Source organism: Rhodococcus sp. AZ1, assembly GCF_054979605.1.
In genome coordinates, this window is the sequence record NZ_JBUEQF010000012.1 from 1 (window position 1) to 57,671 (window position 57,671).

The following is a 57,671-nucleotide window of genomic DNA, read 5'->3' on the forward strand; positions in this document are numbered from 1 at the left end:
TCCCTTCCATGAGCCCCTTGATCAGGCCGCCGGGGGCTCATCCCCGCGTTCGCGGGGAGGACCGGCACAGCCGTACGAGGACAAGGTGGCCAAGGGGCTCATCCCCGCGTTCGCGGGGAGGACTTCTGCGCCTTGGCGATTGCGCCTTCGGTCGTGGGCTCATCCCCGCGTTCGCGGGGAGGACTGGGGGTTGCGTAAGCGGCCGCCAGGTTTGCGGGGCTCATCCCCGCGTTCGCGGGGAGGACGCAATCGTCCTCGGGTCCGTTCTCACGGCTGTGGGCTCATCCCCGCGTTCGCGGGGCGGACCGAGCCGAGGGTCGAGTAGTAGGAGGCGACGAGGGCTCATCCCCGCGTTCGCGGGGAGGACCGCTCGGCGTCTCCGGCGGCCATGAGGTAGCCGGGCTCATCCCCGCGTTCGCGGGGAGGACGCCGAAGTTCAGTTCCCGAAGGTGTGGGTGCTGGGCTCATCCCCGCGTTCGCGGGGAGGACTTCAACGCAACTCCGCCCAGCACCGGGCCCCTGGGCTCATCCCCGCGTTCGCGGGGAGGACTCGGCGGCAAAGCCGGTGATCTGCACGGCAGTGGGCTCATCCCCGCGTTCGCGGGGAGGACAGTGCAGTGATGCCAACCCTTGGACCAACGGCGGGCTCATCCCCGCGTTCGCGGGGAGGACTCAAGTGGAAGCCCGCCACCGATGTCCAGTTCGGGCTCATCCCCGCGTTCGCGGGGAGGACTTGGCCGCTGTCGACGTTGGGTCCACCGGCGGGGGCTCATCCCCGCGTTCGCGGGGAGGACGAGTTGAGTAGGGCCATGATGAACAGGTCTCGGGGCTCATCCCCGCGTTCGCGGGGAGGACGTCCCGGACGAAGCTCCGCGCTCGCGCTCGAAGGGCTCATCCCCGCGTTCGCGGGGAGGACCTGACATGCAGGTGCGGCCCGGAAGACTGTCCGGGCTCATCCCCGCGTTCGCGGGGAGGACCTCCACGTCGACGAGACGGTGGTGCCACGCGGGGGCTCATCCCCGCGTTCGCGGGGAGGACTTCAACGCAACTCCGCCCAGCACCGGGCCCCTGGGTTCATCCCCGCGTTCGCGGGGAGGACACGGCAGAGCAGGTGTCCGACCTCGCGGCGCTGGGCTCATCCCCGCGTTCGCGGGGAGGACCCGGCCTGGATGGCGGCGCGGGCGGCGTCCATGGGCTCATCCCCGCGTTCGCGGGGAGGACATGCGGCTCGGGATGCGGCGTCGGCGCTTTCAGGGCTCATCCCCGCGTTCGCGGGGAGGACCTGTGCGCTCGCAGTCGGGGCGAGTCGGAGTCGGGCTCATCCCCGCGTTCGCGGGGAGGACATCTGGCAGCAGACCGCCGACATCGAGCGTGAGGGCTCATCCCCGCGTTCGCGGGGAGGACCTCGGATCGCTGGACGCCTACGAGCTCGTCCCGGGCTCATCCCCGCGTTCGCGGGGAGGACCCGACCAACGAGACGACCGTACTGAACGTGGCGGGCTCATCCCCGCGTTCGCGGGGAGGACTCCGCGGTCGACGACGATCTTGGGCGGCCGCTGGGCTCATCCCCGCGTTCGCGGGGAGGACACGGGCGACCTGCGGGCGCGCTCGGACGACAAGGGCTCATCCCCGCGTTCGCGGGGAGGACCATGTGCCCGAGAGCTTCCGAACTGGTTCCGAGGGCTCATCCCCGCGTTCGCGGGGAGGACAACCCGAGGCGCACGAGCCGGGCCGCAACGCCGGGCTCATCCCCGCGTTCGCGGGGAGGACGCGGGCATGTCGAGCGAGCCGATACCGGTCTCGGGCTCATCCCCGCGTTCGCGGGGAGGACTAGAACTGGATGTAGCCGTTCGAGTTCGACGAGGGCTCATCCCCGCGTTCGCGGGGAGGACGCTGCGGATTCGAGCGAGCGCGTCGGACTCGGGGGCTCATCCCCGCGTTCGCGGGGAGGACGTCGACACCGACCCGCAGTCTGTCGGCGGGCAGTGGCTCATCCCCGCGTTCGCGGGGAGGACCTGACCGTCGTCCTCCGCTCCGATGAAACATGGGGCTCATCCCCGCGTTCGCGGGGAGGACGGCATCAAGGGTGCCTCGGTGTCCGCCCCCGAGGGCTCATCCCCGCGTTCGCGGGGAGGACCCGGCGCGCGAATCAGCCACGGCGCGCAAGTAGGGCTCATCCCCGCGTTCGCGGGGAGGACTTTTGCGACGCCGCGTCCGACAGTTGATGTTCGGGCTCATCCCCGCGTTCGCGGGGAGGACGACGGCCAGGTCACGACCGTGGGCGACGCCCAGGGCTCATCCCCGCGTTCGCGGGGAGGACATCGTTCAGACCGATCACTCGGTGACGTTGCAGGGCTCATCCCCGCGTTCGCGGGGAGGACGCGGTCGTCGAGGTCTGCGAGGTTGCGGTCGGGGGCTCATCCCCGCGTTCGCGGGGAGGACTCGTTCTTGATGTTCTTGAACGTGAGCAGGAAGGGCTCATCCCCGCGTTCGCGGGGAGGACGCGTAGTCGGTGACCGTGAAAGCCACTTCGGGGGGCTCATCCCCGCGTTCGCGGGGAGGACGACGGCATCGAGGAGGCCGACACCCTCGGCCTGGGCTCATCCCCGCGTTCGCGGGGAGGACCGGCGGGTCGCCCCGTCCACGTCGCCGATAGCGGGCTCATCCCCGCGTTCGCGGGGAGGACTCGTCACGGTGCGCTGAATGCCTTCGATTCCGGGGCTCATCCCCGCGTTCGCGGGGAGGACTCCAGCGCAGCCTCGGCCACGCTTGGGCGCGTGGGCTCATCCCCGCGTTCGCGGGGAGGACGCCGTGAACGCCGTCGAGAGCAAGTAGCGCTTGGGCTCATCCCCGCGTTCGCGGGGAGGACTGTGCCGGTCGAGGTGGAAGTGGTCGGGGGTCATGGCTCATCCCCGCGTTCGCGGGGAGGACCGAGGCGTTCGACGGCTTCTTCAACTACCAGCGGGCTCATCCCCGCGTTCGCGGGGAGGACGCGAGGGCGACCGAGACGGGCGCATTCCGTCAGGGCTCATCCCCGCGTTCGCGGGGAGGACTCGGGAGCTGACATGGAAAGCCGCACAGTGTCGGGCTCATCCCCGCGTTCGCGGGGAGGACCATGACGGCACGGATGATGTACTCGTCACCCGGGGCTCATCCCCGCGTTCGCGGGGAGGACGAATAGCCGACGACGTGCACGGGGCCCACAGTGGGCTCATCCCCGCGTTCGCGGGGAGGACACGCCTCCCAGAGTGTGCGCACTACCCCGCCAGGGCTCATCCCCGCGTTCGCGGGGAGGACACCGGTGGCCGGGTCCATGGTGGCCAGGATCAGGGCTCATCCCCGCGTTCGCGGGGAGGACTCCTCGAAGAAGACGACGCCGGGCATGAGCGGGGGCTCATCCCCGCGTTCGCGGGGAGGACTGGCGACCCCTCGGCTCGTACATGTCCGCCGAGGGCTCATCCCCGCGTTCGCGGGGAGGACAGCACGTCCGCCACGGTCTCACCCGATGCGACGGGCTCATCCCCGCGTTCGCGGGGAGGACCTGCAACGACTTTCGATCCGACCTTGAGCCCCGGGCTCATCCCCGCGTTCGCGGGGAGGACCTGATCGACAATGCGGCATCTCTTGCCGACCCGGGCTCATCCCCGCGTTCGCGGGGAGGACCCGGTGGCGGTGACGGTTGCAGCGGATGGCACGGGCTCATCCCCGCGTTCGCGGGGAGGACCGCTCGGCGTCTCCGGCGGCCATGAGGTAGCCGGGCTCATCCCCGCGTTCGCGGGGAGGACCTCACCGGCAAGCAAGACGTCAGGATCGGTCCGGGCTCATCCCCGCGTTCGCGGGGAGGACTTGAGCGCATCTGCGGTGGCGGCGTAGGCCGCGGGCTCATCCCCGCGTTCGCGGGGAGGACGTCACCGGCAAGCAAGACGTCAGGATCGGTCCGGGCTCATCCCCGCGTTCGCGGGGAGGACCAGATGTAGCTCAGCCCGTTGTCGGCCTTGGCGGGCTCATCCCCGCGTTCGCGGGGAGGACTGGAGCTGCGCCTTGGTGATGGTCGCGGACAGGGGCTCATCCCCGCGTTCGCGGGGAGGACGTCACGGCTCGACAGAGCATCTTCGCGGGCCCGGGCTCATCCCCGCGTTCGCGGGGAGGACCTGATCGCCGAGGAGCGATGGAGGGTGGAGCAGGGCTCATCCCCGCGTTCGCGGGGAGGACTCGAGCGGCGAGAAGGACCGCTCGAGCTCGAAGGGCTCATCCCCGCGTTCGCGGGGAGGACGATGTCCAGCGATCGAGGGTCAGCCGTCGACAGGGCTCATCCCCGCGTTCGCGGGGAGGACTTCGACATCCCCGGCGTCTCGACCGTGAAGGCGGGCTCATCCCCGCGTTCGCGGGGAGGACTCGGGTGTTTCCCGGTCGCGGGTGCGGTCGTCGGGCTCATCCCCGCGTTCGCGGGGAGGACTCGACGCCGGGGCGCGGCAACGGTTTCGGCCTGGGCTCATCCCCGCGTTCGCGGGGAGGACTCGCACCCCAACCCGGCACCGCAGTGCCAGCCGGGCTCATCCCCGCGTTCGCGGGGAGGACGTGCTATTGCTCACGATCCAGAAACGATGGTCGGGCTCATCCCCGCGTTCGCGGGGAGGACCTGACCGACGTCGACCGGACGATCATCCAGACGGGCTCATCCCCGCGTTCGCGGGGAGGACACTTGCTGAGCAGCGAGGACTAGCCCTTGAGTCGGAAACTACCGTCGGTTGCTCGATCTGCACTACCCCCGACGCCGGTGCGCCGCGCGGTATCGGCTGGCCTTGCTGCGCCCCGGCCGAGGCGTAGCGGCTGCGTCCAGCGCTTCACCGGTATGTGGCCGGCGCACGAGGTGCACACCGTCGACATCGACGGGCTCCCAGTCGAACCTATGCACGCGGAACAGCATCCTCTGCTCGTTACGCGCGGGGTGGGTCATTATCGCCCGCCCGTCCTTGACCTGATCGCATACCCGTTCCCAAAGAAGGTCCCTGACGCGGGCAGACAGGACACCGACAAAGACGCCGGGGCTGATCTCGAGCAGCCACCGCGTCAAGTGCCCACGTAGGCCTGGCGGGCAGGCCGTGACGACGAGGGTCACCACGGGACGATGTCTTCGGGGTCGAACGCGTAATCATGGCCGCTGTTCACTGGTCCGGTGCGGTCATCCCACAGGTATACGACGTCGGCATCGAATACCGGATCGTCGTCTGCGTCCGGTATCAGCAGCTTCTTGATGTCCTCGGCAACACGGGGAAGCAACTTGAGACGGAAGATTTCGTCGCGCATACGTCTGCGGACGGTTCCTGGGATATCAACAGCCTCAGCGGCTACTACGTCGAACGCGACAGGAATCGCTGTGTCGGCCTTGTACAAGTCGGCAATGTCGTACACGAAGGAACGGTCGTGCCCCGTATGGACGAATCCGAGGCCCGGCGAGCATCCCAGGGCAACGATTATCGAGTGAGCCACTCCGTAGAGGCATGTGGTGGCGGCGGACAATGCCTGGTTGATGTCGTCGCCTGCGCTGTAGTCGTTCGGGTCATAGTTTCGGCGCTTCCATTCGACTCCTGTTCGTTCCGACTGTTCCCGATATGCGCGTCGCACACGAGCGCCCTCCTTCCCTCGAAGTTGCTGCATCGTCAGCTCCGAGGTTTCTTCTCCGGGAAACCGCATCGAGTACATAGCGCGCGCGACCGCCAACCTTCCATCGCGCTGCGACACTGCACGGGCCTGTGCATCGAGCAATCGGCTGGATCGGCCGAGCGGACGACCGTGTGCGTAGTACCGGACCGCCTGCTCGCCGACCCACACGGTGCAGGTCCCGGATTCGGCCATCAACACCATGGCCTGATGGGTCACCCTTGTACCCGGGCCGAGAAGGAGCGCGCCGATGGTCGCCGTGGGGATGTGGACGACCCCGCGCTCGTCGGTGGATGTGATGGCGTTGCCATCGCGGTGAACGGTGCAGCGTTCGAGGTAGATGAACGACAGACGATCGGATGCGCGTACGAGTTCGGATGGACGGGCTGGGGGCGGCCCACCGTTGGTGTTCACGCCGAGGGCGCGAGGGTGAGCAGCCCGCAGCCGTATGCCTTCGCTCGTCCGATCCCGTTACACAGGGCCGACCGGAGGGCTTCCACGTCTGTCACTTCCATGACGCCCTCGTAGGTGGCGACACCGATGGTTACCTTGTGGCGGTCCTTGCCGAAATTCAAGGTCCTTCTCTCGACGATGCGGAGTTGAGTCTCTCCATCCTGGCCATTCAGCAGGGCAAACCCGTGAGACTGAGCGCGTTCGAGGAGCCACCGCTGCTGGTGCTCCGCGGTCACGTGCGCCCGTGGCTTGGTCTGGGCGGACGGGTCGGATCGTCCACCAAACACCGGATTCGCTCGTAGCCGAAAGGCGTAACGGTGACCAGAGGCGAGATGCTCGAGAACGGGGTTGTAATCGCGGGTCTGCCACATCTCTCCCGTCTGCCACCCCGCCTGCTCGATGATGTGCGTCGGGTCGGGCTCGATTGGACTGACCACGTAGAGGATGTTCTCGTCGGCCCTTGGTGAATCAACGCGCCAGAGGGCGCGACCGGATTCAGGCGATGTGAACGACCCTGGGGGGAAGCACGATTCGACAGCGGCGTGCATCGCCTGCGGGTAAGCGAGAAGCTTGCCAGCACCTCGACGACGGCGGTTGAGCGGGATTCGGGTGAGAAACACTAGAAGCCTCCCAGTAAGGCCATGGGATCGTGGTTGTCGCCGCCAAGCGGGTTGTCCATTGGAATGCGAACCTCTTGCACAGTGCGCCAACCGTATTGGCGCAGCCGAGGGTCGAAGCTGATCGGCACGTCTCGAACCGTCGTCCCGGTTTCGGCGTCAACAACGCCCCGAAGGTGCACCCGCTTCGCCTGCGATCGTCGGGCTCGCTCGGAGGCCTGCCAGGGCGTCTCCGTCAGCGCTGTCGAGAGCGATGCGTTGGTGACTCCGAGGAAGACTGGTCGGCTCGGTGAGCACGAACGGCGTCCCAGGAACAGCGGGAACGCAGGCCGCTGCAAGGCCTTCGCCAACCCTTCGATGAGGCCCGAGTCCCCCTCGACGACTGCAGTGAAGACAGCATCGGCCAGGTAATAGCGCGTGGACAACGGCATCACGTCCTTTCCGTCGAGGGACCGCGCTACCTGGAAGTCGCGCATCAATGCGCCCTCCTGGTCGACGCGCACTCCGAACGACAATCCGAGCAGGTGCTCGATGCTGTCGGTCCGACGCACGCCCTGCGCCGCCGCGAGCAGCCCCAACACACCGCTCTTGGTCGGTTCACGACGGGTATCGCGCTGCGTGAAGCGACTCGACGCCCCCCACGCCTGCATCGGGCCCGCGAGGCATAGGACCAGCGACGTCATCAGGCGTCCGGATCGGCCGCGACCACTGCGCGCACGCGCTCTACCAGGTCATCGAGGGGAACCTTGTCCATTCCCTCGGCGAGTGTGCCTCCGACGGCGGTCACGATTTTCTCGAGCGGCTCGCCGTAAGCCGCTGCGATCTCGGCTTCGCGTTCGAAGAGCCGAGCTGTGCCCAGAGCAACAGCACCGGAATCGACCGTCGGTACAACTGCGTCCTCGAACGCCCCGACCAGGCTCACCGGTTGGTCGGAGCGGACGCAAACGAGCACGAGATCAGGGAGGGTGTTGTTGGCGAACGTGTTCGCCTTACCGGTTGGCATAGATCGCGCGAAAGACTTGACGAAGGTGGCGGCGGCCGCCGCAGCGGTGGCTGAATCACCAAGGTTGCGCTTCAACGAAGACACGTCGATGGTTGCGTACCGGTACAGGGTCGACGAGTTGAACTCGACGGTGCCGATCATCCCGGCGCCTGTCTCTTGCTGCGACTCCTGGAAATCATCGACAGCGGTGAAGTAGTCGAACTCCTGCTCGACTGCTTGGACGCTAATCGCGTGAGCAACCTGAACGGCGGCATCGACGTTGAGTTCGGCATCGTCAGCGATCATTCGCCCAAACAGGGCAACGTCGATGCTGTGGTCCGACTTGATGATTCGCTTGACTTCCTTGGCATCAGGCTTCTGGCCTGACTCAGCCGCCAGTGCGAGCTCGGCCAGGGCGTCGAGCTGTCCGGAGCTCAGGAAGACGAGGTAGCCGGACTCATCGGGCTGTTTCGGTGCATCCTTCCTCGCCTTCGGTGTCGCCATCTTGATACCTCCGGCTACGAACACCGCCGAAGCGAGTGTCGCCGCAGACGCGTCGTCGAAACTCGGCGCCCGTTCGATGATCCGACCTGCGAGTAGCTCGGCCAGCTTCCTTGTTCGGTAACCGATTTCGGAACGATCCAGCGTGCTGTTGAAGTGCTTTCGGGTCGCACGCTTCCACGATTGACTTGACACACGGGCACGTCGGGTTCCTCCGTAGACGGCAGTCTTCGGGCTGCCGGTGTCGTCACGGTTGATGTTGCTCGGAGGAACGGACTGAAGGATGTGGATATCGACGAACATTGCTGTGGTCATTCCTCTTCGTGAGTGTCGTTCGAGTCTGCGAGATCAGTTGAGGTTGTTGCTGCGATTCGGCGGAAATCCCGGCCCCATCGGATCCGGACACTGTCCGTTCTCTTCCGGGCGAAGAGGACCGCGAGATCGTCGGCGAGGCGCCCGTAATCGAGAGAGATGTTTTCCGACTTGAGTAGCGTCACCAGCGAGCGCAGATGGTGGACGATTGCGTTGTCGGTGTCGGCGAGCGCTATTGCGTGGAACCGGCGGCGGACAGCGTCCTCTCTATCCGTCGCGCGCACAAGAGTGCGTGCTGCCGAGCCGATGGACCCACCTTTCGAGTGCATCGGCCGGGTCCGACCCTGCTGATGCAGTGCGTACAAGGTGACCGCGACGTGGGCGGCCCGCTCGGCTGCAACCGGTCCGTCGGAGCCTCGCATTGCCAGCGGAACGATGTCGATGGTGTGGCCCCACACCTCGGGCACACTCCCTGGTTCCTTCGCCACTGCCCGCCTCAGTCGAGCCAACGATGCCCCGGCCGATCCGTCGCGATAGTCGGCGAGAACGCCGCGCTGTAGACCCAGTACAGCCGACTCCACAGCGGATCCCAGATCCGTCAGCGGCCATCGTCGATGGTCGGTGGCCTCAGATGTCACGCCCGTACCTCCGTTCTCGGTGCGTGCGCACCGGGTAGTTCTCGACGCAATTCCTTATGGAAGGACATCTCGGCTGTAGGTGCGTCCAACCAGTAGGAGCGCCCCTTGGAGTTGGTGATCTCGCGACCCACGAATGCGGGCCGTCCGGCGCGGGCAATCGTCGCTGCTCCGGCGTAACGGGCAAGGGACAAAAGATCCGATTCCCACTGCTGCAACAGCTCAGCGGGATCACCGACACCCAGCCCTAGAACCCACGATCGGTACAGGGTGTCCACTGTGGAGAGAAAGCTGGCGGTTGCCTCCGCCCGCTCGCCCGTACCGTCACCACCAGCGGCGATAGCGAGATCGCCGGCCAAGGTTCCGCATGAGCGCGCAACCCCGTCGGCTCGTCTTGCGGCGGTGATCGCCGCCTCTCTGCACTCCGGGTCCACCAGGGCGGCGGGTCTGAGGGTGATCCGGTCGTCGATTGCTGCCCCGATCACGCTGGACTGCGTGTCGTAGCGAAGGCCGAAGGCGTGCGGGGAAATCACGGCGTCAGGTGCGACGAAACCGCGATCGACGACGACGTCGATCCAGTGCGTAACGTCGGGGGCGAATCCTCGAAGTCGAGATGATTCTTCGAGACTGTCGACAAGCAGGCTCTCGATTCCCTCCCACACTGCACGACCGGCGTCGAAGGTCCGCGGATAGTAGGCGGGTTGTCCGATCTCCTTGGACTTGTTCGCGCTGTAACGCCACGCCGTCAGGTACTCACGGTGAAGCTGCAGCGTGGCATCGATCGGATCGCCATTGCCTACGAGGACACCGGTCACGCGGTCTCCGCTGTGTGTCAGCTTGATGCGGCGGCTCTGCCAAGTCAGGAGGTCGGTGGGACCTGACGGTGTTGGGTCCTCGCGCACGGTGACGCCGCAGTGGGGCCGCTCCCACGCCGGATAGTCGTGTGCGAACAGTGTGGGCCCGCGGCTGGTCATGAGCACCGTGTTCAGAAGGAGTGTCTCGTGCAGTGATGCTCCTTCGACGAGCACGCCGCCGAGCTGGCCGCACCACGCGATACCCATCGGGTATCCCCGCCCACCCTTAGTGCGGGGATCGCGTGAATCGCCTGTCTTGATTCCTGACGTGTCGTAGGCCTGTGCGTGAACAACCCATCGCGCGGCCTCTCCCAAGGGGAGTTCCGCGGCACCCGACCCTGCACGGGTGGTGAAGTACTGGTGTTTGGCGGGCATGTCGCTGACGAGTAGCCCGACCGGCCGGCTCGCGCCGGACGGCGTTTGGAAGTCTGCCACCTGATAGAACGGCTCCGCTGGGTCGAGCAGATCGAATCGGGGCTTCACAAGATCTAGATAGCTTTCGATCTCGTCGCCGGGAAGCGCTCGCACAGACCACAACTTTCCCCATCGAGCTACCGGGTCCGCACCCCAGTTGACGGCACGTCGAATGATCGCCAGGAGCAGTCTCGTGATCGCGAACTGCTGGGTTGGCAGGTCACCTCCGATGGTGACCATGCGCCCGCCTCCGACCAGCACTTCGCGGATCGACGCCTCGGTTGTACGCCCACGGTCGTCGAGCACCACGATCCACGGCTCGTCCACGAGGTTGAACGATTCCGTCATCGTGCCTCCTCCTTCACAGCCTCCAGGCCGTACACGGCGTCGTAAGTGAGCCGGTATCCGCCAACTGACGCCTGATGTGTTTCGTCCAGCTCGATGACCAACTCGCCTGCCAACCAGCGCGATTGCGCCCATCCCACGTACATACGGCCTTCCAACTCTCGGATCGTCGCGTCGACGATCGCACCTGTTCTGCACAGTTCTCGAGGCAACTGGACCGAGGAGTCCAAGACACGACGAGTAAGTGCGAACGACGGTTCGTACTCGGTGGGGATGCGCGCGCCCCCGCACTGCTCCAAGAGATACACCTCGCCACCGACACGTCTGGTGAGCAGAATCTCGACGCCATCATCGGAATCGCGAACCTTCGCCTGGCCGCGTGCGCCATCGGCGTCGCCGATATTCTTGTCCAGCCAGTCGATCAAGTCCGGGCTGCTGTTCGGGGAACCGAGACGCCACAAATCCGCCCGCGCCCGCTGCTCGGCTTGATGCTCGTCGTACTGCGCGTCCGCGATGGCAACGGCGTCTTCCCAGCCGCTCGGCACAGCGATGTCGGTGGCGTACGCCTGCTCCACCAGCAGGGGAATGTGCTCTGGAATATTGATATCTCGCCGATCATGCAGCACCGCCGCGGCGCGAAGAAGGGGAGCTGCACCGTAGACGGCCACCAGGCCGCGCAGTGGTTCGATCGGGCTTGCGGACCAGTCGTCTACCCCCGTCAGAACAACTCGTGGCCGGGATAGTCTGTCGGGCCGCACACGGTGATGCCGGTGCAGGCGACCCATCCGCTGCAATATCGAGTCGACGGGTGCGAGGTCCGTGACAAGAAGGTCGAAGTCCACGTCGAGCGACTGCTCGATCACCTGCGTTGCGACGACTATCCGCCTCTGCGGTCGAGCGCCGGTTCGACCGAGTTCCTTCACCAGGTGCGCTTCGAGGTCAGCTCGATGGCGGGCCACGAAGCGTGAATGCAGCAGGAGGACGTCGTCTCCGAACTCGGCACGAAGTAGCCGAGCGCATTCTTGGGCGCGGCGCACTGTGTTGCGCACGATTGCCACGCACCCGCCGTTGGACAGCTCGGCGCGTAGGTATTCGACCAACGCTTGTTCGTCTCCGGGGAGTCTCTCGATCTCCACGCTGTACGAGGGTGCCGGCTGTGGACTGGTCACGTGCCGGGCCCCGGCCGTGGAGGTCACGAGCGGGTAGGCGCTGTTCCGTCCTACATCCGGACCGTTCGACGACCACCCTGCCCCGCGTTCGTACGCCTCGATCAGCTCGGCGCGCTGACAACCCGGCAGGGTGGCAGACATGACGATCACCGGCACGTCGTACGCACCCAACCACTCCAGAACTCGCACCAGGTAGTGGCGCATGTAGCTATCGGCAGCATGGACCTCGTCCACGATGACGACCTTGTTGGCCAGCGCCAGGTGCCTGAGAACAACGTGCTTCGACTTCAGTGCGGCAAACAGCAATTGATCGATGGTTCCGACCACGAAAGGGGCCAGCATGGCCTGCTTTCGTCCAGAGAACCACTGGTGGACGACGATCTCCGCGTCGGGCATATCGCTCGGGGCCTCGCCCAATCCGATACACGGAGATATCGTCAATCGGGTCAACCCCGCGTACTGCTCGTTGAGGTGCGCCTTTCCGTGCGCCAAGTGGAGAGGGAGGTCGGCGTTGTCCAGCTGATCACCGAGCCATGCCTGGACTCGTCCGAACATGGCGTTGGACGTGGCCATAGTCGGCAGAGCCACGAAGACGCCACCTTGACCAAACTCGCGGGCGAGGTACTCGGCGGCAAGAAGCGCAGCCTCGGTCTTTCCTGATCCCATGGTGGCCTCGATGACGACCAGCCCCGGGCGCTCCAAGGATCGGACAACCTCGAACACGCTGCGCTGCATCGCGTTCAGCGTCACCCCGCTGGGCAGTCCGAACCGCGAGCGGAGGACTTCCGTTGGATCAGCGGGTGGTGCAGCACGCCACGGCGGCGGGAAACCCAGGGCTGACCAGCCAGCAGAGGCTCTGTCCGTACGCGAACTCGAGCCATGGAGCGGGAAAAGGTCCGAGTTGCTGGCGATCCAATCCGACATGATCACGAACCCGGTCCACAAGGCTTGCTGCTCGGGGCTCAACGCCTTCGATTTCCAAGATCCGTCGATAAGGTCCGCAGCGCCGACCAGAGAGGAAATGTACTCGATCAACTCGAATCGTGCTGCGGCCCAATCAGGCCCACCGTAATGTCGGACAGGCTTTGCTGCACGCAGGCCGACCTGTGCCAGAGAGGGAGGAGTGCCATGGTGCCCTCCGGCTACGCACGCGTAGGACCGGGCAGTGGACTGTGAATAACCCTTGTTCGCTAAATAGTTGGCGATTGCAACGAAGCTCACCACCGAATGTGGCGCCTCGCCGGGTCGTGCGCCGACAGGCGGAAACGGGAGATTCGCGTCCCGCATTCGGCCACACAGAGCCTCGACCTGCATGGCGAACGCCGGACTTAGCTTGCCGACATCATGAGTTCCAGCAAGGAATTGGCCGAGCCGGCGTGCGTCGAAGTCAGACGAGTTGGCCCGCAGGATGCGTCGCGTGGATTCTGGCAACCACTCATCCCATAGTCGCCCCGCGACAAGTGCGGCGTCCTCGCTGTGCTGGACCAGCGACAACCAGTCCTCCGACGCTCGATCGAATTTCGCCCACGCCGAAGCCAACGGCGCACTGATCACGAGTACCTCCAATGGGGATAACGAACAGCATTCAAACAGGTTGGTACCGATTCGTCAGCGGCTCAGCCGAATCGCCCGAGAAATGTGTTGTTGTGCGACGTCCAAAGCCCGCCCTAAGCCCCATCGACCGAACCCCCTGTTCTGCCTGGCAGAATCTCACCCCCCGGCCACACCGGGCCGCCGCATCGTGAGGGCATGTTGTCCACGTCACGTTCGTCGCTGGGTGTCGTCGTTCTCTGCTGGTCGCTGGTGATCTTCGACGGCTATGACCTCATCGTCTACGGCGCCACCATCCCGTCGCTGTTGCGAGAGCCGGGGTGGCAGCTGACCGCCGACGACGCCGGACATCTGGGCAGTGTGGCTTTCGCCGGAATGCTGATCGGTGCGCTGTGCGGCGGAGCGCTCGCCGACAGATTCGGCCGTCGCCGCGCGATCATCGGCTCCACGGTTTGGTTCAGCGTGTTCACCGGTGTGTGCGGGTGGGCGGCCGGGCCGGAACAGTTCGGGGCGCTGAGGTTTCTGGCCGGTCTCGGCCTGGGCGCACTCATCCCGTCGGCCAACGCACTGACGGCGGAGTTCGTGGCGGGTCGGTGGCGATCGGTGGCGGCGACCGCCATGATGTCGGGCGTCCCGCTGGGCGGCGCGCTGGCATCCGTCGTCGCGCTGAAGGTGATCCCCGAGCACGGCTGGCAGCCGCTCTACCACGTCGGATTCCTCGGGTTGGCGCTCGCGCTGGTCGCCGTGGCGGCGCTGCCGGAGTCGCCCGCCTGGTTGCGCAGTCGCAACCGCACCGCGCAGGCGGAGCGAGTCGAAGCCGCCTACGGCCTACGCCCCGCCGAGACACGCGGTACCGCCGAGACCGGCGGCACCGCGGAACCTGCGTCGGTGACCACCGTGCTGCGCCGCCCGTACGCCGTGGCCACAGCACTGTTCGTGATCGCCACCACCGCAACCATGTTCACCTGGTACGGCCTGGGAACCTGGCTGCCCAAACTGACCCGCGCCGACGTGCGGTTCGATCTCGGCAGCGACCCGGTGACCTACCTCCTCGCTCTCAACCTGGGGGCAGTGGCCGTCTCCGCCGTGACCGCCTGGAGCGCAACCCGATTCGGCGCCCTGCGCGTTGCGGTGGTGGCAGCGGGTGCCGGAGCGGTGAGCCTGACGCTGCTCACCACGTTCCCGTCGTCGGTGGCGGTGGTGTACGCGCTGCTGATCGTCGCCGGTGCTGGTAGCCACGGCACCCTGTGCCTGGTCATCGCCGCCATCGCCGGGCACTACCCCGACGCGGTGCGCGCCACCGCCCTCGGCGCCTCGCTCGGTGGGGGCCGTATCGGCGCGGTGATCGCACCCACCGCCGCCGGGGCGATCCTCACCCGCAATCCGACGAGCGCCACGGGCAGCATAGGGCTCTTCGCCGCCGCATCGGGGCTGGCTGCGATCCTGCTGCTGGTGGTTCACCTGCACGCGAGCAGGTCGGCGGACGCGTCCGCTCCCGCCACACCCGTGCTGGCCCGCTGACGGCAGCGCGACACTTGTCATACCGACGTCTCGGGGAGATCGGCCAGCCGAGCCTCGATGCTCGAGGCGCCGCGCCGCAGCTGATCGACCAGCCACGGTAGCCGTCGTCGGTCGTATCGCACGCTGGGCATCGCCACGGCCAAGCCGGCCACCGGACCCGCCACACCCTGCCCCTCCCGCCCCGAACCCGCCACGCCCTGCACGGCCACACCGACCGCCACGACCCCGCGCTCGGAGCGCCCGGAGTTCACCGCGAATCCCGCTCGCCGCACCTTGGCCAGTTCCGCCTGCACCCGCACCGGATCGGGCCGCTCGGCGAGCTCCTCCGGATCGGAGGTGGGCGCGGTGAACAACTCGAGCACCTCCGACGGGTCGAGGGCCGCGAGCAGCACCAGACCACCCGAGGTCAGGTGCGCCGGGAACGCCATCCCCTCGCGGGAGGTCACCCGCAGCGCCGCCTCGCACTCGACGCTCGCGGCGAATCGCACCGACGCACCCACCCGGACGGTCAGGTTCACCGTCTCGCCCAGCATGTCGACCAGCCCGCGCATCGTCGGCAGCGCCGCCGCCCGCAACCGTGACGTCTCGACACGGGAATGCTGCGTCAGGGCCAGCACCGGGCCGGGTCGGTAGCGGCGTCGATCGTCCTGCTCGGCGAAGTCGCGGAACACGAGCGTGCTGAGCAGGCGATGGGCAGTCGAGCGCGCGACGCCGAGGCGGTCGGCCACCTCGCTGACCGTCAGGGCGCCTTCCATCTGCAGCATCACGGCGATGCGCAGCGCGTGGTCGACGCTGGTGACCACGTAGGCGGGCGGGGTCTTGATCTCGCGGGACACCGTCGACCCACCGTCCCTTCGATCGAGCGCACGCGCTGCCCCGCGGTTCCGTCCAGCAGAATCCTACTCACCGGGAGGGCGCCGCGACCGAGCCTGGAAACCATGACCACACTCGACCGGCCGGAGCTCGAGGAGCTGCACCGCGGCTTCGACGCCGAACACCTGGTACCCCTGTGGACCGAGGTCGGCGACCTCATGCCCAGCCAACCCAACCCGCGCGCCCAGCCGCACCTGTGGCGGTGGGACACGCTGCTGGAGTTGGCCGACCGGGCCGGGCACCTGGTCCCCGTCGGGCGCGGCGGTGAGCGGCGCGCACTCGCCCTGGCCAACCCCGGCCTGGACGGTCGGCCCTTCGCCACCCCGACGCTGTGGGCCGCGATCCAGTACCTGATGCCGCACGAGGACGCCCCCGAACACCGCCACAGCCAGCACGCATTTCGGTTCGTCGTCGAAGGTGAGGGGGTGGCCACCGTCGTCGAAGGTGACCCAGTGGCCATGCGACGCGGAGATTTCCTGCCGCAGGCCGGTCTGAACCGGCACGCCCATCACAACGCCGCGGATCGGCCGATGGCCTGGATCGACGGCCTCGACATCCCCCTGCAGTACGGCCTGGACACCCAATTCTTCGAGGTGGGACGCGACAGCGTGGACGACGACGAGCGCGTGCTGCCGCACCGGTCGCGCTCGGAACGCCTGTGGGGCCACCCCGGCCTGACACCCGTCGCGTGTCCGTCGCGTCGGCCCGGCAGCCCGCTCCTGGCGTATCGCTGGGAGCACACCGATCGGGCGCTTGCCGACCAGCTCGACCTCGAACGCGACGGACACCCCGGCACCGTCGAGCCCGGCCACGCGCTGGTGCGCTTCACCGACCCGGCCACCGGCGGCGATGCGCTGCCCACCATTCGGGCGCAGTTCCACCGCATCGCACGTGGGGCGTCGACCGCCCCGCGCCGGGACACCGGATCGAGCGTCTACCAGGTCTTCGACGGGTCGGGCGTGGTGCAGGTGGGCGAGAGGACGTGGAGCGTGACCCGCGGCGATCTGTTCGTCGTCCCCAGTTGGCAGACGCTGTCGGTGACCTCGCAGGCCGGCTCCACCGACTCCGACTCCGGCGCGCTGGATCTGTTCCACTTCACCGACGCACCCGTGCTCGAACGACTGGGACTGCACCGCAGCGAGGTGGACGCCCGATGAGACTGGCCACGCTGAGAATCGACGGCGGCACCCGCGCGGTACGGGTGGAGGGCGAGCATGCCGTCGACCTCGGGGTCGGTGACGTGAATGCCCTTCTCGCGCAGGAGGGTTGGCGTGAGCGGGCCGCGGCCGCCACAGGTCCCGAGTACCCGGTCGCCGAGTTCGCGCCCGTGGTGCCGCGCCCGGGCAAGATCGTGTGCGTCGGCCTGAACTACCGTAACCACATCCTCGAAATGGGACGCGAACTGCCCGAGCACCCCACACTGTTCGCCAAGTACACCGAATCGCTCATCGGATCCGGCGACGTGATCCACCACCCCGCCGAGACCGACGCCCTGGACTGGGAGGCCGAATTGGCAGTGGTGATCGGCACCCCGGTGCGCCGCGCCGACGAGCAACAGGCCGCCGACGCCATCGCCGGGTTCACCGTGGTCAACGACGTCACCGCGCGCGACTGGCAGTTCCGCACACGAGAGTGGTTGCAGGGCAAGACCTGGGAGCACACCACACCCGTCGGGCCGGTCTTGGTGACGCCGGACGAACTGCCCGGCGGTGTGCGCCCCGCCCTGGCGATCAGCTGCCGCGTCGACGACCACCTGATGCAGCACGACACCACTGCCGACCTGCTCTTCGACCCCGTCGCGCTGGTGCGATACGTGTCCACGATGCTCACGCTCTCTCCCGGCGACCTCATCGCCACCGGAACACCCGGCGGCGTCGGCCACGCCCGAACCCCATCGCTGCGACTGCAACCGGGCCAGCGCGTGGTCACCGAAATCGAGGGCATCGGGCGACTGGACAACCTGGTCGTGGAGGAGCCGTCGTGAGTGACGATATGGAGCGCACACCAGCCGAATCGATGCGGTGGGTCGCGCAGGGTACGGCGCTGTGCACGGGCGTCATCGCCGAACTCGACGACGCGGACATGCGGGAACCCTCGGGCCTCCCGGAGTGGTCTCGGGCGCACGTGGTTGCGCACCTGGCTGCCAACGCCGCCGCGCTGGGCAACCTCCTGCACTGGGCGGCCACCGGGGAACCCACGCCGATGTACGCCTCCCCCGAGCAGCGGGCCGCCGACATCGAGGCCGGATCACATCTGCCGGCAGACGAGCTGCGTGCCTGGTGGAAACGCGAGGTCGAGGCGTTCGACGCGGCACTGGGCGCACTCCCCGAGAATGCCTGGGGCGCCACGGTGCGCAGCGCCCGCGGGCGCTCGATCCCCGCCACCGAGATCCCGTGGATGCGAGCGCGCGAGGTGATGCTGCACGCCGTCGACCTGGCGTCCTCGGTGCAGTTCACCGACCTCCCCGCCCCGTTCCTGCTGGCCCTCGAAACCGACATCCGTGGTCAGCGCGCAGACGCACCCGAGGTCAGCGGGGCACTCGCCGACCGGGTGGCCTGGTTGGCCGGGCGAGCGTGGTCGGGTCCTCTGCTGCACAACGGCTCCCCCGCCCGCCCCCTCCCGCCCTGGCTCTGACCTCCCGGGGCGTGGGTGCTCGTGCTCGCGCTCGTTTTTCCGTACCCAATGTGACATTTGGTCACCAGGGATGACCAAATGTCACATTGGGTACAGAAGGCGGGGCGTCAGGACCGGGCGCGGCGGCGTTCGAGGGCGCGGAGGAGGGAGCGCCAACCAAGGAGGAAGAGGCCGGTGAAGATCGAGGCCACGATCACGAAGCTGACCTGAACACCCTGGTTGCCGAGGGTGCGCAGGGCCATGCCGGCGATCACGGTGGACAGCCAGACCAGGATGCCGGTCGGGACCACGAGGTAAGGATCGAACTTGTCGCGGTAGAGCGCGTACGTCACGCCCCAGCCGATGCCGAGGCCGCTCAGGAACGGCCAGGCGGTGCTGGCGAGCCCGCCGAAGGTCAGGCCCTCGGCGTGGCTGGCGCGCCCGATCGCGCAGAAGATCAGCACCACCACCACATCGACGGCGAGAGCGACCCCGGAGTTCTTCTTCACGCTGATCAGCGTAGACCGGGGTCGCTCTCGTCGCGGCGGTGGGAATCAGGCCTGCAGGCCGGCCTCGATGTCGAGGGTCAGGGTGATCTTGTCGCCGATCACGGCGCCACCGGTCTCGAGCGGCATGTCGAGGTTGAGGCCGAAGTCCTTGCGGTTGATCACGGTCTTGCCCTCGAAGCCGACGACCGGGCCTTGGCCCATGCCGGGGTTGACGCCGTTGAACTCGACCTCGATGTCGATGGACTTGGTGACCCCGTGCAGCGTGAAGTCGCCGGTGAGGGTGAAGTTCTCGCCCGAGCCGGTGATGGCGGTGGAGGTGAAGGTGGCGGTGGGGTAGGTCTCGACCTCGAAGAAGTCGGAGCTGCGCAGGTGGCCGTCGCGCTGATCGTTGTCGGTGGTGATGGAGTCGACGGTGATCTCGGCGGTGACGGACGGGGTGCCGTCCTCGGCGACGGTGATGGCGCCGGAGAAGGCCTGGAAGCGGCCCCGAACCTTGCTGACCATCAGGTGGCGGACGGTGAAACCGATCTCGGAGTGGGCGGCGTCGATGTTCCAGGTGCCGGCGGTGAGGGCGGGGAGTGCGAGGGTCATGGTTGCTCCACGTGTGATTGTTGAAGTTTGTACTTCATCGGACACTACCTAAGCGGACCGCGGTCCGCATCTATTCCGTCGAATCAGTTCTCATCGGTCTCGGCGGCGTCGGGAAAGTCGACGGGTGTGGCCGTCTGCGTGGCCCGACGACGGCCCCGCAACTGCACACTTTCACCCTCCTGCCAGCGGGACTGCTCCTCGTCGTCGGCGAAGTACAGGGCCGAGGTCGACGCCAGCACTCGGCTCGGCTCGAACTTGGCGAGCTCGGTCAGCCGCGACGCCTCGTTGACCGGATCCCCGATCACCGTGTATTCGAAACGCTCCGCTGCGCCGATGTTCCCCGCCACCGCCAGCCCCGCCGACACGCCGATACCGATATCGAGGCCCTCCACCTCGGTGAGCGCGAACCGCAGCTCCCGGGCGGCGGACAGCGCCGCCGTCGGTGCGTCCGGACGGTCGAGGGGCGCACCGAAGATCGCCAGCGCCGCGTCGCCGACGAACTTGTTGACGAAACCCTGGTGCTGATCGACCACGTCGACCACGATGCGGAAGAACTCGTTGAGCAGTTCGACCACCTCGGTGGGAGGTCGCTCCGACGCCGTGGCCGTCGACCCCACCATGTCTACGAACAGAACCGCCACGAAGCGCGTCTCACCGCCCAGCTCGGTGCCGAACTGCAGCGCCCGACGGGCCACGTCCTCACCGACGTGCTGGCCGAACAGCTCGCGCAGAACCCGACGCTCGGAGGCCACCTCCATCATGCGGTTGAACCCCACCTGCAACTGCCCGATCTCACTGCCGTCGAAGACCTGCACCTGAACTTCGGTCTCGCCGGACTGCACGCGTTCGATCGCGGTGCGCAGCTGGTTGATCGGATCCGAAATGTGGCTGGCGGTGAGCATCGAGAGCAACAGTGCCTGCACTATCGCCAGGAACGAGAGCGCGATGATCGCCACGGCCAATGAGTCCGGGGAGAACACGAGATCGGTGGTCAGCTGCGTCACGCACAGCAGCACGATGCCGAACACCGGTATCAGGGTGCCCAAACCCCAGGTCATGGCCATGCGCACCCCGACGCCGGGGGTGAACGTGCGCTCGAACCGCCCTTCGCTCAGCGCCAGCGCTGCCACCGGACGCAGGATGCGTTCGCCGAGCATGTACGTGAAACCGAACGTGGTGGCCGCGGCCATCGCGACCGTGATGCTCACCGCGACGGCCAGCGACGGCATCTTCTCGACCGTCAGGAACACGAAGATCACTCCGCCGACGATCCACAGCACCAGGTGCACGATCGCCTGACGAAGCGGTGCGTGCACGGCGGTCATCTGCTCGTGCCGGGTGGGTTCACCGCCGCGGATCTGCCAGCGGATGATCGTGGAGAGAGTGAAGGTGACCGTCGCCACCAGCACCGCGCCGGCGAACAGGAGGTAGACCCCGAACACGGCGAGGTTGCGCACCCGGTCCGCGCGGACCAGGGGGTTCTCCGGAATGGGCAGCCCGTAGCGCACGAAGGCGAACACCAGCGACGCGCCCGCCACGTTGGCGACGAGCATCGACAGCAGGTAGAGCGGCCAGCGGCTTCGCAGAATCAGCGAGGCCGCTCGCAGGAACACCAGCACGAAGAATCAACTTACCGTCAGGATCTGACACTGCGAGTCCTCCCGGACCAGCGTGTACGCGTTACGCTTCGGCAATGACCGACACCGGTGTGCCGTTCGACCCCGCGGACAGCGTTCACCCGATCGTCCGCGTCGGTGCCGCCTGGACCTGGCGGCTGTTGGTGCTGTTCGCTGGTCTGATCGTCCTCGGACTCGCCACGGCCAAACTCGCCACCGTCACAGTGCCGCTCGCCCTCGCCCTGCTGGCCGCTGCACTGCTCTCACCGCTGGTCGATCGGATGGATCGCGCAGGGCTACCGCGCTCCCTCGCGGTGGTGATCGCCCTCGTGGGCACACTCGCGATCGTCGGCGGCATCCTCACCTTCGTGGTGCAGCAGGCCATCGACGGACTTCCCAAGCTCAGCGATCAGATCACCACCAGCATCACCGGACTGCAGGATTGGCTCACCGACGGCCCGCTGCACCTGAGCGAAGACCAGATCCGGCGCGCCGGCGACTCCGTGGTGTCGTCCATCCGGTCCAACCAGGAGACCCTCACCAGCGGCGCCCTGACCACGGCGGCGACCATCGGCGAGATCCTCACCGGCGCGGTACTGATGCTCTTCATCCTGATCTTCTACCTGTACGGGGGCCGCCAGATCTGGGAGTTCGTCACCCGGATCGCGCCCAAGGCCGCTCGCCCCCGCATTCGACTGGCAGGAACGCACGCCTTCGGATCTCTCGTCGGTTTCGTTCGTGCCACGGTGGCCGTCGCGGCGGTCGACGCCATCGGCATCGGTGTCGGCCTGGCCATTCTCGGTGTGCCCCTGGCGCTTCCACTGGCCTCGCTGGTCTTCATCGGTGCGTTCGTTCCCATCGTGGGCGCCGTGGTGACCGGATTCGTGGCCGTGATCATCGCCCTGGTCACCAAGGGTGTGCTGACGGCGCTCATCGCTCTGGCCATCGTGGTCGGGGTGATGCAGCTCGAGGGGCACGTGCTGCAGCCGCTGCTCCTTGGTCGCGCCGTGCGCCTGCACCCGCTGGCCGTGGTGCTCGCCATCGCGGCCGGCGTGGTTCTCGGTGGCATCGTCGGGGCCCTACTGGCCGTGCCGCTCGTCGCGATGGGCAACACCGCGGTCCGATCCCTGCTGGCCAGTGACCCCAACGCGGCGTTCGAGCAGATGGTCACCGCCGCCCCCAAGACCCCGCTCTACCCGGCGCTGCCGGATTCTCCGTCGGGCCAGCCCGCACCCGAGAAGGCCGCACCCGAGAAGCCCGCCGTGACCGAAGGGGAGAAACCGTGAGCACGCCCAGCGACGACGGCAGTGTCCGCATCGCAGACGTCGACCGCCGGTTCGTGACCGAGCAGCTGCAGCAGGCTGTGGGGGCGGGAATGCTCTCGCTCGACGAGTTCTCCGAGCGCGCCGATGCCGTTCACAGCGCCAAGACTCGCTCCGAGCTCGCCCGCGTGGTCGATGACCTACCCGGCCTGCGACTGTCGGCGGCCGATGCTCACCCCGAGCAGGCCCGCGTCTCGACCGTCATGGCCGGGGTCGAGCGCAGCGGGAGGTGGATCGTTCCGCGCCTGCTCGAAGTGCGCTGCACCATGGGGACCATCAAGATCGACCTGGTCGACGCCGACATCGACAGCAACCACGCGGTGATCGACGTCCGCAACCGCATGGGCACCGTGGTGGTGATCGTCCCCCACGGCACCGTGATCGACAGCAGCGGCGTCAGCAACGTGATGGGAACCATCAAGAGCCGCGTGCGGGGCGGCAAGAGCAGCGGCCTGACGGTCACCGTCCGAGGATCGGTCACCATGGGCACATTGAAGTTTCGCCCTCCGCTGCCCGAGGTGATTCGCAACCTCGGCTTCTGACGGACTGGCGTCAGCCCCGACGCTGCCGGGCGATCAGTTCGCTGACGCTGATGGCGCCGGCCGATTCGCCGAGGTGGCGGCGGTTGGATCGACCGTTCGTCTCACCGTGATCGTGGTCGTCGGACGCCTGGTGGGTGTCGTCGTGATCGAGGTGTCGACGGCCGCCGATGGCACCGGGCGCCGGGTGGTTCCCGTTACGCGCCTCACCATTGCGCGTCTCACCATTGCGCGTCTCACCGTTGGGCACGTGGTCACCGTTGTTCGCCTGTGCGGCCGGCGCCCGCAATTCGGCGAGCCAGCTCTCGATCGGCCGTGGTGCGGGACCGATCGACGCGGGCGGGGTGGACGCGGATGCGACTGGCGCCGGTGTGACGGGCGTGGAGGGTACGGGCGCCGGTGTGACGGGCGCGGAGGGTACCGGCGCCGGTGTGACGGGCGCCGCGGTGGTCGGTGTGGGTGCAGCCGGGATCGAGGTCGCGGGCACGATCGGTGATCCACCGGTGATGTCGGGCGGAGCCACGGGCGGGCGGCCGGTGGCCGAGCGGCGCGGTTCGTCGACTCGTCGCTGCGCGGGCGGTCCGGGCACAGGAGTGGCCCGGGTTGCGGCGATCGCGGCGGCGATGCGCGGGATGGGTTGGGTGAGCGGCTCGCTGCCCACCCCGGCCATCATCGGCATCCCTTCCAGGTCGGGGATGTTCTCCGGAAGGCGCTCGTCGTCGAGGATCGGCTCGCCGAGTCCGAACTTCGCCTGGATGCGCTGCATCCAGGCCGGCGCCCACCAGCAGTCGTCGCCCAGCATCTTCATCGTGGCGGGCACGAGGAACATGCGGATCAGGGTGGCGTCGATGATGAGCGCGGCGATCATGCCGTAGGCGATGTACTTCATCATCACCAGGTCGGAGAATGCGAAGGCCCCCGTGACCACGATCAGGATGAGCGCGGCCGCGGTGATGATGCGCCCGGTGTGCGAGGTTCCGACTCGGATGGCCTCGGCGGTGCTGGCGCCCCGGGCGCGAGCCTCGACCATGCGGGAGAGCAGGAACACCTCGTAGTCGGTGGAGAGTCCGAAGATGATCGCCACGATCAAAACCAGGATGGGGGCCATGATCGGGCCCGGGGTGAAGTCCAGCAGGCCGGCGCCGTTGCCATCGACGAAGATCCACGTCAGGATGCCCAGCGTGGCACCGAGCCCCAGCACGGTCATCAGGATGGCCTTGATCGGGAGCACCAGGGAGCCGAAGGTGAGGAACATCAGGAGCGTCACCATGGTGACCATGATCAGCGCCATCATCGGCAGTCGATCGATCAGTGCGTTGATCGAGTCCTGCTCCACGGCAGGGGTGCCTCCCACGTAGAGGGTGACCCCGTCCGGTGGTGGCAGAGCGCGAATGAAGTCGATGGCGTCCTTACCGAGGTTGCGGTCGGTCAGGCCGGCCGAGAGCACGGTGATGCCGTTGGAGTTCTGATCGATCTTGAACTTCTCCACCAGCCCCGGTGCAGCCGAGGCCTCACGGATCACGGCGCCGATCTGCGGACCCTGCGCGTTCTGCAGCACGATCTTGATCGGCTGCGTGCGGTAGGTAGGGAAATTGGCATCGAAGGTGGCCTGGGCGACGCGGGTGGGGTTCGACGGCGGCAGATACGACTCGTTGATGCCGCCGAAGGTGATGTTGCCGGCCGGCAGCGCCAGCAGCAGCAGGCCCGCCACGATGGGCAGCACGACCTTGACGGGGTTGCGCATCACCCAGCGGGTGAGGCGACCCCAGATGCTGGCCTCGATCTCCTCCGACGACTTGGTCTGACGCATCGACTTCAGACCCAGTGCGTCGATCCGACGCCCGAGAATCGAGAGGATGGCCGGCAGCACGGTGATCGAGGTGATCGCCGCCAGACCCACCGCGGCCACACCGCCGAGCGCGACGGACTTGAGGAAGCCCTGCGGGAACAGCATCAGGCCCGCGAGACTGGTGATGATCATGATCGCCGACGAGAGCACCGTGCGCCCGGCGGTCATCACCGATCGGCGCACCGCCTGCTCCACGCTGTACCCGTCGCCGAGTTCCTCCCGGAACCGGGAGACGATGAACAACCCGTAGTCGATGGCCAGGCCCAGCCCGATCAGGGACACCACGGGCGCGACGAAGGTGTTGACCTCGACGAAGTTGGTGAAGAACCGCACCAGGCCGTTCGCGGCGATCACCGTCAGACCGCCGACCACCAGGGGCAGGATCGCCGCGATCACACCGCCGAAGACGAAGAACAGCAGCACTCCCACCACCGGGATGGCGATCAGTTCCATGCGTCGGACGTCGCTGGCCATGGTGTCGTTGAGGGCGCCCGCGATGGGCTGCAGGCCGGCAAGCTGGACGTTGACCCCGTCGATGCCGAACTCGTTCTTGACGTCCTTGTAGTTGCGGGCGAGCTCGGTGTCGTTGTCGCCGACGATGGCGAACGAGGCGAACGCGAGCTTCTTGTCGGGCGTGACCAGCGCCGGCAGCTTGTTCTGGAAGTAGCTGACGTTCATCTTGGCGATCTTGTCGCCGTGGTCGGCGATCAGCTGCGTCTGCGCGGCCGCGACCTTGGTGTAGAAGGTGGGGTCGTCGACGCTCCCGCCGTCGGGTGCGGAGTACAGGGCGACCACGTCGCCGGTGGCGTCACGGCCGAACTGGGCCTCGAACAGCTCGGCACCCTTGACCGACTCCGATCCCGGATCGGTGAACCCGCTCTGGCTCAGGTGCTCCTCGAGCGACAGGCCGTACCCGGCCAGACCCAGCAGCACGGCCACCATGACCCCGATGACCGTGTATCGGAACTTGTGGACGATGACGCCCAAACTCGAGAACACTTACGACACTCCTTGCTGGGCTGCCGGCTGCCGACCGACGAGAAGGGCGGACAGGGGGCGGAACGGCGCCAGCCATGCACCGGTGTCCGGCAGGGAATCCAGGCTCACCCGCGGCAATGGTTCGCGGAACACGCCCACGATGTCCTCGAGGTCGACGAAGTCGAGCAGGTCCGAGGTGACCGCCCAGCTCGCGTGTTCCCGGAAACCGAGAACCTGAACGGGGACGCCGTCGGCCGCGATGGCCTCGAGTGGTCCGCGGAAAGCCTGGCCGTCGGCCGAGGCCACCATGACACCGGCAAGACCGGACTGCCGCCGCAACTCGATGTGGGCGAGCATGTCGGAGTCGACGTCGCTGTCCTCGTCGATCTTCGGTTTGGCGAACACCGCGAAGCCGACGTTGCGCAACGCCTCGACCCACGGCCGCACCACGTCCGCGCTGCCGGGGGCGATGTTGGTGAACACCGTCGCCTCCGGCTCGACGGCCCCGGTGGTTCCGGTGGACAGTTCGGCCGTGCGGCCCAGGAGCCAGCGTCCGAGGGCGTCGAACCGGGGGCGATGAGCTGCGGTGGGTCGGCCGCCGAGGATGGCCCCGAGCCCCATGTCGAGGTTGGGGGCGTCCCAGACCAGAAGAACCCGCGCAGGTGAGGTGTTCACTGCGGGCGGGGTCGGCGCCGGGTGGAGCGCGAGGTCACTGTCGGTCATCGGGTGCTCTTCTCCCAGAGAACGTCGGTGACGGCGCTGCCGACGCGTCGGGCCTTGTCCTCGAACTTGGTGACAGGACGGTCGGTGCCGATGGGGGAGCTGTCCCGATCGAGTGGCCGCAGCGCCGGTTCGGCGTTGCCCGTCTCGAGGATCCATTCGGCGTACTCGGCGTGATCGGTGGCCACGTGCAGCACGCCACCCTCGACCAGTCGATCGGCAATGAGCGAGAAGGTCTCCGCCCGCAACAGACGACGCTTGTGATGGCGCGCCTTCGGCCAGGGGTCGGGGAAGTACACCCGTACACCGGCCAGCGAGGAGGGGGCCACCATGTTCTCGAGCACGTCGACGGCGTCGCCGCGTAGCACCCGCACGTTGGTGATGGCGTGGCGCTCGATCAGTTGCAGGGTCTGGGCCAGGCCCGGCCGATAGACCTCGACGGCGAGAAGATTCACGTCCGGCTCGGCCAGGGCCATCGCCGCGGTGGCCGTGCCGGTGCCGGAGCCGATCTCCATCACCAGCGGCGCGGATCGCCCGAACCAGGCGTCCGGGTCCAGCGGCACGTCCTGCACCTCGCGCCCGATGGTCGGCCACAGCGCATCCCAGCAGCGCTGTTGTGGCTCGGTGAGGGCGCCCCGGCGCGAGCGGAAACTCGTGACGCGAGGGTAGAGCCGGGCACCCTCGGGCAGCCGGGTATCCACGCGAGACGAGTCGGTCATCGTGCCATTGTCCCTCATTGGCCGACGATGTGACACCCGGGTCTGAAGTTGTACTTGAGACTTGTCGAGTCGACCCCTGGGTCGTCGTCGTGCGAGCGGCCCGTCGCCGTCCGGTATGTGAGAATCTCCCCGGCCGATGCGGGGGCGTCGGGGCGGGGAGATTCTCAGCGATGCTCGACGGCGACAGTGTCGACGAATTGCGGCGCGCCGCTGCTCTGACCGGGGCGGACGCCCTCGCAGACGCACTCGCCGGCCACGGCTCGTCGGTCGTGGTCGCCGTCACCGGCCGCCCCGGGGTGGGCAAGAGTACGGTGCAGGGCCTGCTCGACCCCGCCATCGGACCGGTGGACGAGGTGCCCGGCGTCGACTCCCCGGAACATCCCGATCCCGACCTCTCCGGCGTCGACATCCTGGTGCACGTGATCTCCGGAGCCGCGCATCCGTGTGATCACGCCGTGCTGGCCGGTCGCGACAGCGCGACCACCGTCGTCGCGGTCACCCGGTGCGGCAGCGGCGCGGTTCCGCCCGACCTGTCCGACCTGCCGGTCCTCGCCACCGTCGCCGTCCCCGTCGACCCCGCAGGCCGGCCCGTCGCCGGTATCGAGTTGAGCGCGGCCGTGCGCCGTGCGCGCACGCACGTCGACCTCGGCCGGGCCCGCGCCCTGATCGACACCGCCCGCATCGCCGGCGCGGCGCGACCCGGCGTCCGCGACGCGGTCGAGACCTTCCTGCGACACCCCGCAACGTCCGCGGTGCGCGCCCGATGCTGACCGCGGAGTTCGCCCGCGTGCTGCGGCGATGGAATCCCGGCGGCGTCGGCAGACTCGAGAACGAACTCGCCCACCCCACCCGCGGCGCCCGGGTGGCCGTGTACGCGCGCCCCGGACTCGACGGTGACACTGTGCTCGCGCAGGCGCTCGGGGGTGCCGCTGTGCACGGGTCGACGGTCGAGCGGTGCGAGCCGGCGATGGCGACGGTCCTGCTCGTGGTTCTCGAAGCCGCCGTGCCACCCGGCCGCGCCGTGCTGGCCGAGCTGCGCACACTCCCGGAGGCCGTGCGCGTGGTGGTGGCGTTGGCCGAGCCCCCCGGCTCCCCAGCGCAAGGGCAGGCGCTGGGAGGGCAGTTGCTGGGCGGGCAGGCGCTGGTAGGGCAGTTGCTGGGCGGGCAGGCGGTGGTCGATCGCACGCGTGAGCTGCTCTGCCGCTACGTGCCCGCTCTCGCGGAGGCACCGCTGCATGTGCTCCCCACCGACCTCGAAGGTCTGCGGGCAGAGTTGGCCGCCGCCCTCGCCGAAGGGAACTGGCCGCACCGATCGTTGGCCGTCGGGCTGCACCGCACCCTCACCGATGCCCGTCGTGCACTCTCGGCAGCCGGGGCCGGCACCGGTGGGGCCGAGCTCGAGTCTGCTCGCGCGACCCGCGCCGACCTGCTCACCGGACGCACCGGGCGCCGCGGCGACCGCGTCGCGGCGGTGCGCGCTCGCACGGCGGTGCTGCGTGTGGAACTCACCCACGAGATCGGTGCCGCGGTGCGCGACCTCGCCGCCGATCCCGCCGTCACCGCGCCCGAGCACCTGAGCGAGCAACTCGCCCTGGCCGCGACCCGTCTCGGGCGAAGGCTCGACGACGCGGTCGTCGATCTCACCGCGCGGTCCGGGGTCGAGCGACCCACGAGGCCCGCCACCACGGGCCCGTCGGCCACGCTGGCCCCGTCGACCACGCTGGCCCCGCCCCCGCCGCGCCACGTCGCCGCTGGGGACGAGTGGCTCGCGGCGATCCTCGGTCTGTCGGCCGGTGCCGGTGCCGGTCGGGTGCTGGCGTCGCTGCTGGCCGTCGGCACCACCGCGATGGTGACTGCGACGGTGGTCGGTGCCGTGCTCATCGCCGCCACGACCGTCGGGCTGCGCGTTCGCGCCGGTGGCCGGGCCCGTCGGCGTCGATGGGTCAACGACGCGCTGGTCGAGGCCCGATCGAGGTGGGAACAGGTAGCTCTGTCGACGCTGCTGACCACCGAGGCGGATCTGGTCGATGCGCTCAACAGCGCCGATCGCGCCGAGAGTGCACGCGTCGACGCCGAGATCGCCCGGATCGACGAGCGCATCCGGGTGCTCTCCGCGGACGGCCTGGGCCGCGGCGCCGCCCTTGAACGTGACCTCGCCGCCCTCGAGCGCGGCGCCGACGCCCTGCGGACCGCCGCCGCTCGCCCAGCCGCCGCTCCGCCGGGCTGATGGAACCGTTCGGGCTCGGGATGCGTCCAACCGGATAGGAGTCTCAGCTCGCCCCCGCCCGCCTGCCCGACAGTCCCCCGCCCGCCTGCCCGACATGTGGAGTGTGACCATGCCCGCCGAGTACCTCGATCCCAGCGCCCACCCCGACACCATGTCCCACGACGGGCGTGGCGGGGCGGAGGCGTTCGCGGTGGTGGATCCCGTCACCGACCTCTCCGGCGACGGCATTGCCGACTCCGTGATGCTCGAGCGGGCGGACGGCGGGCTGGCGCTGCTGTCGGATCTGGACGGCAACGGCTACGCCGATCACATCTCGACGATCGACCAGGACGGTCGGTGTGTGGCCTGGCAATTGACGTCGGGAATCGACGGTGGATGGCACGTCACCGACGAGGGTCACCTCTGAGTGTGAGACGCCACAAGGCCGGTTGTGCTGAATCGGTCATGTGACAGATCGGACACGGTCCGATTATTCGATCGGCACCCCCCACCGTTAACCTGGCATTACTTGTTCCCGGTCGCTCGGAGCACCAGCATCCGCAGGTCGCGCGAGGACGAACGCCGGGGCTCGACCTCGAGGAGACACAGATGACCGCGACTATCCCCGGTCTGGGCGGCACCCTTCCCACCACGCACTCCGAGCTCCTGGCGTGGGTGCAGGAAGTTGCAGAGCTGACGCAACCGGACCGGGTGGTGTTCGCCGACGGCTCGGACGAGGAGTGGGAGCGTCTGACCGACCAGCTGGTCGAGGCCGGCACCTTCACCCGTCTGAACGCCGAGAAGAAGCCCAACTCGTTCCTCGGCAATTCCGACCCGTCCGACGTCGCCCGAGTGGAGTCGCGCACCTACATCTGCTCGCGCACCGAAGACGGTGCGGGCCCCACCAACAACTGGATGGACCCGGCGCAGATGCGCGCCCTGATGACCGACCTGTACCGCGGGTCGATGCGCGGTCGCACCATGTACGTGGTCCCCTTCTGCATGGGCCCCCTCGACGCCGAGGACCCCAAGCTCGGGGTCGAGCTCACCGACTCCGAGTACGTCGTGGTCTCGATGCGCGTGATGACGCGCATGGGATCGCACGTGCTCGACAAGCTCGGATCCGACGGGTTCTTCGTCAAGGCGCTGCACTCGCTCGGTGCACCGCTCGAGGAGGGCCAGGCGGACGTGCCGTGGCCGTGCAACGAGACCAAGTACATCACCCACTTCCCCGAGGACCGTGAAATCTGGAGCTACGGTTCCGGATACGGCGGAAACGCCCTCCTGGGCAAGAAGTGCTACTCGCTGCGCATCGCGTCGGCGATGGCCCACGACGAGGGCTGGCTGGCCGAGCACATGCTGATCCTCAAGCTGATCTCCCCCGAGGACAAGGCCTACTACATCGCTGCCGCCTTCCCCTCGGCGTGCGGCAAGACCAACCTCGCGATGATCCAGCCCACCATCCCCGGCTGGCGCGCCGAGACCCTCGGTGACGACATCGCCTGGATGCGTTTCGGGGCCGACGGCCGGCTCTACGCCGTCAATCCCGAGTACGGCTTCTTCGGTGTCGCACCCGGCACGAACTGGGACTCCAACCCCAACGCCATGAAGACCATCGAGCAGGGCAACTCCGTCTTCACCAACGTCGCACTGACCGACGACGGCGACGTGTGGTGGGAGGGCCTCGAAGGCGACCCCCAGCACCTGATCGACTGGACGGGCAAGGAGTGGACCCCGGACTCCGAAACCCCGGCGGCACACCCGAACTCGCGGTACTGCGTGCCGATGTCGCAGTGCCCCATCATGGCTCCCGAATGGGAGGACCCGCAGGGTGTCCCGATCTCGGCGATCCTCTTCGGCGGCCGCCGCAAGACCACGGTGCCGCTGGTCACCGAGGCCCGCGACTGGCAGCACGGTGTGTTCATGGGCGCCACCGTCGGCTCCGAGCAGACCGCCGCGGCCGAGGGCGCCGTGGGCACCATCCGCCGCGACCCCATGGCTATGTTGCCCTTCCTCGGCTACAACGTCGGCGATTACTTCCAGCACTGGATCGACCTGGGCAAGAGCGCGGACGAGTCGAAGCTGCCGAAGGTGTTCTACGTCAACTGGTTCCGCCGCGGTGAGGACAAGCGCTTCCTGTGGCCCGGATTCGGCGAGAACTCTCGCGTCCTGAAGTGGATCATCGAGCGCATCGAGAACAAGGCCGCCGGCGTCGAGACCCCCGTCGGAGTCGTCCCCACCCCGGATGCTCTCGACGTGAGCGGTCTCGATGTGGATCCCGCCGACGTCGCCGAGGCGTTGAAGGTGGACTCCGAGGAGTGGAAGGCCGAGATCCCGCTGATCGAGGAGTGGTTCGACTTCGTCGGCGACAAGCTCCCCACCGGCATCCGGGACGAGTTCGAGTCCCTCAAGCAGCGCCTGGGCTGAGCGCGCTCCCCGGTTTCTGTACCCAATGTGACAGTTGGTCACCATGGATGACCGAATGTCACATTGGGTACGGATACGCGGGGTTGCGACGGGTCGAGGTCAGGTGAGGGTGAGGATGGCCCTGGCGACGTAGGGGTTCGCCTCGAGGCGACGCTCGAGGGAGCGGAGGGTCTGGGCGACCCGCGCGCCCCGGTAGTCCCCGACCAGACCCACACCGGCGACGATGAAGACCTGGCGCCGGCCGACGTATTCCATTCTCAAGAACGAGACGCTGTCGACCTCGGTCAGCTTGGTGATGGCGGCCGTCCCGGCCTCGTGGAGTCTGCGTGAGGCGGAGTTGCCGAGCAGGAGCTGCCGGTTTCGGGTGATGTGGGTGATGGCCACGTAGCCGAGAAGAGCGCCGATGGCGAGGGCTGCGAGGGCGTCGGGGACGGCGTTGCCGCTGAGCTGGTGGGCGAGCGCACCGACGACCGCGAGTACCGGACCGACCACGGTGACGACGGAGTCGAACAGCACCGCGCGGGGACTGGGGTCCGAGATGCTCAGCGCCTGTTCGAGCAGGTCGCGGTGGGCACGGCGACCCTCGATCTGCAGGCGGACGTAGCCCTGGCGCACGGAGAGCACGGCAAGTCCGGTTGCCACGGCGAGGGCGGCGTAGGCGAAAGCGAACGACGTCGTGTCGACGGGGTCGGCCAGCGCGGAGATCCCACGGGTGAAGGAGAAGGCCGCCGCCGCTGCGTAGAGGGCGACGGCGACGAACATCGAGCGGACGTACGCCGAGCGGGAGGCGCCGAACGGATCGGTCGATTCACGTGAGCGCCGCGTTGCGGTGTACGCGAAGCCCTGGCGTCCGGTGTCGGCCCAGGAGGCGGTGGCGACGGCGAGCATCGACGGCGACGCGGTGACGACGGCGGCGACCGTGACGGCCACCGCTGCGACGGCGTGAGCGACGAACGCGGGAACAGCGCTGACAGCGTCGTCGTCCCCGGGGCCTGCCATGGTCGAAACATTAGCGTTCGATCAGACAACTCGCTCCCACGAGCGTCGACAGCCCACCGAGTTGCGCGCGCACCACCCGGAACTCGGACAGGAACGACAGGGTCGTATGGGTGGCGACGGCCTGCTGCAGTGGTTCCCACAGGGCGTCTCCGGCGGCCGCGAAGCCACCTCCCACCACGGCGATCTCGACGTCGAGCAGTGACGCCGACGCCGCGATCAGCGTGCCGAGGGCATGTCCGGCGCGCGCGAGGGCCGCCACCGCGACCGGCTCACCCGCTCGGGCCGCGGCCGCCAGGGCGACGCCGTCCGGTGTGGGGGCGGTCCATCCGTGTGCGAGCGCCCACCGCACGCAACTCGGTCCGCTGGCAATGGTTTCCAGGCACCCGCGCGCTCCGCAGGGGCAGGGGTCGTCACCTCCGGGGCCCGGCATGTGGCCGATGTGGCCGGCGTTACCGGTGCGCCCGCCCGACACCCGCCCGTCCAGGACGATGCCGCCGCCCACGCCGGTGGAGACCACGACGCCCAGCAGGTGTGCGACGCCGCGGCCCGCTCCGTGACGGTGTTCGGCGAGGGCGGCGCAGGCCCCGTCGATGGCCAGTTCCACCGTGGCGTGCGGGAACAGCGACCGTACGGCGTCGACGATCGGGAATGCCGGGCGCCACTCGGCGATGTTGACCGGCCCCACCGACCCGGACACGGTGTCGACGGGACCTGCCGAGGCGATCCCGACGGCGGTGACCGAGTTCGGGTCTCCAGCGACCGTGCGCAGCAGGCGCTCGCACGCCGCCCACACGTGGTCTCGGGGCGTGGGCACGGTTGTCACCTGCGCCAGGTCGCCGTCTCCTCGAACCGTCGCTGCTGCGAGCTTGGTTCCGCCGATGTCGAGGGCAACGACCGTCATGTGTCCGCCTTTCCCCGAGAGCTACGGGATCGCCGCCGCCTGATCAGAGCGCCCGCAGCACCAGCACGAGGTTGCTCACCGCGACCTCACGCACCACCGGGATCGACACGCACCACCACGCCCAGTGCGGGTGGTACCGGGGGAACGCTCTCACCAGCGTTCCCCCGGTCGTCGTGGTCGCCCACCGCAGGCCCTGCGAGGCGCGGATGGGGAACAGTGAGCGGCCGTACCTGTTCTTCGGCTCGTGGCCGTGCCGCCTCTCGTAGCGGCGGGCCGCACGTTCGCCGCCGAGGAAGTGCCAGGGTCCGGTCTCGTGGCCGCCGAACGGACCCCACCACAGCGTGTACGAGAGCACCACGGTGCCGCCGGGACGCGTCACGCGCAGCATCTCCTCGGCCATGACCCACGGCTGCGCAATGTGCTCGGCGACGTTCGACGACAGGCACACGTCGACGGAGTTCGTGGCGAACGGCAGGGCCGTACCCGATCCACGCAGGGTGCTGTGCAGGTCGAGGCCGCCGGCGTGCATCTCGGCGGCATCGGGTTCGACGGAGATGTAGCGCGCGCCGAGCTGCGCGAAGGGTTCGGCGTAGAACTGCGGGCCACCACCGACGTCGAGAACCACGGCCCCGTCGATCCCGCCGGGAACCAGCCGTCGCACCATCTCGGCGGTGTCGACGGCGACGCCGCCGTAGAACCGTGCGGGATCACTCTGCTCGAAGCGGAAGGAGGTGAGCAGACGCATCGAGCGTGCGAGGGTCGCCCACCCGGCGAATTCTCGACGACCCGTCACAGGGAGCGATGGTACGGGCGGTCGCCGACCGGGCGCCCGCTGCGGGGTATCGGTTAGCGTGAGCGCGTGCGTGAGGTTCTCCTGCTGTGTTGGCGCGACTCCGACCACCCCCAGGGTGGCGGCAGTGAGCGCTACCTCGAGCACGTCGGTGCCGGTCTGGCCGCGCAGGGCATCTCGGTGACGCTGCGCACCGCGCACTATCGCGGCGCTGCCCGGCACGAGGTGCGCGGCGGCATGCACATCAGCCGCGGTGGCGGCCGCTTCACCGTCTACCCGCGGGCTCTCGGCGCGATCGTCGCGGGTCGTCTGGGTTTCGGTCCGCTGAAAGGCCTGGCTCCCGACGCCGTGATCGACACTCAGAACGGGATCCCCTTCTTCGCTCGCACGGTCGTCGGTGCGCCGGTGACCGTGCTGGTCCATCACTGCCACCGCGAGCAGTGGCCGGTGGCCGGGCGCGCGATGGCTCGGTTGGGGTGGTGGATCGAGTCCCGCCTGTCCCCCCGGGTTCACCGCGACGACCAGTATCTGACCGTCTCACTGCCCTCGGCGGCGGAGTTGATGGACCTCGGGATCGATCCCGGGCGGATTGCCGTGGTGCGCAACGGAATCGACCCTGTACCGGCCGCTGTCACCGCGGGCCACGCTCGAACGCGGAGCCCGCACCCCACGCTGACGGTGCTCTCGCGTCTGGTGCCGCACAAGCAGATCGAGGACGCGATCGACGTGCTCGCCGCCCTGCGTGGGCAGATACCGGGCCTGACCCTGGACGTGATCGGCGGCGGGTGGTGGGAGGACGTGTTGCGCGCGTACGCCGCCGACGCCGGTGTCGCCGATGCCGTCACCTTCCACGGCCATGTCGACGAGGAGAGCAAGCACCGCCTGCTCGCCCGCGCATGGGTGCATCTGCTGCCCTCCCGCAAGGAGGGGTGGGGCCTGGCGGTCATCGAGGCCGCCCAGCACGGGGTGGCCACCGTCGGCTACCGCTCCTCGCGTGGGCTCACCGATTCCGTCGTCGACGGGGTCACCGGCGTGCTGGTCGGCGGCACCGATCGTGACGACGAGGTACGAGCGCTCACCGTTGCCGCTCGCGAGCTGGTCCTCGACGACGGGTTGCGCACCGAACTCGGCGAGAACGCGCGGGCCCGCACCGGGGAGTTCTCCTGGTCGACGTGCTCGGACGGGGTGGGGCAGGTGTTGCGCTCGACGGTGCGCGGGCAGTCGGTGTCCGGCCTGGTCGGGCGCGGCCCGGTGGGCTCAGCCGTGGCGGGGGCGGCGCGCGCGGTGACCGGCGAGCGCAGCGAGGCCGCCACCGAGGATCAGCGCGGCCCACACCGCATGGCCGGCGAGCCCGCGTAGCCGCGCCGATCGATCCGGGCCGATCACCGTGGTGTTCGGCACCCGGTACAGCGCAAGGTTGTCGTCGTCGAACACGGGCTCGAGCCCGGCGAGGGTGCGCGCGGATTCGCCCATCGGGCCCGGGGTGCGCTTCTGGACCAGGATCCACCCGACGCCGAGCCGGGCGGGTACCTCGATCCCCGATCCACTCAGCAGCGCCGCCTCGACCTGCCCGGCTCGGGTTCCCTCCCCGGCCACGGCGGTCCCGCCAACGGTGAGCTCGCCGGTGGTCAGCACCGGCGCCCGCAGGAACCGCGGCGCCGGATCGAGCGTCGGCACCCCGTTCGCCCACTCGAAGCGTCGATACGACCCGGCCGGGAGCACGGCCACATCCCCGTCGCCCGCGGTCACCTCGCGGGCCACCACCGTCCACGACGACGGGTACTGCACGGGGCTCAGGGCACCGCCCACGCCCCACACCAGGTCCGGCAGTGCCACGAGCACTGCGGCGACCGTGGCGGCGACGCGCGCACGTCCACCGAGGTAGCGCGCGCCCACGTGCACACCGGCGGCGGCGGCGAGGGCGAGCGCGGGCATCCACAGCGCCACCCACTTCTGCCCGTCCCGCCCGAGCCCGGCACCGGGGAGGTTGCGCGCTGCGAACTCGCCGAGGTCGATGCCCCACCCCGTGGCCCCGAAGGCGGCGACGGCCACCGAGGCCACCCCCACCATCACCACCGCCGCGATCGCCCGCGTGCGCCCGAGCCACAGGCGGCCCGCACCGATGCCCGCCACCACCAGCAGCAGCACCGTGCCCACCACCGCGAACAGCGTTGTGCGCGAGGCGGGTACGGCGTCGGCGTTCCAGATTCCGCCCAGACCCAGCAGGCTTCCGAGGGTGCCGAGGCCGGGCTCCGCGCGCGCCGCGAACGCCGCAACGCCGGACGGGTCCGAGCCGGTCCCCGCACCCGTCGTCAGGGTCGCCACCAGCCACGGGGTCGCGGCGGCCAGCCCGATCGCCACGGCGCCCGGCACATGGCGCGGGCGCCCGGCGATCGTGAGCACGGCCAGGGCCATCACCGTCGCCAGGATCGAGCCGGTGGGGGTCAGGGCCGCGACGCCGACGGAGACGGCCAGCAACCCCCACCCGCCGCGTCGGCTCCGCGTGATCGCCACCGCCGCCGTCACCACCCACGGCAGCGCCGCGTACCCGATCAGCAGGCTCCACTGGCCCTGCAGCAGGCGTTCGGCCACGTACGGGTTCCACACCGCCACCGCGGCGGCCACCGCACCGGACGGCGCGCCGACCGTCGCGGAGTCCGCGAGCAGGGTTCGACTCATGTGCGCGGCACCCAACCCGGCAGCCCACAGGCCGAGCGCCAACGCCGCGGTCACCACGAGACCGCCGTCGAGGACCGTCGAGGCCGCCGCGACGGCCGCATCCTGCGGTATCGCCCGCGGTGCGGCGTCGGAGATACCCAGGGCGGAATCGGTGAGGAACGAGCGAGGGGTGGCCACGCCGTCGCGCCGGAACAGGTACCCGGGCTGCACCAGCAGCGGGCCGAGGACGATCGCGGTCAGCACCGCGGGCCACGCGCCGCGCCGAGCACGCGGCCACCACCGCACCCACTGATCCATGGTCGCCCACCCTAGATGGGCGGATGCGGTGCGATCATGGCTCGGTGACGGACCGGGTCGGCGCACGCAGCGCGGTGGGCGGGATGGCGGCGGTGACCGCGGGCTCGATGGTGGCCAACATCGCCTCCTACGTGCTGGCGTGGCGAGCGAGCGCGTGGCTCGGTCCGCTGGGCTACGGGGAGTTCGCGAGCCTGTCCGCTGCGCAGCTGGTGCTGGCCGTGCCCGCGCTCGCGCTGCAGACGGTGGTGGCTCGCGAGCGCGTCCACGGGCACCACCCGGCGGCGCTGCGCAGACTCACCGCGCAGGTGGCCGGTGTGGTCGCCGTGCTGGCCCTGGCAGGCGCACCGATCCTCGCCGCTCTGCTGCACACCTCGGCGTGGGCGTCGCTGGCCGCGCTGGCTGCGGCGCCGGCGCTGGTGCTGCTGGCCGGGGAGCAGGGGCTGCTGCAGGGCGCCTCCAGATTCGGAGCGCTCGCGCTGGTGCTCGCCGCCGCCGGTGCAGCGAAAGTTGTTCCGCCCATGGTGATCTCACTGACCATGGCGGGAACCGCGGCGGCGGCGGTGCCGGGGGCGCTCATCACCTCGGCGGCGGGGACGGCGCTGCTGGCCGTGCTCACGCGTACGGTCACCAGAACCCCACACGCTCTCCCGGACGCGGTGGGGGACGCGGGCGGTGGCCCCGGTGTGGCCGCGGTGCTCGCCGCATCGCAGGTGCAGTTGGTGATCGTCGCCCTCGCGTCGGTGGATCTGGTACTCGCCCGGGCGGTGCTCACCCGCGAGGACGCGGGGCTGTACGCGGTGGGCGCGGTGGTGGCCAAGGCCGCGTTCTGGTTACCGCAGTCGGTCGGTGTAGTGCTCTACCCGCGGATGGCCGATCCGCTGCGCTCGGCGCGGGCGGTGCGCACCGCAGTGGCGGTGCTGGTGGCCGTGGGCGCCGTGGTGGTGGCCGCGACGGCGGCGGCCGCTCCGCTGGCCCGGTTCGTCGTGCGTGCGGACTACCTGCCGGTGACGCCGCTGCTGTGGCTGTTCGCCGTCCAGGGCTCGGCGGTGGCGGTGGTGTCGGTGATCCTGCTGGGCGCCGTCGCCCGTCGTCGCACGCGCGCCGCCGTCGTGGCCTGGTTGGCCCTGACCGTCGAGATCGTGGTGATCACCCTGGTCGCACAGTCCGTGGCCGCGGCCATCACGATCGCAGCGCTCACGGCCCTGGCGACGGCGCTGCTCGCGTTCGCCGGTACCGTGCGCGAGCCCCGGGACCTACTTGCGTAGGTCGAGGCTGGGGAACACCTCGGTGGGAGCGTCGGGGTCACCCGGTCCGTCGTCGTCGAGCGGGTAGTCGGCCACCGGCTGCGCGGGTGCGGGCGGCGGGCGATGACGGAAGAACCACAGGTACGCGGCACCGAGGAGGGTAGCCAGGGCGATCACGCCGGCTGTGATCGGAACAACGCGCTTGGCCAGGGAGATCTGGTCTATACCGTCGCGGGCCTGCGACACGGCGTTCTCGACCGTGTTGGCGTCGAACCCGATGGTGGCCTTCAGCGCGTCGATCTCGGGGGTCTCGGCGCGGCGGGCGTAGTAGGCGTGCACCTGCTCCTCGCCCTTGACGATGACGCCCGTGGTGGGCTCGACGTAGATCTCACGCACCGTGGTGTAGAAGCGGGTCATCGTGATCACCGCGGCACCGCCGGGAACACCCCAGACGTCGGCGGGCAGGGCCAACTTGTCGGTGGGACTGCCGATCACCTTCGACAGGTCCGTCGGCGGGGTGGTCTGGGTGAACTTGTACACCGGAAGCCCGTTGACCTCGGTGTCCTCGACGTAGGTCATGTCGAAGGAGGCCGCGGCCCGAACATCGAAGTACTTGTACGTGGTCCGGTCGGTGCCGAAGGGAAGCTTGTAGGTGTACCCGTCGTGCGGGACGTCCTTGGCGGGCTTGTCACCGAGGGCCTGAATGCTGCCGGTGGGATCGGTGGGCAGACAGGTGGAGCGGTCGAGGGTGACGCGGTCCACGATGGCCGAGAGCAGGCCGGTGTCACCCTGCTTGTCGGTGCGCCGCAGCGTCTCCCCGGACTGCAAGGTCACCCGGTCGGCGTCCGAGGGCTCCTCGGCGGTGACGAACTTCTGCGACACCAGCGGCACGTTCTGATCGATGCGCACCCGCTGGCCCGACGTGATGGACGACGCATCGAGGACGGCGCCGGTTCCGGTGGAGACCGTGGTGTTCTCGATGTCGAGCGGATACTTCTCGAGGGCACCCACCGCGTATGCGGGAACCAGGATCGCCACGGCGAGAGCGAAAGTTCCGACGCCGACCAGCACCGACGTGGCGATGCGAGATCGCGCGGATCGTTCCGCCATGGTGTGGGCCTCCTGGGTCGACCGTGGATGAACCGCCCGCACTCGACGAGCGAGGTCACATTAACATCGACGCGCGAGGTGAGGAGTTCTGCGATGACCGTCGAGAGCAGTGCCACAGCGCGCCGCGGTTTCCTCCCCGCACTCGAGGGCCTGCGGGCCGCCGCGGCCCTCGGGGTGGTGCTCACCCACGTCGCGTTCCAGACCGGCACCACCGCTGCCCCCGTCGTCGGGCGCCTGCTGGGGCGCTTCGACCTCGCCGTCGCCGTGTTCTTCGCCCTTTCCGGGTTCCTGCTGTGGCGTCCGCACGCGGAGTCGGCGCGTGGACTCGGCAGCGCGCCGCCGTGGCGGACCTACCTGCTCTCGCGCGCCGTGCGAATCGTCCCGGCCTACGTGGTGGTGGTCGTGGTGGTGCTGGCACTTCTCCCGCAGGCCGGCGTCGGGTTGCGGGTGTGGGTGGCGAACCTGAGCTTCTCGCAGGTCTTCGTCCCGCTGACCCTCGCCCAGGGGCTCACCCAGATGTGGAGCCTGTCCGTCGAGGTGGCCTTCTACCTGGTGTTGCCGCTCCTGGCCGCGGCGATGGCCGCACTCTCCGGTTCGCGTGCGCACCTGCGCATCCCGGTGATCGCGGCCGTGGTGGTGCCGTCTCTGGGGTGGAGCTTCCTACCGATTCCGGTCAGCGACGGCACCAGCCTGCAGAACTGGCTGCCCGGCTATCTGGCGTGGTTTGCGGCCGGGATGATCGTGGCCGAGCTCGCGTGCTGCGCGCCCGGATCCGAGTCGGAGCCGAGCCGGGCCGCCCGGATTTCACGGCTGGTGAGTCGTCGCCGGCCGATGACGGTGATCGCTGCCGTCGCCTTCGGGCTCTCGGCCACCGACATCGCCGGGCCCGAAGGTCTGGTGGCCCCGGCGCCCTGGCAGTTCGCGATCAAGATCGCCCTCGGCGGCGTCCTCGCGTTCGCACTGCTGGCCCCCATCGTCCTCGGCGACGGGCAGCACCGCTGGTTGGCGGGCACGGTGGGTCGCACCCTCGGGCGCTGGTCGTACGGGATCTTCCTGTGGCACCTCGCCGTACTCGCGGTGGTGTTCCCGGCCTTCGCGATCGTGCCGTTCTCCGGGTCCTTCGTCACGGTGCTCGTGCTGACGGTCGTGCTGACCATCCCCGTCGCCTCGGCGAGTTACGCGCTGGTCGAGGAGCCGTCGCGCCGCGCGCTCGCACGGGTGAAGGCAGGCAGGTCCGCGAGAGCGGCCAGGGCGACGGCCACCACGGAGACCACCGCGGCCGCCTGAATCAGCGCACTGTGTCCGATGTACCCGTCGGGCGCGCGCCAGGGCGCCGTCGAGAGCATGGCGCCGGCCACCGACAGGCCCAGTCCGCCGGCGACGACGAGGACTCGTCGGCCCAGACGCCATGCCGCGCCCGCCAGAGCGGCAGCGATCACCGGTCCGAGTGCCCCGGTCAGTACCGCCGACGCGGCCACGACCGCGACCGTGCCGACCACGGCAGAACGCCACGGTCGAGGGGCCGGACCGGCGTCACCCGACGCGCGCCTGCGCACGAGCGCCAGGGCGAGCAGGGGGATCAGCAGCGCCAACCCCCCGAACAGCGCGATCCGATACCACCGATCGGCGGGAAAACTCAGCGTGAGCGGCCCCGAGGTGCCCGCCGGCACGATCCAGCCCTGCTGCCATCCGGAGACGACGACGGGGGTGAGCACCCGGCCACCCGCGGTGGTGGCAATCCAGCCGGGGTTGGTGCTCTCGGGCACCACGAGCAGCCGTTGCGTCGGCGACGGTCCCACAGTGACCTGCCGGGTCGAGGAGGTCCACTGGCCGGTACTCGCCGGCACCGGGAGCGGCGTGGGTCGGGGGAAGGCCAGTACCGGCGCCGCCCGCAGGTACAGGCGATCAACGGTGAAGGCCGTGCCGGGCGCCACCGTCACCTCCCGTGAGCCCGCGGGCAGCGGTACCGGGTTGGAGACGTCCGTGCCCACGGGAACGCCGCCGTCGCACAGCGTCGCCCGCACCGGGGCGCCGTCGAGCAGGTCCCCCACGGTGGTGCTGACGGCGGTCTGCGTGAGCTGCCCGGCGATGCGCAGTACCGGACCCTGGCTGCAGTCGAGGGTGATCCGGCGGCCGGGGTCGTAGGGGTCGGCGCCGATCACCGCTGTTCCCGAGCGCACCGCCACCTCGGCCAGACCCGGCGCCTGTGGCGCGGTGAACCCGAACCCGCCGCGATCGAGCGTCTGCGTCCACCCGGTGATGCTGATCGTGATCGTCGAGGTGAGCGTGGGGAACAGGGAGATCGAGGTGAGGGTGGAGTCGAGGTCGCGGACCTGCGGACCCGATCCGAGATTGACGGTGACCTGCGTGGCGCGGGCCGGCAGCTCGCCGAGGCTGCGCGAGATGTCGAGGCCGGTCACCAGTGTCGGTCGCGGCAGCGTGATGCGCGCCGTCGGGGCAGCGCCGGAGGGCGAGCCGACGGTCGATTGCGGCGCGGTCCACGTGGTGTTCGGGTTGCCGTCGGTGAGCGCGAACGCCGAACCGCGCGGATCCCCCACGTCCGAGTCCGCGACGGCCCGCGGCCGCCCGGGGTCGGCGATCAGGTCCTCGAGAGCCGGCCCGGGACGTGCGCGCACCCACAGCTCGGGTGTCACCGCGGTTCCGCGGGGTACGTCCAGGGTGCGCTCGAACGTCCCGGACTCCTCGGGCGCGAGCGCCAGACCGCTCCCGCACCGCACGCGCTCGGCCGTGCGGACACACGCTGAGCGGCCGGGGAACTCCTGCGCGAGATCCCATCCGGTCACCGCCGCACCCGGTGTGGTGGGCGGCAGCACGGTGTGGTGGGCGATCGGGATCGCCGTGGCGACGCCGGTGGTGTAGTCCTCGATCGAGACCTCGGCGATGCCGAACTGGATCCCGGCGCTGTCGTCCTGTGTCTGGGCGGCGGTGATGCGGATCCACGATGTCGGGCCCGGTGGGATCGAGACGGTCACCGGCGTCCCCGGCTCGGTGACGCGCGCCGCGGTGGTGCCGTTGGCGGTGCTGATCTCGAGCCACTTCACCGGCGACCCGGCCGCGGCGGCCGAGGTGGTCACCGTCAACAGTCCGGCCGTCATGGGCCGTTCCAGATCGATCCGAAGCCATTGCCCCACAGCGGATTCGAGTCCATTACTGGTCCACGCGGTGGCGGGGTCACCATCGACGACGGCGGCCGTCCCGGTGCCGGGTGCGGTCCCACCGAGCTGCGTGGCGTCCGCCGACGAGCTCGACGCGGTGATCCGCGCACCCGACCACGATCCCTGCACCAGCGGCTGCCCGTCGGCGGCCGGGTAGTCGGGCACCCGGTTGAGTGTGCGCCGCGGGTCGTCGGGCGCGCGGAGCGCCGAACTGTGGTTGTCCACCTGGCCGAAGTCGCTCTCGCGGTCGGTGGGGGTGTCGGTGGCCAGCACCCGCTCGACGGGCAGCCCCGCTGCGCGGGCATCGGCGCTGAGCAACACCGGCCCGACGGGGGTGGCGTCGATACCTCCGCTGACCCGTCGTGCGTTCAGTCGCTCGAGCACCTCGGGTCCGCCGTCGACGCGCGGGACGGTGTCGGCGTCGACGAGGTACGGGCCGGTGACTCCGGTGTCGGTGAAACTGTTCACCGCGTAGATCTCGATGGCTCGATACCGCGGCGAGAGGTCGCCGTCGTAGACGAACCCCTCGACTCGGGGCGGGCCCACGAGATCGCCGAACTCGGCGACCTTGCTCAGGCCCGGTGAGTTGTCGATGCTCTGGTGCACCAGGGACGGGCGCGGGGACCGGGCAGCTTCGGCGTCGAGATCGTTGCGCACCACCAGGTATCGAATGTTCTGCCCGAGGAGGGTGTCGGCCAGCCCGGCGGAGGGTCGCCCGTCGGAGAGCAGCCGCTGCACCGAATCCAGCGCACGGATCGCCCCCGGCGGAACAAGGGGAACGGCGTCGCGCACGGCCCACGGCGTCGACGCCAAGGCCTGCAGCGGTTCGTCGCGAGTGACGCCCCAGAACTGTGCGGCCGTCGGTGCGCCGGGAACGACGAGCGCACGAGGTTCGTCGGCGGCCCCGGTGCCCGTGCGATCGCTCTCGGCGCGCAGCCAGGCCGCCGCCTGCGGCCAGAAGTCCGCAACCGCCGGGTACGCGCCCGGCGGCGCCAGGCGTGCGGTCCACACCAGCGACGTCGCGAGCACCAGCGCCACCGTCACCAGCGAGCCCACCGCGGTGATCGGATTGCGCTCGGGGTGGACGAACGATTCGCGGGCCCGGGCGAGCGGCACGGCGCCGGGGAAGGGCACCCTGCCCAGGAGATGGGCGAGCCCGAGCACGACGGGCAGTCGAACGAGCGGTTCGAGCTTGTGCACGTTGCGCAGCGGCGCCCCGGCACCGTCGAGGAACGCGCGCACCGGCTCGGCGATCGGTGACCCGGCCCCGCCCACGTACCCCGCCCCCATCCCCACCAGCCCGACCAGCAGGATCAGCGCCCAACGCCCGCGCGCGGGCATCGACCGCATGCACAGCCCCGCCAGACCCGCGGCGGCCACCGCCGCCGTCATCAGGACGGCCACCGGCTGCGTCACCAGCACCGCCCCGGCCACACGGTCGGGGGAGACGAACGGGGTCCAGCTGGCCGTTCCGCGCAGCACCTCGGTGAGCGAGGTCCACTCGGTGGTGGTGCCGGAGGACTCGATGAAGTTCAGGAACGGCGGGCTGACCCCGGCGAGCAGCAGCAGGGGCACCATCCACCACGTCGTCGCGACCAGCAGGGCGGGCAGCCACCACGCGGTGAAGCGCCACCACCGCCGGTTGGGGCGGTGCGCGATCCACCACAGGACGGCGGGCAGGGTTGCGGCGGCCGTGGCGACGGCGTTGACCGAGCCCATGGCGGCGACGGCCACCGCGGACGACGCCGCGGCCACCCGCAGGTTCACGCGGTCGGGCGATCCCAGGGCCCGCACCACCGGGATCAGCACCCACGGTGCCAGCATGATGGGCCAGGATTCGGAGCTGATCGATCCGAGTGTGGTCAACACCCGCGGCGCGAACGCGAATGCGACCCCGGCCAGCACTCGCGACACCGGGGAGCCGATGCGCAGCGCCTCGGCCAGTCGCACGATTCCCCAGAACCCGAGGAAGAGCAGCAGGCCCCACCACGCTCGCTGGGTGAGCCACGCGGGCAGACCGATCAGGTCACCGACGACGAAGAAGGCCCCGTGCGGGAAGAAGTAGCCGTACGCCTGGTTCTGTACCTGGCCGAACGTGGCCTGGGAGTTCCACAGATGCGCTGCGCGGCCCAGGAAGCCCGTGGGGTTCTGCGTGAGGTCGTACTTGGTGTCGGGGACGATGAACCCGGGAGTCTGAACAGTGGCGATCAGCAGCGAGAGCGCCGCCGCGAGGACAGCCCACCGACGACGGACGGGCGCGTACTGCTCGGTCAGCGTGTGCCGTACTCGACCTGGTTGAGCAGCGAGGACGTGGCATTACCCGTGCGATCGATGCTGGGCCGGGTGTTCTGAGCCAGGGCTGCGGTGCCGCCGAAGACCAGCGCGGCTCCCAGGACTGCACCGACGACGGCGCTGATGGCGACGGGCACGGCTGGCTTCATGGGCAACAAACTATCACCATCGGGCCTCGGTGTTAGCGTGGCGATCATGGCTTCACCCCGCCCGGTCACCGCGGTCTCGACGACGGTCCGGTTGGCTCGGGTTCGGCGGGCGGTGGCCCTGGTCTCGGTGGTCGGCCTGGCTGCGGCATGCGGGTCGGTATCCGGTTCGCCGGTCGCCGCCCCGACCTCCCTTCCCGCCGCGTCGTCCCCCGCCGCGTCCCCCGCGCTCCCCGGTTCGAGCGCCCAGCCGTCCCCGGGTACCCAGCCGACCCCGAGCGCACAGTCGGCGGCGTGCGCGGCGTTCCTCGCCCCGCTGACTCTGCGGCAGAAGTTGGCACAGCTGATCATGGTCGGGGTGACCGGTACCGCCGATGCGGTGGCGGTGACCAGGGCCGAGAACCCGGGTGGGATCTTCGTGGGCAGCTTCACCGACCTGTCGATGCTCACCAGCGGGGGTGTGGCGCAGGTGCAGGCTGCGGCCAGGATTCCCGTCGCCGTCTCCATCGACGAGGAGGGTGGACGGGTCTCGCGACTGCGCAGCCTCCTCCCCGCGGACCCGTCGGCGCGCGAGACGGCCGCGACGATGACCGTCGATCAGACCTACGCGATGGCGCTCGAACGGGGTCGCGCACTGCAGAAGTTCGGGATCACCGTCGATTTCGCGCCCGACGTCGATGTCAGCAGTCAGCCCGACGACGCCGTCATCGGCGATCGGTCGTACTCGAACGATCCGGCGACGGTGGTGGCGTACGCGGGTGCGTTCGCGCGCGGGCTGCGTGATGCGGGGGTGTTCCCGGTGATCAAGCACTTCCCCGGTCACGGGTCGAGTTCGGGTGACTCGCACACCGGCGCGGTGAGCGTGCCGCCGCTGGCGCAGTTGCAGACCAAGGACCTCGTGCCCTTCCGCGACCTCGTCGCCTCCGGTGTGGGAGTCATGGTCGGGCACCTCGACGTGCCGAACCTCACCACGCCCGGTCTGCCCGCGAGCCTGAGCGCGCAGGCGATGTCGTTGCTGCGCGAGGGTGCGGGATACGGAGCGCCCCCGTTCGACGGACCGATCTACACCGACGACCTGTCCGGGATGGCGGCGATCACCGACCGGCTCGGTATCGACGAGGCGGTATCGACGGCGTTGGGTGCGGGCGCGGACGTCGCGCTGTGGCTGAGCACGAACGATGTTCCGGCGGTGCTCGATCACCTCGAGCAGTCGGTGGCGTCGGGGGTTCTCGATCGTGGGCGCATCGACGCCTCGGTGCTGCGGGTGGCCCGCGCCAAGGGCGTCGTCTCCTGCTGATTCGCTGTTCTTACTCCGCAGTAAGATAAGCTCGTTCGCACAGACGACGTTCGGGTGGAGGCACGATGGCAGGTGGTACCAAGCGGTTGCCGCGCGCCGTCCGCGAGCAGCAGATGCTCGACGCCGCCCTGGAGGTGTTCTCCGAGAACGGGTTCCACGAGACCTCGATGGATTCGATCGCCGCCCGTGCGGAGATCTCCAAGCCGATGCTCTACCTCTACTACGGGTCCAAGGACGAGCTGTTCGCCGCCTGCATCGCCCGCGAGGGCGTGCGCTTCGTCGAGGCCATGACCCCCGCCGGCAACCCCGGCCTCAAGCCCCACGAGCAGCTGCGCGTGGCCCTGATGGGTTTCCTGACGTTCGTCGACGAGCACCGCGCGTCGTGGATGGTGCTCTACCGGCAGGCGATCGGCCAGCAGGTGTTCGCCGGCCAGGTGCGCAGCAGCCGTGACCGCATCATCGACATGACCACCGGTCTGCTCGAGGCCAGTACCCGCACCCCCAGTACGCACGAGGACCACCGCCTGATGGCAGTGGCCCTCGTGGGTGCCGGTGAAGCGGTGGCCGACCGGGTGGCCGGCGGCGAGGTCAGCGTCAACACCGCGGTGGATCTGCTCGAGCGTCTGGCCTGGCGGGGCCTGCGCGCCGACGGGGTCTGACGACCCCGTCGGCGGTGCGGTGTCCCGTCCGTGCTCAGCCGATCGGCCGCAGGGTCGCCTCGAGGTACGGGTAGCCCTTCTTCGGATGACGCAGCGCCAGATCCCACCCGTCGTCGGTGCGGGTGGCGTAGGCGTTGACCTTCGCCGGCAGCACCACCGGCTTGCCGAACTTGACCGTGTAGGTCACCGCGTCCGGGATTCGGCCCTCCACCGTGCTCAGAACCGCTGCGGCACTCCACATCCCGTGCGCGATGGTGCGGGGGAACCCGAAGGCCTTCGCCCCGATCGACGAGACGTGGATGGGGTTGCGATCGCCGGAGATCGAGGCGTACCGGCTGATGATCGACTGGTCCACCGACAGCGTGCGAGTCGGTGCGGGAGGAGTCGCGTCCGGCGGTGCCGCCTCGCGCGGACCACCCGAGAGCGAGGTCTTCTGCAGGGTCAGGAACGTGGAGGTCTGCTTCCACACCAACTCACGCCCCACCCGAACCTCGGCGACGACGTCGATCAGCAGGCCCTTGCGGTGCTCGCGCAGGTTCTGCGCGTGCACCGCGATGTCCAGCGGCTCGGACATCGAGATGGGCCGGTAGCTCTCGATCACGTTGTGGAAGTGCACCGAGCCGATCGCGGCGAACGGGAACTCGTCGGAGACCATCAGTTCCATCACCGTGGGGAACACCAGGGTGAAGGGGTAGGTGATGGGCAGATCGTCACCGAACCGCAGGCCGGTGACCTTGGCGTATCCGCCCAGGTTGTCCCGGTCGACGCGAATACCGTCCAGCTTCAGCACGGTGTCCGGCGCGGACGAGCCGGTGCTCTTGCCGATCACCGGCAGGGCCGCGACAGCTGCCTTGAGGTAGATGTCGCGGATGCTCGGCGGCTGCTTCAGCGTGATGACCCTGGCCACGCTCATGACCCGATCAGTGCCTGGCCGCACACGCGCAGCACCTGGCCGGTGACGGCATTGGAGGCCGGGCTCGCGAAGTAGGCGATGGCCTCGGCCACGTCCACGGTCTGCCCGCCCTGCAGCAGCGAGCTCAGTCGCCGCCCGCCCTCACGGGTGACCAGCGGGATCGCGGCCGTCATCGCGGTCTCGATGAAGCCGGGAGCGACGGCGTTGATCGTGATGTTCTTCTTCGCCAGCACCGGTGCCTCGGCGTGCACCAGGCCGATCACACCGGCCTTGGACGCGCCGTAGTTGGTCTGGCCGCGGTTGCCCGCGATGCCCGCGATGGAGGACACGTCGATCACGCGGCCACCCTCCTTGAGGGCGCCGGTTGCGAGGAGCTTCTCGGTGATGCGGTGTGGTGCAGCGAGATTGACGCCGATCACGGAGTTCCAGCGGCCGGCGTCCATGTTGGCGAGGGTCTTGTCCCGAGTGATTCCGGCGTTGTGGACGACGATGTCCACGCCGCCGTGCCGCTCGGTGACGAAGTCGGCCAGGGTTTGGCCGGCGTCGGGAGCGGTGACGTCCAGCGCCAGCGAGGTGCCGCCCACACGGTTGGCGGTGGCCGAGAGTGCCTCACCGGCGGCCGGGATGTCCGCGCAGATCACGTGGGCGCCGTCGCGGGCGAAGACCTCGGCGATGGTGGCGCCGATGCCGCGCGCGGCCCCGGTGACCACGGCGACCTTGCCGGCCAGCGGCTTGTCCCAGGACTCGGGGGCGGTGGCGTCGGCGGCACCGACGGTGATGACCTGGCCGTCGACGAACGCGGACTTGGCCGAGAGCAGGAAGCGCAGTGTCGACTCCACGCCGGACAGGCCGGTGGCGGCCTTGGGGTGCACGTAGACCAGCTGAGCGGTGGCGCCGCGCTTGATCTCCTTGGCCACCGAGCGGGTGAAGCCCTCGAGGGCGCGCTGAGCAATGTGCTCCTCGACCTTCCGGGTCTCCTCCGGGGTGGTGCCGAGCACCACGACGCGCGCGGACGGCGCGAGGTTGCGGATGACGGGCTGGAAGAACTCGAACAGCTGCGACAGGCCGTCGATGGTGGTGATGCCGGTGGCGTCGAACACCAGCGCGCCGTGACGGTCGTCGTGCGGCTGGGAGGCCGGGTAGTCGGCCAGCAGGGCGCGCAGCGGCTCGACGAGCCGACCGGCGCCGCCGATCAGGACGGGACCGGCCAGCGCGGGCTCACCCGCGACGTAGCGGCGCAGCTTCTCGGGCTGCGGGAGCCCGGCCTGCTTGGCGATGAACGCGCCGGGGCCGGACGCGAGGAACTGGGAGTAGAGGTCTGACGCTCCCTGGTTGGCTGCCACTGTTTCCTACCTTCGTATCGCTTCGTGATGTGGGCGGTGTCGACAAGTAACTTACCGGTGAGTAAGAATGACGTCCACGAGAGCCCTCCACGGGCCCACGAACCAACCACGGGAGAGAACAGCAGTGACGAGTCCGACACAGCGCCGCGTCGCCATCGTAGGCGGCAACCGCATTCCCTTCGCGCGTTCCGACAAGGCGTACGCCAGTGCGTCCAACCAGGACATGTTGACCGCTGCTCTCGACGGTCTGGTCAGCCGTTTCTCCCTGCAGGGCGAGCGCCTGGGACTCGTCGCCGGTGGCGCGGTGCTCAAGCACAGCCGCGACATGAACCTCACTCGCGAGTGCGTGCTGGGCAGCGCCCTGAGCCCCTACACCCCGGCCGTCGACATTCAGCAGGCGTGCGGCACCGGCCTGCAGACCATCATCGCCGTCGGCGACGCCATCGCCGCCGGTCGTATCGACGCCGGGATCGGCTCGGGCGTAGACACCACCTCCGACGCGCCGATCTCCGTCAACGACGAGCTGCGCGAGTTCCTGCTCTCGCTCAACCGCGCCCGCAGCACCGGCGATCGCATCAAGCTGCTCGGCGACGTGCGTCCCTCGATGCTCGGCATCGAGATCCCGCGCAACAGCGAGGCACGTACCGGCCTGTCGATGGGTGAGCACGCCGCCATCACTGCCAAGGAGATGGGCATCACCCGCGAATCCCAGGACGCCCTGGCCGCGGCGAGCCACCGCAACATGGCCGCCGCCTACGATCGCGGGTTCTTCGACGACCTGGTCACCCCGTTCCTGGGCCTGACCCGCGACGACAACCTGCGGCCGGACTCGAACGTCGAGAAGCTGGCCACGCTCAAGCCCGTCTTCGGCAAGAGCCTCGGCGACGCGACCATGACCGCCGGCAACTCCACCCCGCTCACCGACGGCGCATCGGCGGTGCTGCTGTCCACCGACGAGTGGGCGGCCGAGCACAGCCTGCCCGTCCTGGCACACCTGGTGGACTCCGAGACCGCTGCCGTGGACTACGTGCACGGCAACGGCACCTACAAGGACGGGCTGCTCATGGCGCCCACCTACGCCATCCCGCGTCTGCTCGCGCGCAACGGCCTGACCTTCGCGGACTTCGACTTCTTCGAGATCCACGAGGCCTTCGCGTCGGTGGTCGAGGCCACTCTCGCCGCCTTCGAGAGCGAGTCCTACTGCACCGAGCGCCTCGGCCTCAAGGGCGCCCTGGGTTCGATCGATCGCAGCAAGCTCAACGTCAACGGCTCCTCCCTCGCCGCAGGCCACCCCTTCGCGGCCACCGGCGGCCGCATCGTCGCCTCGCTGGCGAAGATGATCAGTGAGAACGGTGGTGGCCGCGGCCTGATCTCCATCTGCGCCGCGGGTGGGCAGGGTGTCACCGCGATCATCGAGGCCTGAGCCGTAACCAGATCACCGCTGTAACACTTCACCACCGAGTGCGATACGTGGTGTGACCCCGCACTACTGCCCGACCCCCGACCCGGCAGCAGTGCGGGGTCTCTGCGTGTGTCGAGGGCTCCCGGATAGTCTGTTTCCATGGTCGACACACCTCCCGAGACCGTGCGCCGACCCGTGCTCGGGCGCCGGTGGGTGCGCCGCTCGCTCATCGGCGTCGGCGCCGCTCTGTTGGCATTGAGCGTGCTGTACCTGGTGGACCTGGCCGTCTCGTCCGGACGCATCCCACGCGGAGTGACGGTGGCGGGTGTGGAGGTGGGCTCGGAGAAGCCCGCCGACGCGCAGGCTCTGCTGCAGTCCCGGCTCGGCGCGCGCAACACCACCCCCATCGACGTACGCACCGGGGACGTCACCACCACCGTCACACCCGCCGACGCCGGCCTGTCCATCGACCTGCCGGCAACGCTCGAGCGTGTGGGCCACCAGCCGCACTGGCCGTGGACGCGCCTGACGTCGTTCTTCACCTCCCGCACGGTCGATGTGGTCACCTCCGTCGACGGGGCGAAGTTGGCCGCCACCGCGGCGTCGATCGCCTCCCGTGCGGAGCGACCCGTCGTCGAGGGGACGATCACGTTCGACAACGGTGTGCCCGTCGCCACGGCGCCGACCGCGGGTCGAACCGTGACGTCGGAGGCCGTCGAGAAGGCCCTGGCCTCGCAATGGGTGACCTCGACCGAGGTGGTGGTGGAGGTGCAGGAGCGCCCCACCGCGGTCGACGCCGCGGCGGTCGATGCCGCCATGACGCAGGTGGCCCGTCCGGCCGTGTCGGCACCGGTGACGATCACCGGGGAGAAGGGAGCCACCGCGACGCTCGAGCCGGCCGACATCGCGGCGACGCTGACCTTCGCACCCGACGGCGGGAAGTTGTTGCCCCGCTTCGACATCGACGCCCTTACGCGCACGCTCGCACCGCAACTGGCAGCCACCGAGCGCAAGCCCAAGAACGCGACGTTCGACTTCTCGTCGGGTTCGCCCGTCGTGGTCCCGTCGGTGGACGGGTACACCGTGCAGTGGCCGCAGACGCTCGCCGGTCTACCCGCCGCCGTGGCCTCGACCACCGCGCGCACCGTCGCCGCCCAGTACGCGGCCACTCCGCCCGCGGTCACCACCGACCGGGCCAGGGGACTGGGCATCACGGAGGTGATCGGCGAGTTCACCACGGGGGGCTTCGAGCGCGCGTCGGGCATCAACATCGGGCTCACCGCCCGAATCGTCAACGGTGCCGTGGTGCTGCCGGGAGAGACGTTCTCGCTCAACGGATACACCGGCCCGCGTGGGCTCGAACAGGGCTTCGTCGAGTCGGGGATCATCAACAACGGCAGGCCCGGCCGGGCGGTGGGCGGTGGCATCAGCCAGTTCGCCACGACGCTGTACAACGCCGGGTATTTCGGCGGCATGGAGGACGTCGACCACACCGAGCACAGCTACTACATTTCGCGGTACCCGGCCGCTCGCGAGGCAACGGTGTTCGAGGGCTCCATCGACCTGAAGTTCCGCAATCCCGCCACCACCGGTGTGGTGATCGAGTCGTTCGCCGACTCGTCCTCGGTGACTGTGCGCCTGTGGGGGACGAAAACGGTGTCGGTGCAGTCGATTCCGGGTGAGCGCACCAACCCCACCAGCCCGAACCGGATCACCCTTCCCAAGGGGCCGCAGTGTTCCCCGTCGGCCGGTGCCGGTGGGTTCACCATCAGCGATACGCGCGTGATCACCTCGATCGCGACCGGCGCGGAGATCTCGCGGACCACCAGAACGGTCAAGTACGACCCAGTGCCCATCGTCGAGTGCAAGTGATCCGAGAGCAGTAGTGATGTCCGAGACCCCGACCACGTCCGACAACCCGTCGCTGACAACCGATCTCGATCAGGCCACGCTGCGTCGGGCCTATGGCACGTTCCCCACCGGTGTGGTGGCGATCGCGGCCACCATCGACGGTGCCCCGGTGGGGTTGGCCGCGAGCAGCTTCGTCCCCGTCTCGATCGATCCGCCGTTGGTGAGCTTCGCAATTCAGAACAGCTCCACCACGTGGCCGAAGTTCGCGCGCGCCGAGTCCATCGGGGTGAGCGTGTTGGGGGAGGGGCACGACGTCGCGGTGAGGTCGCTCGCGGCCAAGACCGGTGACCGGTTCGCCGGTGTGGACATCGAGACCACGAACGACGGAGCGGTGTTCCTGGCCGGTGCGGGTGCATGGCTGAACACCACGATCGAGCAGGAGGTGCCTGCGGGCGATCACGCGATCGTGTTGCTGCGGGTGCACGCGCTCGCCGTTGCCACCGAGGTCGAGCCGATAGTCTTCCACGGCAGCAAGTTCCGCCGACTGCTCGAGCAACTCGACTAGAGCACCTCAGCCGCGGTCGAGAAGTGTTGCTGCGCTTCTGTCGTCGATCACGAGGTCGGTGATCAGAGATCCGGCCAGCGCCCCGCGTAGCGCAGTGAGCTTGTATTCACCCGACACCACGCACACCCGCCGCGGAACCTGTTTCAGCCGAGCCAGACTCGGGCCGCTCGCGCGGTCGTTGAGCGGGATGCCGTCGTAGCTGCCGTCCGAGCGCAGGAACACCGTGGCGATGTCGCCCACCACACCGTCGGCGGCGAGGGCGTCGAGGTCGTGCTGTTCGAGGTACCCCGCACTGTAGACGTGGCTGGGCACGCCGCCCCCCATGACGCCGATGCTGAACAGCGCCAGGTCCATTCGGTTCTGCAGGTCCAGGACGCGGGTGATGCTGCGCTCACGCCAGAGCAGTCGCCGGGTCTCGGGGTAGTCGAAGAACGCGGGAACCGGGAAGCCCTGTGCCACGGCGCCGTACGCGTTCGCCACCGACCGCACCAGGTCGCTCGCGTAGGAGACACCGGTGGTGAGCGTGTTGCCGGCTCCGTTGAGCTGGACCACGTGGGTGTTGTGCGTTCGTTTGGGTGCGAGGTGTCGGCTGACCGCGCCGAGGGTGGTCCCCCACGCGATGCCCATCACCATGTCCGACTCGAAGAACGACGTGACCAGCCGGCCGGCGAACGTCGCGACGCGATCGAGCCGCTCCACGTCGCCGATGTGCTCGGGCATCGGCACGATGTGCGCGCGCACCCCGAACCGCTCGGCGTAGGCCCGTTCGAGCAGCGGACCCTGGTCGGTGGGGGTGGTGACCCGAATCTCGACCAGTCCGCTCTCGCGCGCGAAGGAGATCAGCCGCGAGACCGTGGAGCGCGAGACGCCCATCTCGCGCCCGATGGCGGCCATGGTCAGGTCCTGGAAGTAGTACAGCCGGGCGGCGGAGATTGCCTCGGCGATCTTGGGGTCCGTGCCGACGAGTGAGTTCTCGACGCCGTTCATGGAGGAAGATTAAACACTTCTGCACATATGTGCATCTACTTTGCATGAACGTGCAACGCCCTTAACCTCGATCGAAAGATCGTAAGTATGGCTTACGTCACTAACTCAGCGTGGAGGACGACGATGGCACGAGCGCTCGACAAGAAGGGGCTGCCGGTTCAGATGGCGGCGGAGTTCGCCGGGACGATGATCCTGATCCTGTTCGGGGTCGGGGTGGTCGCCCAGGTGACCGCCGGCGGGGAGAAGGGCAGCCTCGGTGGGCACGACTCGATCGCCTGGGCGTGGGGGCTGGGCGTGATGTTCGGCATCTACGTGGCCGGACGCGTCACCGGGGCGCACCTCAACCCGGCCGTCACCCTGGCCTTCGCGATCTTCCGCGGCTTCGCCTGGCACAAGGTGGCCCCCTACGCCCTCGCCCAGGTGGCCGGTGCCTTCGTCGCCGCGCTCATCGTGCGGTGGTCCTACAGCGACGTCATCGATGCCATCGACCCCGGCCACACGATCGCCACCCAGGGGATCTTCTCCACGTTGCCGGGCAACGGCACCCTGCCGGTGAGCATCGGATCGGCCTTCCTCGACCAGATCATCGGCACGGCGATCCTGCTGTTCCTCATCGTCGCCGTCACCGATCCGCGCAACACCCCGCCGCTGGCCAACATCGCGCCGTTCATCATCGGGCTGATCGTGGTCGCCATCGGCTTCGCGTGGGGCACCAACGCCGGGTACGCCATCAACCCTGCGCGCGACTTCGGTCCGCGGCTGGCGTCCTTCATCACCGGCTACGGCGGCGCGTGGCGCGACCAGAACGGCAGCCTCTACTTCCTCGTCCCCATCGTCGCGCCCCTTCTGGGTGGGCCGCTGGGAATCATCCTCTACGACAACCTGATCGGACGTTTCCTCCCCGACGAGGGCGACACCGACGACGATTCCACCACCGACGCCACCACCGCGAACGCCACCACCGAAAGGGCACAGAACGCATGAGCACCCAGTACGTCGCATCTATCGACCAGGGCACCACGTCGACGCGCTGCATGATCTTCGACCACGCGGGCAAGGTGGTCGCCGTCGATCAGAAGGAGCACGAGCAGATCTTCCCGCGCGCGGGCTGGGTCGAGCACAACGCGGTCGAGATCTGGGACAACGTGCGCAGCGTCACCGCCGGAGCGCTGGCCGCCGCCGATCTGACACCTGCCGACATCGCCGCCGTCGGCATCACCAATCAGCGCGAGACCGCGCTGGTGTGGGACCGGACCACCGGCCTGCCCGTCTACAACGCGATCGTCTGGCAGGACACCCGCACCGACCGGATCGCGGCGGGCCTCGGCGAGCCCGACCGCTACCGCAACACGACGGGTCTTCCTCTGGCAACGTACTTCTCGGGCCCCAAGGTCACCTGGATCCTCGACAACGTCGACGGTGCCCGGGAGAAGGCCGAGGCCGGTCTGCTCGCGTTCGGCACCATGGACACCTGGGTGCTGTGGAACATGACCGGCGGTGTGGACGGTGGACTGCACGTCACCGATCCCACCAACGCCTCGCGGACGCTGCTGATGGACCTCGACACCCTGCAGTGGGACGAGAAGATCTGTGCGGACATGACGATCCCGATGTCGATGCTCCCCGAGATCAAGAGCTCGTCGGAGGTGTACGGCCATGTGCGCGAGCGTGGTTCGCTCTCCGGGGTGGCCATCGCCGGTATCCTCGGCGACCAGCAGGCCGCCACGTTCGGGCAGGCGTGCCTCTCGCCCGGCGAGGCCAAGAACACCTACGGCACGGGCAACTTCGTGCTCCTGAACACCGGCACCGAGAAGGTCATGAGCCGCAACGGCCTGCTCACCACGGTCTGCTACAAGATTGGCGACCAGCCCACGGTGTACGCGCTCGAGGGCTCCATCGCCGTCACCGGCTCGCTGGTGCAGTGGTTGCGTGACAATCTCGGAATGATCACCACCGCAGCCGACATCGAGACCGAGGCGCGGTTGGTCGAGGACAACGGTGGCGCCTACTTCGTGCCGGCGTTCTCCGGACTGTTCGCACCGCACTGGCGAAGCGATGCGCGCGGCGCCATCGTGGGTCTGACCCGCTTCGTCAACAAGGGCCACCTCGCGCGGGCCGTGCTCGAGGCCACCGCATATCAGACACGCGAGGTCATCGAGGCCATGAACGCCGATTCCGGTGTCGACCTCGAGGTGCTCAAGGTCGACGGCGGCATGGTGGTCAACGAACTGCTCATGCAGTTCCAGTCCGACATCCTCGGCGTCGAGGTGGTGCGGCCCGTGGTTGCCGAGACCACCGCGCTCGGCGCTGCGTACGCCGCGGGCCTGGCCGTCGGCTACTGGACGAGCGAGCAGGACATCCGCGACAACTGGGCCGAGGACAAGCGCTGGACACCGTCGATGGACGAGGCGAAGCGCGCCGAGCTCTACGCCGGGTGGAACAAGGCCGTCACCCGCACCCTCGATTGGGTCGATGCCTGATGGCGACCACGACGACAGCACTGAGTCCGGAGCACCGCGCCGACACCCTGCGCCGCCTGGAATCCGAGGAACTCGACATCCTGGTCATCGGTGGCGGGGTGGTCGGCTCCGGGGCCGCCCTCGATGCCGCCACCCGTGGACTGAAGGTCGGGCTCGTCGAGGCCAGGGACTACGCGGCCGGAACCTCGAGCCGCTCGAGCAAACTCTTCCACGGCGGGCTGCGGTACCTCGAGCAGTTCAACTTCGCGCTGGTCTTCGAGGCGCTCAAGGAACGCTCGCTGGTGCTCAACGAGCTGTGCCCGCATCTGGCGCGCCCGGTGCCGTTCATCTACCCCCTCGAGAAGCTGATCGATCGCCCGTACGTGGGGCTGGGGATCGGGGTGTACGACGTGATGGGCGCCGGCCGCGGGGTGCCCTCGCACCACCGGCATCTGGGCAGGCGCAAGACCCTTGAATCGTTCCCGTCGGGTAACCGCAAGGGCATCCGCGGCGCCGTGAAGTTCTACGAGGGCCAGGTCGACGACGCCCGGCACACCATGATGATCGCGCGCACCGCTGCAGCT

Annotated in this window: 46 protein-coding genes and 1 CRISPR repeat array (1 of these 47 running past the window's edge); of the genes, 21 read left to right on the forward strand and 25 right to left on the reverse strand. The window is 69.1% G+C overall.

The features are described from left to right. Window positions 1–33: 33 nt before the first annotated feature. Window positions 34–4,700: direct repeats of the CRISPR family, unit length 29 nt; unit sequence GGGCTCATCCCCGCGTTCGCGGGGAGGAC. Between the two features lie 62 nt (window positions 4,701–4,762). The 8 genes from cas2e to cas3 are packed head-to-tail and all read right to left on the reverse strand — an operon-like array spanning window position 4,763 to window position 13,497. Beyond that, the gene (gene cas2e, locus ACY48E_RS14195; RefSeq protein ID WP_462872867.1) at window positions 4,763–5,122 is read right to left on the reverse strand and encodes a type I-E CRISPR-associated endoribonuclease Cas2e; all 360 of its coding nucleotides are present in this window, start codon (window positions 5,120–5,122) and stop codon (window positions 4,763–4,765) included. Further along, complete coding sequence (gene cas1e, locus ACY48E_RS14200) at window positions 5,116–6,075, reverse strand: type I-E CRISPR-associated endonuclease Cas1e (RefSeq protein WP_462872868.1); 960 nt, start codon at window positions 6,073–6,075, stop codon at window positions 5,116–5,118. The genes cas2e and cas1e overlap by 7 nt, the downstream gene beginning before the upstream one ends. Then, window positions 6,072–6,734: a type I-E CRISPR-associated protein Cas6/Cse3/CasE gene (gene cas6e / locus ACY48E_RS14205; RefSeq protein WP_462872869.1), complete on the reverse strand. Its 663-nt coding sequence runs from the start codon at window positions 6,732–6,734 to the stop codon at window positions 6,072–6,074. The genes cas1e and cas6e overlap by 4 nt, the downstream gene beginning before the upstream one ends. Then, window positions 6,734–7,414: a type I-E CRISPR-associated protein Cas5/CasD gene (gene cas5e / locus ACY48E_RS14210; RefSeq protein WP_462872870.1), complete on the reverse strand. Its 681-nt coding sequence runs from the start codon at window positions 7,412–7,414 to the stop codon at window positions 6,734–6,736. Before cas5e ends, cas6e begins: the two co-directional genes overlap by 1 nt. Further along, window positions 7,414–8,529 carry a type I-E CRISPR-associated protein Cas7/Cse4/CasC gene (gene cas7e, locus ACY48E_RS14215; protein ID WP_462872871.1) on the reverse strand — a complete coding sequence of 372 codons (1,116 nt, stop codon included), beginning with the start codon at window positions 8,527–8,529 and terminating at the stop codon, window positions 7,414–7,416. Before cas7e ends, cas5e begins: the two co-directional genes overlap by 1 nt. Next, on the reverse strand, window positions 8,526–9,164 hold the full coding sequence (casB, locus tag ACY48E_RS14220) for a type I-E CRISPR-associated protein Cse2/CasB (protein WP_462872872.1): 639 nt from the start codon (window positions 9,162–9,164) through the stop codon (window positions 8,526–8,528). Before casB ends, cas7e begins: the two co-directional genes overlap by 4 nt. Beyond that, window positions 9,161–10,777, reverse strand: coding sequence for a type I-E CRISPR-associated protein Cse1/CasA (casA, locus tag ACY48E_RS14225; RefSeq protein WP_462872873.1), 1,617 nt, complete (start codon window positions 10,775–10,777; stop codon window positions 9,161–9,163). The genes casB and casA overlap by 4 nt, the downstream gene beginning before the upstream one ends. Continuing rightward, window positions 10,774–13,497: a CRISPR-associated helicase Cas3' gene (gene cas3 / locus ACY48E_RS14230; protein WP_462872874.1), complete on the reverse strand. Its 2,724-nt coding sequence runs from the start codon at window positions 13,495–13,497 to the stop codon at window positions 10,774–10,776. Before cas3 ends, casA begins: the two co-directional genes overlap by 4 nt. A gap of 195 nt (window positions 13,498–13,692) precedes the next feature. On the opposite strand from cas3, the gene ACY48E_RS14235 reads away from it, so the two are divergent. Beyond that, entirely contained in the window at window positions 13,693–15,015 is a 1,323-nt protein-coding gene (locus tag ACY48E_RS14235) for an MFS transporter (RefSeq protein WP_462872875.1), read from the forward strand. A gap of 17 nt (window positions 15,016–15,032) precedes the next feature. On the opposite strand, the gene ACY48E_RS14240 is transcribed toward ACY48E_RS14235, so the two are convergent. Further along, window positions 15,033–15,851: an IclR family transcriptional regulator gene (locus tag ACY48E_RS14240; RefSeq protein WP_462872876.1), complete on the reverse strand. Its 819-nt coding sequence runs from the start codon at window positions 15,849–15,851 to the stop codon at window positions 15,033–15,035. Between the two features lie 102 nt (window positions 15,852–15,953). Here ACY48E_RS14240 and ACY48E_RS14245 point away from each other — a divergent pair, with 102 nt between their 5' ends. Genes ACY48E_RS14245 through ACY48E_RS14255 form a run of 3 tightly spaced genes read left to right on the forward strand, consistent with a single transcriptional unit; the run spans window position 15,954 to window position 18,522 of the window. Next, on the forward strand, window positions 15,954–17,045 hold the full coding sequence (locus tag ACY48E_RS14245; protein ID WP_462872877.1) for a cupin domain-containing protein: 1,092 nt from the start codon (window positions 15,954–15,956) through the stop codon (window positions 17,043–17,045). Next, window positions 17,042–17,872, forward strand: a complete 831-nt coding sequence (locus ACY48E_RS14250) for a fumarylacetoacetate hydrolase family protein (protein ID WP_462872878.1) — start codon at window positions 17,042–17,044, stop codon at window positions 17,870–17,872. Before ACY48E_RS14245 ends, ACY48E_RS14250 begins: the two co-directional genes overlap by 4 nt. Beyond that, window positions 17,869–18,522: a maleylpyruvate isomerase family mycothiol-dependent enzyme gene (locus ACY48E_RS14255; RefSeq protein ID WP_462872879.1), complete on the forward strand. Its 654-nt coding sequence runs from the start codon at window positions 17,869–17,871 to the stop codon at window positions 18,520–18,522. The genes ACY48E_RS14250 and ACY48E_RS14255 overlap by 4 nt, the downstream gene beginning before the upstream one ends. Window positions 18,523–18,629: 107 nt before the next feature. Here ACY48E_RS14255 and ACY48E_RS14260 read toward each other — a convergent pair whose 3' ends face one another. The 3 genes from ACY48E_RS14260 to ACY48E_RS14270 form a co-directional block, all read right to left on the reverse strand. Then, window positions 18,630–19,010 (reverse strand): DUF3054 domain-containing protein, encoded by a 381-nt coding sequence (locus tag ACY48E_RS14260; protein WP_462872880.1) that lies wholly within the window; start codon window positions 19,008–19,010, stop codon window positions 18,630–18,632. 45 nt (window positions 19,011–19,055) lie between these two features. After that, window positions 19,056–19,601 (reverse strand): YceI family protein, encoded by a 546-nt coding sequence (locus ACY48E_RS14265; RefSeq protein ID WP_462872881.1) that lies wholly within the window; start codon window positions 19,599–19,601, stop codon window positions 19,056–19,058. Window positions 19,602–19,684: 83 nt separating this feature from the next. After that, window positions 19,685–21,163 (reverse strand): adenylate/guanylate cyclase domain-containing protein, encoded by a 1,479-nt coding sequence (locus ACY48E_RS14270; protein ID WP_462872936.1) that lies wholly within the window; start codon window positions 21,161–21,163, stop codon window positions 19,685–19,687. Between the two features lie 131 nt (window positions 21,164–21,294). Here ACY48E_RS14270 and ACY48E_RS14275 point away from each other — a divergent pair, with 131 nt between their 5' ends. Together ACY48E_RS14275 and ACY48E_RS14280 are read left to right on the forward strand one after the other, a co-directional pair. Continuing rightward, window positions 21,295–22,503 carry an AI-2E family transporter gene (locus ACY48E_RS14275; RefSeq protein ID WP_462872882.1) on the forward strand — a complete coding sequence of 403 codons (1,209 nt, stop codon included), beginning with the start codon at window positions 21,295–21,297 and terminating at the stop codon, window positions 22,501–22,503. Next, window positions 22,500–23,081 (forward strand): DUF1707 SHOCT-like domain-containing protein, encoded by a 582-nt coding sequence (locus ACY48E_RS14280; RefSeq protein ID WP_462872883.1) that lies wholly within the window; start codon window positions 22,500–22,502, stop codon window positions 23,079–23,081. The genes ACY48E_RS14275 and ACY48E_RS14280 overlap by 4 nt, the downstream gene beginning before the upstream one ends. A 10-nt stretch (window positions 23,082–23,091) precedes the next feature. Here ACY48E_RS14280 and ACY48E_RS14285 read toward each other — a convergent pair whose 3' ends face one another. From ACY48E_RS14285 to trmB, 3 genes are read right to left on the reverse strand one after another with little or no spacing between them, the layout of a single operon-like run. Continuing rightward, window positions 23,092–25,926: an MMPL family transporter gene (locus ACY48E_RS14285; protein ID WP_462872884.1), complete on the reverse strand. Its 2,835-nt coding sequence runs from the start codon at window positions 25,924–25,926 to the stop codon at window positions 23,092–23,094. Continuing rightward, window positions 25,927–26,628 carry an NYN domain-containing protein gene (locus ACY48E_RS14290; RefSeq protein WP_462872885.1) on the reverse strand — a complete coding sequence of 234 codons (702 nt, stop codon included), beginning with the start codon at window positions 26,626–26,628 and terminating at the stop codon, window positions 25,927–25,929. It lies immediately after the preceding gene. Then, window positions 26,625–27,362 (reverse strand): tRNA (guanosine(46)-N7)-methyltransferase TrmB, encoded by a 738-nt coding sequence (trmB, locus tag ACY48E_RS14295; RefSeq protein WP_462872886.1) that lies wholly within the window; start codon window positions 27,360–27,362, stop codon window positions 26,625–26,627. Before trmB ends, ACY48E_RS14290 begins: the two co-directional genes overlap by 4 nt. A gap of 152 nt (window positions 27,363–27,514) precedes the next feature. Between trmB and ACY48E_RS14300 the strand changes: the two genes are divergently transcribed. The 4 genes from ACY48E_RS14300 to ACY48E_RS14315 all read left to right on the forward strand — a co-directional run bounded on the left by ACY48E_RS14300 (window position 27,515) and on the right by ACY48E_RS14315 (window position 31,977). Continuing rightward, a complete protein-coding gene (locus tag ACY48E_RS14300; protein WP_462872887.1) occupies window positions 27,515–28,114 on the forward strand; it encodes a hypothetical protein in 600 nt (199 codons plus the stop codon). Beyond that, window positions 28,108–29,571 (forward strand): hypothetical protein, encoded by a 1,464-nt coding sequence (locus ACY48E_RS14305; RefSeq protein WP_462872888.1) that lies wholly within the window; start codon window positions 28,108–28,110, stop codon window positions 29,569–29,571. The genes ACY48E_RS14300 and ACY48E_RS14305 overlap by 7 nt, the downstream gene beginning before the upstream one ends. Before the next feature lie 109 nt (window positions 29,572–29,680). Further along, window positions 29,681–29,977 (forward strand): DUF6802 family protein, encoded by a 297-nt coding sequence (locus ACY48E_RS14310; protein ID WP_462872889.1) that lies wholly within the window; start codon window positions 29,681–29,683, stop codon window positions 29,975–29,977. A gap of 182 nt (window positions 29,978–30,159) precedes the next feature. Continuing rightward, entirely contained in the window at window positions 30,160–31,977 is a 1,818-nt protein-coding gene (locus tag ACY48E_RS14315) for a phosphoenolpyruvate carboxykinase (GTP) (protein ID WP_462872890.1), read from the forward strand. Between the two features lie 99 nt (window positions 31,978–32,076). Here ACY48E_RS14315 and ACY48E_RS14320 read toward each other — a convergent pair whose 3' ends face one another. From ACY48E_RS14320 to ACY48E_RS14330, 3 genes are read right to left on the reverse strand one after another with little or no spacing between them, the layout of a single operon-like run. Further along, window positions 32,077–32,976 carry a cation efflux transmembrane domain-containing protein gene (locus ACY48E_RS14320; RefSeq protein ID WP_462872891.1) on the reverse strand — a complete coding sequence of 300 codons (900 nt, stop codon included), beginning with the start codon at window positions 32,974–32,976 and terminating at the stop codon, window positions 32,077–32,079. A 10-nt stretch (window positions 32,977–32,986) separates the two neighbouring features. After that, window positions 32,987–33,877 carry an ROK family protein gene (locus tag ACY48E_RS14325; RefSeq protein WP_462872892.1) on the reverse strand — a complete coding sequence of 297 codons (891 nt, stop codon included), beginning with the start codon at window positions 33,875–33,877 and terminating at the stop codon, window positions 32,987–32,989. Between the two features lie 43 nt (window positions 33,878–33,920). Continuing rightward, the gene (locus ACY48E_RS14330; RefSeq protein WP_462872937.1) at window positions 33,921–34,622 is read right to left on the reverse strand and encodes a class I SAM-dependent methyltransferase; all 702 of its coding nucleotides are present in this window, start codon (window positions 34,620–34,622) and stop codon (window positions 33,921–33,923) included. A gap of 114 nt (window positions 34,623–34,736) precedes the next feature. Between ACY48E_RS14330 and ACY48E_RS14335 the strand changes: the two genes are divergently transcribed. Then, a complete protein-coding gene (locus tag ACY48E_RS14335; protein WP_462872893.1) occupies window positions 34,737–36,026 on the forward strand; it encodes a glycosyltransferase family 4 protein in 1,290 nt (429 codons plus the stop codon). Here ACY48E_RS14335 and ACY48E_RS14340 read toward each other — a convergent pair. After that, on the reverse strand, window positions 35,925–37,643 hold the full coding sequence (locus tag ACY48E_RS14340; protein WP_462872894.1) for a hypothetical protein: 1,719 nt from the start codon (window positions 37,641–37,643) through the stop codon (window positions 35,925–35,927). The genes ACY48E_RS14335 and ACY48E_RS14340 overlap by 102 nt on opposite strands. Window positions 37,644–37,726: 83 nt before the next feature. On the opposite strand from ACY48E_RS14340, the gene ACY48E_RS14345 reads away from it, so the two are divergent. Further along, window positions 37,727–38,908, forward strand: coding sequence for a polysaccharide biosynthesis protein (locus ACY48E_RS14345; protein ID WP_462872938.1), 1,182 nt, complete (start codon window positions 37,727–37,729; stop codon window positions 38,906–38,908). Here the strand turns inward: ACY48E_RS14345 and ACY48E_RS14350 are convergent. Further along, window positions 38,897–39,997: a PorA family protein gene (locus tag ACY48E_RS14350; RefSeq protein ID WP_462872895.1), complete on the reverse strand. Its 1,101-nt coding sequence runs from the start codon at window positions 39,995–39,997 to the stop codon at window positions 38,897–38,899. The genes ACY48E_RS14345 and ACY48E_RS14350 overlap by 12 nt on opposite strands. A 93-nt stretch (window positions 39,998–40,090) precedes the next feature. On the opposite strand from ACY48E_RS14350, the gene ACY48E_RS14355 reads away from it, so the two are divergent. Beyond that, on the forward strand, window positions 40,091–41,284 hold the full coding sequence (locus ACY48E_RS14355; protein ID WP_462872896.1) for an acyltransferase family protein: 1,194 nt from the start codon (window positions 40,091–40,093) through the stop codon (window positions 41,282–41,284). On the opposite strand, the gene ACY48E_RS14360 is transcribed toward ACY48E_RS14355, so the two are convergent. Both ACY48E_RS14360 and ACY48E_RS14365 read right to left on the reverse strand, forming a co-directional pair. Further along, on the reverse strand, window positions 41,173–45,447 hold the full coding sequence (locus ACY48E_RS14360) for an alpha-(1->3)-arabinofuranosyltransferase (protein WP_462872939.1): 4,275 nt from the start codon (window positions 45,445–45,447) through the stop codon (window positions 41,173–41,175). The two genes, ACY48E_RS14355 and ACY48E_RS14360, sit on opposite strands and share 112 nt — an antisense overlap. Further along, window positions 45,444–45,614, reverse strand: a complete 171-nt coding sequence (locus ACY48E_RS14365; RefSeq protein ID WP_462872897.1) for a DUF2613 domain-containing protein — start codon at window positions 45,612–45,614, stop codon at window positions 45,444–45,446. The genes ACY48E_RS14360 and ACY48E_RS14365 overlap by 4 nt, the downstream gene beginning before the upstream one ends. 46 nt (window positions 45,615–45,660) lie before the next feature. On the opposite strand from ACY48E_RS14365, the gene ACY48E_RS14370 reads away from it, so the two are divergent. Continuing rightward, on the forward strand, window positions 45,661–46,908 hold the full coding sequence (locus tag ACY48E_RS14370; protein WP_462872898.1) for a glycoside hydrolase family 3 N-terminal domain-containing protein: 1,248 nt from the start codon (window positions 45,661–45,663) through the stop codon (window positions 46,906–46,908). 65 nt (window positions 46,909–46,973) lie between these two features. Then, window positions 46,974–47,567, forward strand: a complete 594-nt coding sequence (locus ACY48E_RS14375; RefSeq protein ID WP_462872899.1) for a TetR/AcrR family transcriptional regulator — start codon at window positions 46,974–46,976, stop codon at window positions 47,565–47,567. Between the two features lie 34 nt (window positions 47,568–47,601). Here the strand turns inward: ACY48E_RS14375 and ACY48E_RS14380 are convergent, their stop codons facing one another. Next, the gene (locus ACY48E_RS14380; RefSeq protein WP_462872900.1) at window positions 47,602–48,480 is read right to left on the reverse strand and encodes a MaoC family dehydratase; all 879 of its coding nucleotides are present in this window, start codon (window positions 48,478–48,480) and stop codon (window positions 47,602–47,604) included. Beyond that, complete coding sequence (locus ACY48E_RS14385; protein WP_462872901.1) at window positions 48,477–49,823, reverse strand: 3-oxoacyl-ACP reductase; 1,347 nt, start codon at window positions 49,821–49,823, stop codon at window positions 48,477–48,479. The genes ACY48E_RS14380 and ACY48E_RS14385 overlap by 4 nt, the downstream gene beginning before the upstream one ends. A gap of 124 nt (window positions 49,824–49,947) precedes the next feature. Here ACY48E_RS14385 and ACY48E_RS14390 point away from each other — a divergent pair, with 124 nt between their 5' ends. The 3 genes from ACY48E_RS14390 to ACY48E_RS14400 all read left to right on the forward strand — a co-directional run bounded on the left by ACY48E_RS14390 (window position 49,948) and on the right by ACY48E_RS14400 (window position 53,641). Then, window positions 49,948–51,246, forward strand: a complete 1,299-nt coding sequence (locus ACY48E_RS14390) for an acetyl-CoA C-acetyltransferase (RefSeq protein WP_462872902.1) — start codon at window positions 49,948–49,950, stop codon at window positions 51,244–51,246. A gap of 138 nt (window positions 51,247–51,384) precedes the next feature. Further along, window positions 51,385–53,097: a VanW family protein gene (locus ACY48E_RS14395; RefSeq protein WP_462872903.1), complete on the forward strand. Its 1,713-nt coding sequence runs from the start codon at window positions 51,385–51,387 to the stop codon at window positions 53,095–53,097. Between the two features lie 16 nt (window positions 53,098–53,113). Then, complete coding sequence (locus ACY48E_RS14400; protein WP_462872904.1) at window positions 53,114–53,641, forward strand: flavin reductase family protein; 528 nt, start codon at window positions 53,114–53,116, stop codon at window positions 53,639–53,641. 6 nt (window positions 53,642–53,647) lie between these two features. Here the strand turns inward: ACY48E_RS14400 and ACY48E_RS14405 are convergent, their stop codons facing one another. Next, the gene (locus tag ACY48E_RS14405; protein ID WP_462872906.1) at window positions 53,648–54,628 is read right to left on the reverse strand and encodes a sugar-binding transcriptional regulator; all 981 of its coding nucleotides are present in this window, start codon (window positions 54,626–54,628) and stop codon (window positions 53,648–53,650) included. Window positions 54,629–54,751: 123 nt separating this feature from the next. Between ACY48E_RS14405 and ACY48E_RS14410 the strand changes: the two genes are divergently transcribed. The 3 genes in view from ACY48E_RS14410 to ACY48E_RS14420 are tightly spaced (each overlapping or abutting the next) and all read left to right on the forward strand, a layout consistent with a single transcriptional unit that may run on beyond the window. Next, window positions 54,752–55,612 carry an MIP/aquaporin family protein gene (locus ACY48E_RS14410; RefSeq protein WP_462872907.1) on the forward strand — a complete coding sequence of 287 codons (861 nt, stop codon included), beginning with the start codon at window positions 54,752–54,754 and terminating at the stop codon, window positions 55,610–55,612. Beyond that, the gene (gene glpK, locus ACY48E_RS14415; RefSeq protein WP_462872908.1) at window positions 55,609–57,108 is read left to right on the forward strand and encodes a glycerol kinase GlpK; all 1,500 of its coding nucleotides are present in this window, start codon (window positions 55,609–55,611) and stop codon (window positions 57,106–57,108) included. Before ACY48E_RS14410 ends, glpK begins: the two co-directional genes overlap by 4 nt. Further along, a protein-coding gene (locus tag ACY48E_RS14420) for a glycerol-3-phosphate dehydrogenase/oxidase (RefSeq protein WP_462872909.1) crosses the window boundary here: on the forward strand, window positions 57,108–57,671 show its 5' end (the start). 1,146 nt of this gene lie beyond the right edge of the window; only the first 564 of its 1,710 coding nucleotides appear in the window; its start codon is at window positions 57,108–57,110; its stop codon lies beyond the right edge, outside the window. The genes glpK and ACY48E_RS14420 overlap by 1 nt, the downstream gene beginning before the upstream one ends.

Bases quoted from the DNA above. Each gene is read 5' to 3' on its own strand.
- ACY48E_RS14320 (WP_462872891.1), bottom strand. From the start codon at position 32,976: ATGGCAGGCCCCGGGGACGACGACGCTGTCAGCGCTGTTCCCGCGTTC.
- ACY48E_RS14405 (WP_462872906.1), bottom strand. From the start codon at position 54,628: ATGAACGGCGTCGAGAACTCACTCGTCGGCACGGACCCCAAGATCGCC.
- ACY48E_RS14315 (WP_462872890.1), top strand. From the start codon at position 30,160: ATGACCGCGACTATCCCCGGTCTGGGCGGCACCCTTCCCACCACGCAC.
- ACY48E_RS14365 (WP_462872897.1), bottom strand. From the start codon at position 45,614: ATGAAGCCAGCCGTGCCCGTCGCCATCAGCGCCGTCGTCGGTGCAGTC.
- ACY48E_RS14330 (WP_462872937.1), bottom strand. From the start codon at position 34,622: ATGCGTCTGCTCACCTCCTTCCGCTTCGAGCAGAGTGATCCCGCACGG.
- ACY48E_RS14235 (WP_462872875.1), top strand. From the start codon at position 13,693: ATGTTGTCCACGTCACGTTCGTCGCTGGGTGTCGTCGTTCTCTGCTGG.
- ACY48E_RS14395 (WP_462872903.1), top strand. From the start codon at position 51,385: ATGGTCGACACACCTCCCGAGACCGTGCGCCGACCCGTGCTCGGGCGC.
- ACY48E_RS14290 (WP_462872885.1), bottom strand. From the start codon at position 26,628: ATGACCGACAGTGACCTCGCGCTCCACCCGGCGCCGACCCCGCCCGCA.
- casA (WP_462872873.1), bottom strand. From the start codon at position 10,777: ATGACGGAATCGTTCAACCTCGTGGACGAGCCGTGGATCGTGGTGCTC.
- ACY48E_RS14305 (WP_462872888.1), top strand. From the start codon at position 28,108: ATGCTGACCGCGGAGTTCGCCCGCGTGCTGCGGCGATGGAATCCCGGC.
- ACY48E_RS14310 (WP_462872889.1), top strand. From the start codon at position 29,681: ATGCCCGCCGAGTACCTCGATCCCAGCGCCCACCCCGACACCATGTCC.
- ACY48E_RS14275 (WP_462872882.1), top strand. From the start codon at position 21,295: ATGACCGACACCGGTGTGCCGTTCGACCCCGCGGACAGCGTTCACCCG.
- ACY48E_RS14400 (WP_462872904.1), top strand. From the start codon at position 53,114: ATGTCCGAGACCCCGACCACGTCCGACAACCCGTCGCTGACAACCGAT.
- ACY48E_RS14345 (WP_462872938.1), top strand. From the start codon at position 37,727: ATGGCGGCGGTGACCGCGGGCTCGATGGTGGCCAACATCGCCTCCTAC.
- ACY48E_RS14380 (WP_462872900.1), bottom strand. From the start codon at position 48,480: ATGAGCGTGGCCAGGGTCATCACGCTGAAGCAGCCGCCGAGCATCCGC.
- ACY48E_RS14245 (WP_462872877.1), top strand. From the start codon at position 15,954: ATGACCACACTCGACCGGCCGGAGCTCGAGGAGCTGCACCGCGGCTTC.
- ACY48E_RS14375 (WP_462872899.1), top strand. From the start codon at position 46,974: ATGGCAGGTGGTACCAAGCGGTTGCCGCGCGCCGTCCGCGAGCAGCAG.
- ACY48E_RS14370 (WP_462872898.1), top strand. From the start codon at position 45,661: ATGGCTTCACCCCGCCCGGTCACCGCGGTCTCGACGACGGTCCGGTTG.
- ACY48E_RS14340 (WP_462872894.1), bottom strand. From the start codon at position 37,643: ATGGATCAGTGGGTGCGGTGGTGGCCGCGTGCTCGGCGCGGCGCGTGG.
- ACY48E_RS14350 (WP_462872895.1), bottom strand. From the start codon at position 39,997: ATGGCGGAACGATCCGCGCGATCTCGCATCGCCACGTCGGTGCTGGTC.
- cas7e (WP_462872871.1), bottom strand. From the start codon at position 8,529: ATGACCACAGCAATGTTCGTCGATATCCACATCCTTCAGTCCGTTCCT.
- glpK (WP_462872908.1), top strand. From the start codon at position 55,609: ATGAGCACCCAGTACGTCGCATCTATCGACCAGGGCACCACGTCGACG.
- ACY48E_RS14410 (WP_462872907.1), top strand. From the start codon at position 54,752: ATGGCACGAGCGCTCGACAAGAAGGGGCTGCCGGTTCAGATGGCGGCG.
- cas5e (WP_462872870.1), bottom strand. From the start codon at position 7,414: ATGACGTCGCTGGTCCTATGCCTCGCGGGCCCGATGCAGGCGTGGGGG.
- ACY48E_RS14265 (WP_462872881.1), bottom strand. From the start codon at position 19,601: ATGACCCTCGCACTCCCCGCCCTCACCGCCGGCACCTGGAACATCGAC.
- ACY48E_RS14325 (WP_462872892.1), bottom strand. From the start codon at position 33,877: ATGACGGTCGTTGCCCTCGACATCGGCGGAACCAAGCTCGCAGCAGCG.
- ACY48E_RS14300 (WP_462872887.1), top strand. From the start codon at position 27,515: ATGCTCGACGGCGACAGTGTCGACGAATTGCGGCGCGCCGCTGCTCTG.
- ACY48E_RS14250 (WP_462872878.1), top strand. From the start codon at position 17,042: ATGAGACTGGCCACGCTGAGAATCGACGGCGGCACCCGCGCGGTACGG.
- ACY48E_RS14355 (WP_462872896.1), top strand. From the start codon at position 40,091: ATGACCGTCGAGAGCAGTGCCACAGCGCGCCGCGGTTTCCTCCCCGCA.
- trmB (WP_462872886.1), bottom strand. From the start codon at position 27,362: ATGAGGGACAATGGCACGATGACCGACTCGTCTCGCGTGGATACCCGG.